At 60.1% G+C, this 56,445-nt stretch carries 50 protein-coding genes (2 of these 50 only partly in view); 26 read left to right on the top strand and 24 right to left on the bottom strand.

Annotation, left to right across the window (positions count from 1 at the left end; translation table 11 throughout):
• Positions 1-1,665 carry the 3' portion of a RelA/SpoT family protein gene (locus ACQ4WZ_RS11365; protein WP_101480850.1) on the top strand. It extends 588 nt beyond the left edge of the window, so the window shows 1,665 of its 2,253 coding nt (coding positions 589-2,253); its start codon lies off the left edge, out of view; the stop codon is at positions 1,663-1,665.
• Positions 1,666-1,718: 53 nt separating this feature from the next.
• On the opposite strand, the gene ACQ4WZ_RS11360 is transcribed toward ACQ4WZ_RS11365, so the two are convergent.
• The 3 genes from ACQ4WZ_RS11360 to ACQ4WZ_RS11350 form a co-directional block, all read right to left on the bottom strand.
• Entirely contained in the window at positions 1,719-2,702 is a 984-nt protein-coding gene (locus ACQ4WZ_RS11360; RefSeq protein ID WP_436573442.1) for a cation diffusion facilitator family transporter, read from the bottom strand.
• Between the two features lie 117 nt (positions 2,703-2,819).
• Complete coding sequence (locus ACQ4WZ_RS11355; protein WP_436573441.1) at positions 2,820-3,695, bottom strand: pirin family protein; 876 nt, start codon at positions 3,693-3,695, stop codon at positions 2,820-2,822.
• A gap of 67 nt (positions 3,696-3,762) precedes the next feature.
• Positions 3,763-4,362: an FMN-dependent NADH-azoreductase gene (locus tag ACQ4WZ_RS11350; protein ID WP_101480853.1), complete on the bottom strand. Its 600-nt coding sequence runs from the start codon at positions 4,360-4,362 to the stop codon at positions 3,763-3,765.
• Between the two features lie 113 nt (positions 4,363-4,475).
• On the opposite strand from ACQ4WZ_RS11350, the gene ACQ4WZ_RS11345 reads away from it, so the two are divergent.
• Positions 4,476-5,381 carry a LysR family transcriptional regulator gene (locus ACQ4WZ_RS11345; RefSeq protein ID WP_101484479.1) on the top strand — a complete coding sequence of 302 codons (906 nt, stop codon included), beginning with the start codon at positions 4,476-4,478 and terminating at the stop codon, positions 5,379-5,381.
• A 17-nt stretch (positions 5,382-5,398) separates the two neighbouring features.
• On the opposite strand, the gene asd is transcribed toward ACQ4WZ_RS11345, so the two are convergent.
• Positions 5,399-6,247: an archaetidylserine decarboxylase gene (gene asd / locus ACQ4WZ_RS11340; RefSeq protein ID WP_436573440.1), complete on the bottom strand. Its 849-nt coding sequence runs from the start codon at positions 6,245-6,247 to the stop codon at positions 5,399-5,401.
• A 240-nt stretch (positions 6,248-6,487) separates the two neighbouring features.
• Between asd and ACQ4WZ_RS11335 the strand changes: the two genes are divergently transcribed.
• The 5 genes from ACQ4WZ_RS11335 to ACQ4WZ_RS11315 all read left to right on the top strand — a co-directional run bounded on the left by ACQ4WZ_RS11335 (position 6,488) and on the right by ACQ4WZ_RS11315 (position 12,872).
• The gene (locus tag ACQ4WZ_RS11335) at positions 6,488-8,716 is read left to right on the top strand and encodes a TonB-dependent receptor plug domain-containing protein (protein ID WP_436573439.1); all 2,229 of its coding nucleotides are present in this window, start codon (positions 6,488-6,490) and stop codon (positions 8,714-8,716) included.
• A gap of 119 nt (positions 8,717-8,835) precedes the next feature.
• Complete coding sequence (locus ACQ4WZ_RS11330; protein WP_101484481.1) at positions 8,836-10,074, top strand: DEAD/DEAH box helicase; 1,239 nt, start codon at positions 8,836-8,838, stop codon at positions 10,072-10,074.
• A gap of 67 nt (positions 10,075-10,141) precedes the next feature.
• Entirely contained in the window at positions 10,142-10,759 is a 618-nt protein-coding gene (locus tag ACQ4WZ_RS11325) for an LON peptidase substrate-binding domain-containing protein (protein WP_436573438.1), read from the top strand.
• 143 nt (positions 10,760-10,902) lie between these two features.
• Entirely contained in the window at positions 10,903-11,646 is a 744-nt protein-coding gene (locus ACQ4WZ_RS11320; protein WP_101484482.1) for a DNA-binding protein, read from the top strand.
• A 278-nt stretch (positions 11,647-11,924) separates the two neighbouring features.
• The gene (locus ACQ4WZ_RS11315) at positions 11,925-12,872 is read left to right on the top strand and encodes a cupin-like domain-containing protein (RefSeq protein ID WP_133992134.1); all 948 of its coding nucleotides are present in this window, start codon (positions 11,925-11,927) and stop codon (positions 12,870-12,872) included.
• Here the strand turns inward: ACQ4WZ_RS11315 and ACQ4WZ_RS11310 are convergent.
• Positions 12,869-13,780, bottom strand: coding sequence for a DMT family transporter (locus ACQ4WZ_RS11310; RefSeq protein WP_436573437.1), 912 nt, complete (start codon positions 13,778-13,780; stop codon positions 12,869-12,871). The genes ACQ4WZ_RS11315 and ACQ4WZ_RS11310 overlap by 4 nt on opposite strands.
• A 51-nt stretch (positions 13,781-13,831) precedes the next feature.
• Between ACQ4WZ_RS11310 and ACQ4WZ_RS11305 the strand changes: the two genes are divergently transcribed.
• Positions 13,832-14,389, top strand: coding sequence for a helix-turn-helix domain-containing protein (locus ACQ4WZ_RS11305; RefSeq protein ID WP_436573436.1), 558 nt, complete (start codon positions 13,832-13,834; stop codon positions 14,387-14,389).
• A gap of 15 nt (positions 14,390-14,404) precedes the next feature.
• A complete protein-coding gene (locus ACQ4WZ_RS11300; RefSeq protein WP_436573435.1) occupies positions 14,405-15,316 on the top strand; it encodes an ADP-ribosylglycohydrolase family protein in 912 nt (303 codons plus the stop codon).
• Here ACQ4WZ_RS11300 and ACQ4WZ_RS11295 read toward each other — a convergent pair.
• The 4 genes from ACQ4WZ_RS11295 to trpS form a co-directional block, all read right to left on the bottom strand.
• Entirely contained in the window at positions 15,313-16,044 is a 732-nt protein-coding gene (locus ACQ4WZ_RS11295; protein ID WP_101480859.1) for a class I SAM-dependent methyltransferase, read from the bottom strand. The genes ACQ4WZ_RS11300 and ACQ4WZ_RS11295 overlap by 4 nt on opposite strands.
• Positions 16,041-17,282 carry a voltage-gated chloride channel family protein gene (locus tag ACQ4WZ_RS11290; protein ID WP_133992130.1) on the bottom strand — a complete coding sequence of 414 codons (1,242 nt, stop codon included), beginning with the start codon at positions 17,280-17,282 and terminating at the stop codon, positions 16,041-16,043. The genes ACQ4WZ_RS11295 and ACQ4WZ_RS11290 overlap by 4 nt, the downstream gene beginning before the upstream one ends.
• A 34-nt stretch (positions 17,283-17,316) precedes the next feature.
• Positions 17,317-18,906: a pyridoxal-dependent decarboxylase gene (locus ACQ4WZ_RS11285; protein ID WP_436573434.1), complete on the bottom strand. Its 1,590-nt coding sequence runs from the start codon at positions 18,904-18,906 to the stop codon at positions 17,317-17,319.
• A 119-nt stretch (positions 18,907-19,025) separates the two neighbouring features.
• A complete protein-coding gene (trpS, locus tag ACQ4WZ_RS11280; RefSeq protein ID WP_243858142.1) occupies positions 19,026-20,102 on the bottom strand; it encodes a tryptophan--tRNA ligase in 1,077 nt (358 codons plus the stop codon).
• A 318-nt stretch (positions 20,103-20,420) separates the two neighbouring features.
• Here trpS and ACQ4WZ_RS11275 point away from each other — a divergent pair, with 318 nt between their 5' ends.
• Positions 20,421-22,376, top strand: a complete 1,956-nt coding sequence (locus ACQ4WZ_RS11275; protein ID WP_208327736.1) for a CocE/NonD family hydrolase — start codon at positions 20,421-20,423, stop codon at positions 22,374-22,376.
• Here ACQ4WZ_RS11275 and ACQ4WZ_RS11270 read toward each other — a convergent pair.
• From ACQ4WZ_RS11270 to ACQ4WZ_RS11255, 4 genes are all read right to left on the bottom strand, one after another.
• Positions 22,373-23,230: an EamA family transporter gene (locus tag ACQ4WZ_RS11270; RefSeq protein WP_133992126.1), complete on the bottom strand. Its 858-nt coding sequence runs from the start codon at positions 23,228-23,230 to the stop codon at positions 22,373-22,375. The two genes, ACQ4WZ_RS11275 and ACQ4WZ_RS11270, sit on opposite strands and share 4 nt — an antisense overlap.
• A 10-nt stretch (positions 23,231-23,240) precedes the next feature.
• Positions 23,241-24,062: a substrate-binding periplasmic protein gene (locus ACQ4WZ_RS11265; protein WP_133992124.1), complete on the bottom strand. Its 822-nt coding sequence runs from the start codon at positions 24,060-24,062 to the stop codon at positions 23,241-23,243.
• A 100-nt stretch (positions 24,063-24,162) separates the two neighbouring features.
• Entirely contained in the window at positions 24,163-25,437 is a 1,275-nt protein-coding gene (locus tag ACQ4WZ_RS11260; protein WP_436573433.1) for a TCR/Tet family MFS transporter, read from the bottom strand.
• Positions 25,438-25,556: 119 nt separating this feature from the next.
• Entirely contained in the window at positions 25,557-26,207 is a 651-nt protein-coding gene (locus tag ACQ4WZ_RS11255; RefSeq protein WP_436573432.1) for an HD domain-containing protein, read from the bottom strand.
• Between the two features lie 333 nt (positions 26,208-26,540).
• On the opposite strand from ACQ4WZ_RS11255, the gene ACQ4WZ_RS11250 reads away from it, so the two are divergent.
• From ACQ4WZ_RS11250 to ACQ4WZ_RS11240, 3 genes are all read left to right on the top strand, one after another.
• Complete coding sequence (locus tag ACQ4WZ_RS11250) at positions 26,541-27,032, top strand: chemotaxis protein CheW (RefSeq protein ID WP_101480865.1); 492 nt, start codon at positions 26,541-26,543, stop codon at positions 27,030-27,032.
• A 217-nt stretch (positions 27,033-27,249) separates the two neighbouring features.
• On the top strand, positions 27,250-28,878 hold the full coding sequence (locus ACQ4WZ_RS11245; protein ID WP_101480866.1) for a methyl-accepting chemotaxis protein: 1,629 nt from the start codon (positions 27,250-27,252) through the stop codon (positions 28,876-28,878).
• 77 nt (positions 28,879-28,955) lie between these two features.
• Positions 28,956-30,593: a methyl-accepting chemotaxis protein gene (locus ACQ4WZ_RS11240; RefSeq protein ID WP_101480867.1), complete on the top strand. Its 1,638-nt coding sequence runs from the start codon at positions 28,956-28,958 to the stop codon at positions 30,591-30,593.
• Here ACQ4WZ_RS11240 and ACQ4WZ_RS11235 read toward each other — a convergent pair.
• From ACQ4WZ_RS11235 to mgtA, 3 genes are read right to left on the bottom strand one after another with little or no spacing between them, the layout of a single operon-like run.
• A complete protein-coding gene (locus ACQ4WZ_RS11235) occupies positions 30,590-31,117 on the bottom strand; it encodes a ribonuclease HI family protein (RefSeq protein ID WP_101480868.1) in 528 nt (175 codons plus the stop codon). The two genes, ACQ4WZ_RS11240 and ACQ4WZ_RS11235, sit on opposite strands and share 4 nt — an antisense overlap.
• Positions 31,114-31,455: a hypothetical protein gene (locus tag ACQ4WZ_RS11230; protein WP_436573431.1), complete on the bottom strand. Its 342-nt coding sequence runs from the start codon at positions 31,453-31,455 to the stop codon at positions 31,114-31,116. The genes ACQ4WZ_RS11235 and ACQ4WZ_RS11230 overlap by 4 nt, the downstream gene beginning before the upstream one ends.
• A 36-nt stretch (positions 31,456-31,491) precedes the next feature.
• Positions 31,492-34,176: a magnesium-translocating P-type ATPase gene (gene mgtA, locus ACQ4WZ_RS11225; protein WP_436573430.1), complete on the bottom strand. Its 2,685-nt coding sequence runs from the start codon at positions 34,174-34,176 to the stop codon at positions 31,492-31,494.
• A 586-nt stretch (positions 34,177-34,762) separates the two neighbouring features.
• Between mgtA and ACQ4WZ_RS11220 the strand changes: the two genes are divergently transcribed.
• The 6 genes from ACQ4WZ_RS11220 (at position 34,763) to ACQ4WZ_RS11195 (ending at position 39,445) form a co-directional block, all read left to right on the top strand.
• Positions 34,763-35,110, top strand: coding sequence for a hypothetical protein (locus ACQ4WZ_RS11220; RefSeq protein WP_436573429.1), 348 nt, complete (start codon positions 34,763-34,765; stop codon positions 35,108-35,110).
• Between the two features lie 448 nt (positions 35,111-35,558).
• Positions 35,559-36,752, top strand: a complete 1,194-nt coding sequence (locus ACQ4WZ_RS11215) for a GGDEF domain-containing protein (RefSeq protein ID WP_436573428.1) — start codon at positions 35,559-35,561, stop codon at positions 36,750-36,752.
• A gap of 138 nt (positions 36,753-36,890) precedes the next feature.
• A complete protein-coding gene (locus ACQ4WZ_RS11210) occupies positions 36,891-37,187 on the top strand; it encodes a hypothetical protein (RefSeq protein WP_436573427.1) in 297 nt (98 codons plus the stop codon).
• Between the two features lie 169 nt (positions 37,188-37,356).
• The gene (locus ACQ4WZ_RS11205) at positions 37,357-38,052 is read left to right on the top strand and encodes a hypothetical protein (protein ID WP_436573426.1); all 696 of its coding nucleotides are present in this window, start codon (positions 37,357-37,359) and stop codon (positions 38,050-38,052) included.
• Between the two features lie 295 nt (positions 38,053-38,347).
• On the top strand, positions 38,348-38,725 hold the full coding sequence (locus tag ACQ4WZ_RS11200; RefSeq protein WP_436573425.1) for a hypothetical protein: 378 nt from the start codon (positions 38,348-38,350) through the stop codon (positions 38,723-38,725).
• A gap of 264 nt (positions 38,726-38,989) precedes the next feature.
• Positions 38,990-39,445: a DUF695 domain-containing protein gene (locus tag ACQ4WZ_RS11195; protein WP_436573424.1), complete on the top strand. Its 456-nt coding sequence runs from the start codon at positions 38,990-38,992 to the stop codon at positions 39,443-39,445.
• Between the two features lie 60 nt (positions 39,446-39,505).
• Here ACQ4WZ_RS11195 and ACQ4WZ_RS11190 read toward each other — a convergent pair whose 3' ends face one another.
• Together ACQ4WZ_RS11190 and ACQ4WZ_RS11185 are read right to left on the bottom strand one after the other, a co-directional pair.
• The gene (locus tag ACQ4WZ_RS11190) at positions 39,506-39,862 is read right to left on the bottom strand and encodes a TetR/AcrR family transcriptional regulator C-terminal domain-containing protein (RefSeq protein ID WP_436573423.1); all 357 of its coding nucleotides are present in this window, start codon (positions 39,860-39,862) and stop codon (positions 39,506-39,508) included.
• Positions 39,863-40,124: 262 nt separating this feature from the next.
• Positions 40,125-40,478, bottom strand: a complete 354-nt coding sequence (locus ACQ4WZ_RS11185) for a hypothetical protein (RefSeq protein ID WP_314605459.1) — start codon at positions 40,476-40,478, stop codon at positions 40,125-40,127.
• Between the two features lie 550 nt (positions 40,479-41,028).
• On the opposite strand from ACQ4WZ_RS11185, the gene ACQ4WZ_RS11180 reads away from it, so the two are divergent.
• The 3 genes from ACQ4WZ_RS11180 (at position 41,029) to ACQ4WZ_RS11170 (ending at position 43,707) form a co-directional block, all read left to right on the top strand.
• Positions 41,029-41,391, top strand: coding sequence for a DUF6434 domain-containing protein (locus ACQ4WZ_RS11180; protein ID WP_436573422.1), 363 nt, complete (start codon positions 41,029-41,031; stop codon positions 41,389-41,391).
• Positions 41,392-41,529: 138 nt separating this feature from the next.
• Positions 41,530-42,000, top strand: a complete 471-nt coding sequence (locus ACQ4WZ_RS11175) for a hypothetical protein (protein WP_143452527.1) — start codon at positions 41,530-41,532, stop codon at positions 41,998-42,000.
• 240 nt (positions 42,001-42,240) lie between these two features.
• Entirely contained in the window at positions 42,241-43,707 is a 1,467-nt protein-coding gene (locus ACQ4WZ_RS11170; RefSeq protein WP_133992099.1) for a serine hydrolase domain-containing protein, read from the top strand.
• Positions 43,708-43,760: 53 nt separating this feature from the next.
• On the opposite strand, the gene ACQ4WZ_RS11165 is transcribed toward ACQ4WZ_RS11170, so the two are convergent.
• The 3 genes from ACQ4WZ_RS11165 to ACQ4WZ_RS11155 all read right to left on the bottom strand — a co-directional run bounded on the left by ACQ4WZ_RS11165 (position 43,761) and on the right by ACQ4WZ_RS11155 (position 47,703).
• Complete coding sequence (locus tag ACQ4WZ_RS11165) at positions 43,761-44,921, bottom strand: IS30 family transposase (protein WP_101480877.1); 1,161 nt, start codon at positions 44,919-44,921, stop codon at positions 43,761-43,763.
• Between the two features lie 204 nt (positions 44,922-45,125).
• On the bottom strand, positions 45,126-46,343 hold the full coding sequence (locus ACQ4WZ_RS11160; protein WP_101480878.1) for a sensor histidine kinase: 1,218 nt from the start codon (positions 46,341-46,343) through the stop codon (positions 45,126-45,128).
• Positions 46,333-47,703 (bottom strand): sigma-54-dependent transcriptional regulator, encoded by a 1,371-nt coding sequence (locus ACQ4WZ_RS11155; RefSeq protein ID WP_436573421.1) that lies wholly within the window; start codon positions 47,701-47,703, stop codon positions 46,333-46,335. The genes ACQ4WZ_RS11160 and ACQ4WZ_RS11155 overlap by 11 nt, the downstream gene beginning before the upstream one ends.
• A 288-nt stretch (positions 47,704-47,991) precedes the next feature.
• On the opposite strand from ACQ4WZ_RS11155, the gene ACQ4WZ_RS11150 reads away from it, so the two are divergent.
• The 3 genes from ACQ4WZ_RS11150 to ACQ4WZ_RS11140 are packed head-to-tail and all read left to right on the top strand — an operon-like array spanning position 47,992 to position 52,387.
• A complete protein-coding gene (locus tag ACQ4WZ_RS11150) occupies positions 47,992-49,194 on the top strand; it encodes an efflux RND transporter periplasmic adaptor subunit (RefSeq protein WP_436573420.1) in 1,203 nt (400 codons plus the stop codon).
• A 27-nt stretch (positions 49,195-49,221) separates the two neighbouring features.
• The gene (locus ACQ4WZ_RS11145) at positions 49,222-49,932 is read left to right on the top strand and encodes an ABC transporter ATP-binding protein (protein WP_243858134.1); all 711 of its coding nucleotides are present in this window, start codon (positions 49,222-49,224) and stop codon (positions 49,930-49,932) included.
• A gap of 13 nt (positions 49,933-49,945) precedes the next feature.
• Positions 49,946-52,387, top strand: a complete 2,442-nt coding sequence (locus ACQ4WZ_RS11140) for an ABC transporter permease (protein ID WP_436573419.1) — start codon at positions 49,946-49,948, stop codon at positions 52,385-52,387.
• A 209-nt stretch (positions 52,388-52,596) separates the two neighbouring features.
• On the opposite strand, the gene ACQ4WZ_RS11135 is transcribed toward ACQ4WZ_RS11140, so the two are convergent.
• Both ACQ4WZ_RS11135 and ACQ4WZ_RS11130 read right to left on the bottom strand, forming a co-directional pair.
• Positions 52,597-53,208 (bottom strand): TetR/AcrR family transcriptional regulator, encoded by a 612-nt coding sequence (locus ACQ4WZ_RS11135; RefSeq protein ID WP_436573418.1) that lies wholly within the window; start codon positions 53,206-53,208, stop codon positions 52,597-52,599.
• Between the two features lie 22 nt (positions 53,209-53,230).
• Positions 53,231-54,448: a Bcr/CflA family efflux MFS transporter gene (locus ACQ4WZ_RS11130; RefSeq protein ID WP_436573417.1), complete on the bottom strand. Its 1,218-nt coding sequence runs from the start codon at positions 54,446-54,448 to the stop codon at positions 53,231-53,233.
• Between the two features lie 147 nt (positions 54,449-54,595).
• On the opposite strand from ACQ4WZ_RS11130, the gene ACQ4WZ_RS11125 reads away from it, so the two are divergent.
• Positions 54,596-54,754, top strand: a complete 159-nt coding sequence (locus ACQ4WZ_RS11125) for a hypothetical protein (RefSeq protein WP_436573416.1) — start codon at positions 54,596-54,598, stop codon at positions 54,752-54,754.
• A 179-nt stretch (positions 54,755-54,933) separates the two neighbouring features.
• Here the strand turns inward: ACQ4WZ_RS11125 and gcvP are convergent, their stop codons facing one another.
• A protein-coding gene (gcvP, locus tag ACQ4WZ_RS11120) for an aminomethyl-transferring glycine dehydrogenase (protein ID WP_436573415.1) crosses the window boundary here: on the bottom strand, positions 54,934-56,445 show its 3' portion. Its footprint extends 1,389 nt past the window's final position; 1,512 of the gene's 2,901 nt are visible here — the last part of the coding sequence; its start codon lies off the right edge, out of view; the stop codon is at positions 54,934-54,936.

Genomic DNA, 56,445 nt, shown 5'->3' with positions numbered 1-56,445 from the left:
ATCTGGCAACTGAAGTGGGAACTGGAAGACTTGTCGTTCCGCTTCATCGAGCCGGAAGCGTATAAACGCATCGCCAAGATGCTGGAAGAAAAGCGCATGATGCGCGAGGGCTTTGTTTCCTCGGCCATCTTGCGCCTGCAGACGGAACTGGCCTCGGCCGGTATCCAGGCGGAAGTATTTGGCCGCCCGAAACACATTTACAGCATCTGGAACAAGATGCGCGGCAAGGAACTCGATTTTACGGCACTGTACGATGTGCGCGCCTTCCGCGTCATCGTCGCCGACGTGAAAACCTGCTACACGGTACTGGGCGTAGTCCACAATATCTGGACCCCCATCCCGAAGGAATTCGACGATTACATTTCGCGGCCAAAACCTAACGGTTATCAGTCGTTGCACACGGTGGTGACGGCCGAAGATGGCCGGCCGCTGGAAGTGCAGATACGCACGAATGAAATGCACAGCTTTGCCGAGTACGGCGTGGCTGCGCACTGGCGCTACAAGGAAGAGGGCGGCTCGAACTTTGCCGGCCAGAAATACGACGAAAAGATCGCCTGGCTGCGCCAGTTGCTGGCGTGGAAGACGGAAGTGGCCGATGCTGTCGTGGGCCAGGAAGAAATCCAGCGCGAATGGGTGGAAAAGTTGAAATCCGCCACGCTGGACGACCGCATCTTCGTCATGACGCCGCAGGCGCGGGTGCTGGAATTGCCTGTGGGCGCCACGCCCGTCGATTTCGCGTATCACCTGCATACGGATGTGGGCCACCGCTGCCGCGGCGCCAAGGTCGACGGCATCATGGTGCCCCTGAATACGCAATTAAAGAACGGCCAGACCTGCGAAATCATCACGGCCAAGGGCGCGCCCGGTACGGCCGGGCCGTCGCGCGACTGGTTGGGCGCCGGCTACGCCGTCAGCACGCGCACGCGTTCGAAGATCCGCGCGTGGTTCCATGCCATCGACATGCAGGAAACCCTGGCCCACGGCCGCGCGCTGGTGGAGAAATCCCTGCAGCGCGAAGGCAAGACGGCCGTCAATCTGGAAGCGCTGGCGCAAAAGCTGGGCTTTGCCAAGGTCGACGAGCTGTTCCTGTCGGTCGGCAAGGATGAATTCAGCCTGCGCCACGTAGAGCAGGCGCTGCACGACACTGGCGAAGTGGTGGTGCCGGAAGACGCTGTGCTGGTCGGCAAGAGCCGCGCCTCCAGTGTGGAGCAGGGTGCCAAGTCCGGCGTGCTGGTGGTGGGAACGGAGGGCTTGATGACGGTGCTGGCCAAGTGCTGCAAGCCGGCGCCGCCCGATAGCATCGTGGGCTTCGTGACGCGCGGCAAGGGCGTCTCTATCCACCGCGCCACCTGCAAGAATTTCGAGGAAATGCGCGCCAAGTCGCCCGAACGGGTGATTTTCACGGAGTGGGGCAGCACGGGCGGGCAAGACACCGTGTATCCGGTCGATATTTTCATTCTGGCCGGCGACCGTCAGGGCTTGCTGCGCGACATCTCCGAAATCTTTTCGCGCGAAAAGATCAACGTGATCGGCGTCAACACCCAAAGCGCCAAGGGCCAGGCCCGCATGACGTTTACGGCCGAGATCAGCTCGACGGCGCAGCTATTGAAGGCATTGAATGTCATCAAGGACGTGAGTGGTGTCCTGGAGGCAAGGCGCAGTTGACGCAATGAACTGCCGGGGGCAGACCCCCAAGGCCGCTAACGCAAAGTGCTGAGCTAGCGTGGCCGAGGGTCTGACCCCAGGCCTTGCTGGTGGGTCTGGTCACCCGCATGCAACCCAGCCATCGCGGCCGTCTCCGGCTGCAGAGTGATGTGATCGATACCGTGCTTGCTGAGTAACATCTTCTTGATCGCGCGCAATACCTTGGGCCAATGGTCGAGGTGTTCGATTTCCACGTGGCCGATCAGGGCCGGATGGCCCGGCGACATGTCCCACACATGCAAATCGTGCACGGCAATCACGCCGTCCACCTGTTCCACGTCCGTGCCCACGGCGATGTAGTCGATGTGCAAGGGCACGCCTTCCATCAGGAAGTGATAGGACTCGCGCAGCACGCCAAATGTCGACTTTAAAATCAGCAGGGACACCAGCACCGACAGCAGCGGGTCGATCTGCATCCAGCCCGTAAAGTAAATCACGGCGCCGGCGATGATGGCGGCGACCGAACCGAGCAAATCGCCCATCACATGCACGAGGGCGGCACGCGTGTTAACGCTTTGCTTGTCTTTCGATAATACCCACGCCACCACCACGTTGATCGCCAGGCCGATGAAGGCGACGATGAAAACCATGCCGCCCTTGACGGGTTGCGGGGCGGAAAAGCGTAACGCGGCTTCATAGCAGATCCAGCCCACCACGCACAGCATGGCCAGGCCGTTGACGAGGGCGGCCAGTGCCTCGGCGCGGCCAAAGCCGAACGAGTGGCGTGGAGACGGGGGGCGGCGCGCGATGAGCTGCGCCAGCAGGGCCAGGCCCAGCGCGGCCGCGTCCGTGACCATGTGGCCCGCGTCGGAAATCAGGGCCAGCGAATTGGACATGAAGCCGGCCACGACCTCGATGCCGGCAAACGACAGGGTCAGCCCCAGCGCCCACGCGAGGATGCTCTGGCTGCGCCCCTCGAACGAGTGGGTGTGCTGGGCGTCGCCCTTCAGGTGGGCGTGCAAATGGGTGGCGTCGTGTTCGGTGTGCGTCGGCTGCATGGAATGCTTTGTGGAATGAGGTTGCCGTCAGTGTAATTGAAAAGCAACAAGACAGTCGGCACGTAAAAAAACCTGCAGGGCCCGAGGCGCCGCAGGTTTTTGATGGAGCAGACAACTTTACTGCGCGGCCGTCTCGCCAAACTTGCCCTCGCGGAAGTCCTGCACGGCCTGGAACACTTCTGCCTGGGTATTCATGACAAACGGACCGTACTGCGCGATGGGCTCGTTCAAGGGCTGGCCGGCGACGAGGATTACGCGTCCGCCTTGCGGCGCCTCGATGCGCACGCCGTCGCTGCCCGGCGTGTTGGCGAAGATCGCCATGCGCAGGGCGGGCACGGCCTTGCCGTCCACCTGCACTTCGCCACGGAAGGTGTAGAGGAAAGCGTTATTGCCTTGCGGCAAGGGCTGCTCGAAGCTGCTGCCGGCAGGCAAGTCGATGTCCAGGTACAGCGGTTCCGTCAGCTCGCGCTGCACGGCGCCCGTCACGCCATGGCTCGCGCCGGCGATCACTTGCACGGCCACGCCCGCGTCCGTCGTGTAGCGGGGGATTTCGCTGCTGGTGAAATCGCGGTACCACGGCGTGCGCATCTTGTCGCGCGCGGGCAGGTTCAGCCACAGCTGAAAACCTTCCATCACACCTTCTTCCTGTTCCGGCATCTCCGAATGGATCACGCCGCTGCCGGCCGTCATCCATTGCACGCCGCCCGAGCTCAGCAAGCCTTCGTGGCCCGCGCTGTCCTTGTGGCGCATGCGTCCTGTGATCATGTACGAGACCGTTTCAAAACCCCGGTGCGGATGCTCGGGGAAGCCGGCGATGTAGTCGTTCGGCTTGTCGCTGGCGAAATTGTCGAGCATCAAAAACGGGTCGAGACGGCGCTGCAGCTGCTGCGTCAGCACGCGGTTGATCTTCACGCCAGCGCCATCCATGACAGCCTGGCCGGCGATCACGCGCTCGACGGCGCGTGCTTTGTTGACGGTGGTGATGTCGCTCATTGTGTTCTCCTGTTTGGGGTCAGACCCGCCGGGTCTGACCCCGTCTGACCCCGGCTTGGTACGTGCGTTACACCAAAATGGCGTTGATCTCGGCATCGGCTTGCGCCTGTGCCTTGGCCACGGCGTCCGGGCCCATGCCCATGCCTTCCGAATACACGTATTGCACGTCGGTCAGGCCCAGGAAGCCGAACATGGTGTTCAGGTAAGGCACCTGGCTATCGTTGGCGCTGTCGCGGTGCAAGCCGCCGCGGGACAGGCCCACATAGACTTTCTTGCCGGTCAGCAGGCCAACGGGGCCGTTTTCCGTGTACTTGAAAGTGACGTTGGCGCGGGCAATTGCGTCGAACCAGCTTTTCAGTTGCACGGTGATGCCGAAGTTGTACATCGGTGCGCCGATGACGATGACGTCGGCTGCTTGTACTTGCGCAATCAGCGCGTCGTCCAGGGCGATGCGGGCCGCCTGCTCCGGCGTGCGCTTGTCCGCCGGCGTGAACAGCGCTTGCAGGGTCGGCTCGTCGAGCACGGGGTGTGGTTGGGCAGCCAGGTCGCGGCGCACCAGGGTGGCTTCAGGGTTGCTGGCTTGCACGCGGGCAACGATGGCGTCAGCCAGACGGGTCGAGGCGGAACCGGTGCTGCGGGCGCTGGAATTGATTTGCAGGATGTTCATCTTGTTTCTCCGTGTGAGGTGTCTTGCGATGGATGAACTATAGCAATTCCAAAAACCATCCGGAAGCCGTTAAAATGGATAACATTAATCCACTAATGGAACAATTGGAACATATGGATATCGATCCTGGAGATTTGCTGCTGTTCGCTCGCGTCGTCGAATGCGGCAGTTTCTCGCGCGCCGCCCAGCGCGTGGACTTGCCCAAGTCGACCCTGTCGCGGCGTATTTCACTGCTGGAGGCCAAACTGGGCGAACGGCTGCTGCTGCGCACCACGCGCAAGCTGGCGCTGACGGAATTTGGCGCCAGTTTGCTCGAGCATGCGCGCAAGGTAGTCGAGGAAACAGAAGCGGCCGGCGCCTTGGCCCAGCACCGCCAGGCGGGCCCCAGTGGCTTGTTGCGTATTTCCATGCCGGCCGATTTCGGCGATGCGCTGATGCGCCAGGTGCTGGCCGAGTTCGTGCGCCGCTACCCGGCCATTTCGCTGGAACTGGACTTGTCGGCGCGGCGCGTGGATTTGCTGGAAGAAAATTTTGACCTGGCCATCCGCATGGGCAACTTGCCCGATGATGCCAGCCTGTCCGCGCGCCGGGTGGCGTTCAGCACCCTGTCCCTGTATGCCTCACCGCAATATACGAGCGTGCACGGCCTGCCCGAGCATCCCGACGACCTCTACGGCCATGATTTGCTCAGCTTGCCCCGTGCCGTGCATGGCCTCGTGCACTGGACTTTGATCCGCGGCAAGACGACGTGGGAGCGCGATTTGCCCGTGCGCCTGCTGGCGAACTCGCCGGAATTGCTGGTGCGCATGGCCTGCACGGGCGTGGGGATCGCGGCCAGCACGGACCGCTTCGCCAGGGCCTATGTGGCGACGGGGGAATTGGTGCGCGTGTTGCCGGAGTGGAGTTTCCCGCTGGTCACGGGCTGGGCCGTGTTTCCCGGCCGGCGCTTGATGCCGGCCAAGACGCGCGCGTTCCTGGACCTGATGGAGGAAATGTATCAAACCGACGCGCCCGTGTAGGCGCGCGTCCCGTTGGCTTAGCTGGGCAGATTGCCCATGACTTCGCCAAGCTGCACTGGGCCGGCAGGTTGCCAGTTGGCATTGAATGCCACGGTGTCTTTCGGGAATAGCATGACGACGGTGGAGCCCAGCAGGAAGCGTCCCAGCTCTTCGCCCTGTTTCAGCACGACATTGTCATTCGCATAGCTCCAGTCGCGAACCTGGCCCGTTCGGGGCGGGTTGACGACGCCGTGCCAGACGGTGGCCATGCTGCCGACGATGGTGGCGCCCACCAGGGTCATGACGAAGGGACCGTTGGCCGTGTCGAACACGCAGACGACTCTCTCGTTGCGGGCGAACAGGCCGGGAATGCCGCGCGCCGTCGTCGGGTTGACGGAAAACAGTTCACCAGGGACATAAATCATGCGCGTCAGGCGGCCATCGCACGGCATGTGGATGCGGTGGTAGTCGCGCGGGCTCAGGTACAGGTTGGCGAAGCTGCCGTGATCGAACCGGGCCGCCAGGGTCGCATCGCCGCCCACCAGGGCCGTGGTGCTGAAGTTGTGGCCCTTGGCCTGGAAAATCTGGTCCTTGTCGATGCTGCCGAACTGGCTGATGCGGCCATCGACGGGGCAGACGTAGTCGGCCTTGGCCAAGGGGCGGGCGTCCGGGCGCAGCGCGCGCGTGAAAAAGTCGTTGAAGCTCGTGTAGTGCGTGATGTCCGGGTCCAGCGCCTCATCCATGTTGACGTTGTAGCGGCCGACGAACCAGCGGATCAAACGCGTCGTCATGGCGCCGCCCTTGGCGCCGGCGATGCGGCCGGCAAAGTTGGTCAACGCTCCTTTTGGAAGCAGATATTGAGGCAGGACGGCAAGACGGTCAGACACGATGGGAAGCCTTTGACGGGGTGATGGGAATAATGATGAAAACGCATTATAGCGGCGATGTGGCGCGCAATGATATGCACCGTATGCAAGGGTGCGTATCGCAGGCTGTCACCAAATTTAATTTGCTAAAGGAAATATTTTCAGGAAACTGTGCCGCTCGTAAAAAATTGCAGCACAATACAGCGGCCTGTTTTTTAGCATTTAGCCATTTTTATTCAGCCAACTTTTTTCAGCCAAGTCATGATGCCACGCCGTTGCTTCCGCCTTACCGTTGTTTGTTCCGCTGTCCTGTTTGCCTGGAATGCCCAGGCGCAGCAATCCGAAGCGCCAGTCGGCGCTGACGTTGCCGCCGCGCCGCTGAAGGCTGAAAAGCCTGCCGCGCCCGCCATGCAGACCGTCGAAGTCAAGGGCAGCGGCTATGATCCGCGCCGCGACGATACGGCAAGCAAGATGGTCGTGGGCAGCGAGGAAATCCTCAAGTATGGCGACACGAATGTCACCGATGTGCTCAAGCGCTTGCCCGGCATTACCGTTTCCGGCGCGGCCGGGCGCTCGGGCGGCGAAATCCGCATGCGCGGACTGGGCAGCGGCTACACGCAGATCCTGCTTAACGGCGAGCGGGCGCCGGCCGGTTTTTCGCTCGATACCCTGTCGCCCGACGTGATCGAGCGCATCGAGATTTTGCATGCGGCCAGCGCCGAGTACAGCACGCAGTCGATCGCCGGCACCATCAACGTGGTGCTGAAAAAGGCCGTCAAGACAGCGCAGCGCGAGATCAAGCTGGGCGTGCAGGGCAGCGACGTGAGCTTTTCGCCCAGTGTCAACGTGCAACTGTCCGACCGCGATGGTAATTTCTCGTACTCGATGGCCGGTTCGCTGTTCCGCTATGACTATCATTATGATAATCCCGGACTGGAACTGGGCTACGCGCCCGATGGCCGGCAAAACCTGCTGCGCCGCACGAATGGCACGGGTGATGGCCGCCCGGAAGGCATCAATCTGTCGCCCCGCCTGAATTGGGCGCTGGCCAATGGCGACAATGTGACGGCGCAATTGTTCTTCAACGGCGGGCGCTCGAACCATCGCAATATCAGCCGTGCGGAAACAGAACAGGGCTTGCGCCCCGACTACGACACGAACACGGGCAGCTCCAGCAACCACAATGCCTTCGGCCGCAGCGACCTGACGTGGATGCACAAGCTGGCCGGCGGCGCCAAGCTGGAACTGAAAATTGGCGCCTCTGCCGCCCGCAATACGTCCGACAGCTTGCAGCAAGGCTTCATCGATGGCAGCGGCCTGGCGCTTGAGCGCAAGGTGGGCGTGAAGGCGACGGAAAACGGCGTCAGTTCCACCGGCAAGTATTCCTCGCCCTTGCTGCCGGGCCATGCCCTGTCCATGGGTTGGGATGGTGCCTACACGGAGCGCGAGGAAACCCGCCGCCAGCGCGAAGCGGCCCTGGGCGCGTTGGGTGCACGCCCGCCCGTCAACAGCGACGAAGGTTTCGACGCCACGATCCAGCGCCTGGCCCTGTACGTGCAGGATGAGTGGGAAATTACGCCGCGCTGGTCCATGTATGCGGGCGTGCGATGGGAAGGCATCGATACGCGCAGCGCGGGCGATACCTATGAGGAAGTGAATCAGCGCACCAGCGTGTGGAGCCCGCTGCTGCAAACCCTGTGGAAGTTGCCTGATACCAAGGGCGACCAGGTGCGCCTGGCCCTGACGCGTACCTACAAGGCGCAGCCCACGTCCAGCCTGATTCCGCGCCGCAATACCTCGACCAACAACAGCCAGACGGACCCTGACCGCGAAGGCAATCCGTATCTGAAACCGGAGCTGGCGCTGGGCATCGATGCCTCGTACGAGCACTACTGGGCCGAAGGCGCCTTGCTCAGCGCGCGCGCCTCGGCCCGCCGCATCGACGGCTATACGCGCCAGGGCTTGCTGTTCATCGATGACCGCTGGGTATCGACGCCCGTCAACGATGGCCGCGCCAATACGCAGACACTGGAACTGGAAGCGAAGTTCCCGCTGCGCGCCGTGCTGTCCGCGCCCGTGCCGGCCATCGACTTGCGCGCCAGCGTCAGCCGCAACTGGTCGCAGGTGGAGCAGGTGCCGGGGCCGGACAACCGGCTCGACCAGCAAACCCCCGTCAGCGGCAACTTTGGCCTCGACTACAAGACGCCGGACGGCGTGCTGACCACGGGTGGCAGCTTCAATTTCCGCAATGGCGGCCCCGTGCGCATCACCGAGCGCCAGAGCGCCTACACGTCGCCGCGGCGCGACCTCGACATTTATGCGCTGTGGAAATTTGATGCGAAGAACCAGCTGCGCCTGGCCGTGTCGAATTTGCTGGCACAAGACTTTGAAAGCAACACCATCTATACGGACGCCAGCGGCACGATAGTGCGCAACAGCATTTCGCCGAGTTCGCCGCAGGCGCGCGCGACCCTGGAAATGAAGTTCTGATCGTGACGTTCTCGTACTGAAATCCCCGGCCCGCATCCCCGCTGGCCTATAATCTCGGCAATTGCGCGCGCGGCCAGTCCGTGCGCGCCACCTTTTCCTTTGCCAAGATTGCTTTCCCCATGACGTTTTCCTCCCTCGGCCTGATCGATCCCCTGGTCCGCAAACTTGATGAGCTCGGCTATGCCAAGCCCACGCCGGTGCAGGCGCAAGCGATTCCTGCCGTACTGGCCGGGCGCGACCTGATGGCCGCCGCCCAGACGGGCACGGGCAAGACGGCCGGCTTTGCCGTGCCGCTGCTGCAGCGCCTGACCCTGGAAGGCGTGGTGGCGCCCCAGTGCGTGCGCGTGCTGGTGCTGGTGCCCACGCGCGAACTGGCCGAGCAAGTCTATGCCAGCTTCCGCAGCTATGGCGGCAACTTGCCTCTGCGCAGCTTTGTTGCCTATGGCGGCGTGCCGATCGAGCCGCAGATCAGCAAATTGCGCAAGGGCCTCGACGTGCTGGTGGCCACGCCAGGCCGCCTGCTGGACTTGCAGACGCAGGGCGCCGTCAAGTTCGAGCAAGTGCAGACGTTGGTACTGGACGAGGCGGACCGCATGCTGGACCTGGGCTTCGAGCGCGAGCTCGATATATTGCTGATGACCATGCCCAAGCAGCGCCAGACCCTGCTGTTTTCGGCCACCTTTTCGGATGCCATCCGCGCCATGGCGAAAACCATGCTGAAGGATCCCGTTTCGGTGGAAGTGAGCGCGCGCAACAGCACGGTCAAGGCCGTCAAGCAGTCGGTGATCGTGTGCGACAAGAAACGCAAGCCGGAACTGTTTTTGCACCTGCTGAAGAAAAAGCGCTGGGGCCAGGTATTGGTCTTCGTCAAGACGCGCAAGGGTGTCGAGCTACTGGTGAACACCTTGCTGGAGCAGGGCGTGCGCGCCGACTCCATCCACGGCGACAAGACGCAGCCGAACCGCCTGCGCGCGCTGGCCCGTTTCAAGGAGGCCGAGGTGCAGGTGCTGGTGGCCACCGACGTGGCCGCCCGCGGCCTGGATATCGATCAATTGCCCGTCGTCGTCAATTTCGACTTGCCCACCGTGGCGGAAGACTATATCCACCGCATCGGCCGTACGGGCCGCGCGGGCGCCTCGGGCGAAGCGATATCGCTGGTCTGCGCCGACGAAGTGGAATTGCTGTCGGCCGTGGAAGCGCTGACGCGGCAAACGCTGAAACGCAATGAGGAGCCCGGTTTCGAGGCGGAACACCGCGTGCCAGGCACGTCCGCCGGCGGTACCATCCAGAAGAAGGCCGTCAAGGTGCTGGCGCCGAAGGCGGCGGAGCGGGCCAAGAAGCGCCGCTTCTACAAATAAGCGGCGCAGTCAGCTTGGCGAGGCAAGGCGCGCAGCACGGATATGCCATTCGTGCCATCATGCGCCTATGACCTCGATACCTTTGTTCCCGCTCAATACGGTGCTGTATCCCGATGGCTATCTGCCCTTGCAGATCTTCGAGGTACGCTACCTGGACATGATACGTCAGTGCATCATGGGTGAGCAGCCGTTTGGCGTGGTGCAGCTGCTGGACGGCGCGGAAGTGCGCAAGCCGGGCCAGCAGGAAACTCTGGCGCCCGTGGGCACCCTGGCGCGCGTCATCGACTGGGCGGCGCCCCTGTCGGGCTTGCTGCAAATCAAATGCATGGGCATGCAGCGCTTTCACATCGTGGCCAGCGAGCAGCTCAAGTACGGCTTGTGGATGGCGCAGATTGAAACCTTGCCGGCCGATAAAACGATTCCCATCCCGCAAGAGCAACAGAACGTGGCCGATGCGCTGGGCGCGTTGATACGCACCTTGCAGGAGCAAAAGATTCCGCCAGAGCAGATGCCCCTGCAGCCGCCGTACCGCCTTGATGAATGCGGCTGGGTGGCGAACCGCTGGTGCGAGCTCTTGTCCCTGAGCGCCATGCAAAAGCAATTGCTGCTGAGCCAAGACAATCCCGTGCTGCGCCTGGAACTGGTGCAAGATATGCTCACTGAAAATGGTTTGCTCGAAGAGTAAATTAGCGGAAGCCGCATGTTTTCTCATGCTTCCGTTGTGCAATTGCAATTTCTATTGAGAAATACTTTACGCTTTGCCGCCGCTAGCATAAGATAATGCCCCTGGGCAAGATTGCCCTGAGCAACATTCAAGAGCACACGATAATGGCAAAAGTAAGCGCGGAACAGATCAATGCGGCAATGGAAGCGATGGCGGGGGAAGGCCAGGCCATCACGGTGCGCGCCTTGCGCGAGCGGCTGGGCAATGGCGCCTGCCTGGGCACTATCAGCAAGCTCTTGCAGCGCCGCAAGGCCGGCGCGCAGCGCCAGATCGCTGCCGCCGCCGAACTGTCGCCCGTGCTGCAGCAAGCCATTCTCGATTATGTAGGACAGGAATTAAGCGCCAGCCACAATGCGCATGAAGCCGAGATGAACGACAATCAACAGGAATTGATGGACCTGGCCAGCGAGAACGAGCGCCAGCAAGAGTTGCTTGACCTGCAGGCGGGCGAGCTGGAAACCTTGCGCGAGGAACTCGAACGCGAGCGGCAAGTCGCCAACCAGGCACGCACGGACTTGGCCAAGGCGCAGCTGCGCCTGGAAGGCTTGCCGCGCCTGGAAGAGGCCGCCGAGCAGGCGCGCATGGACCTGGCCAAGGCGCAATTCAAGCTCGAAGGCATCCCCCGCCTGGAAGAGGCGGCCGAAGCGGCGCGCGCCGAATTGATCCAGGCCCAGCTGAAGCTGGAAAGCCTGACCCGCGTGGAAACGGAACTGGCTGCCGCGCGTCTGGAACTGGAAGCGGAACGCGAAGAGCTGGGCGAAACGCGCGCCGAACTGGACGAGGAGCGCACCTTGCGTATCAAGGCGCAGCAGTTCATCGTCGATCCCATCTTCAAGACCCCTGTCTGAGGACACCTGACCAAACCTGCTGCGCGTTGGTATAGGCGGCTTGCGATGCTCACCGTGCTCTAGCACGGTTGCGCTTCGCGGCCACCTCTACCTTCCGCTCGCGACGGTTTTGTCAGGTGCCGATACGTTCCTGGGTAACCCTGGCGGGCGATATCACTCTTTTTGCTGGCTTGCACTCTGCCTTGCAGCCACGCTGATGCGCGCAGTCGGGCCTTGCTGGCTTAAAATGGCGCACTGTCGCGTCATGCCGTGCGACGCCTTGATCGCAAAGAAGGTTTATGTCTGTAGAAAAAGAAGTGCCGCTCCCGCTTGCGGCCGCCCCCCTATCGTCGCGCGCGTTGCCGCCCAGGCCGCCAGCCGCATTCAGTTCGCCCGAAGCGGCACTCGCGCGCAAGCAGGCGCGCGAAGACAAGGATGCGCAGGTGCGCGGCGTTACCTCCATCGATGCCATGCGCGAGGCCATCAAGCAGGCGGCGCGCGACTTGCCCACCATCAGCGCCGTGCCGCGCCTGGCCATGCTCGGCGCCGCCGCCTTCCGCGCGCGCGCCGCGCTGGGCTTGCCTTTCCTGATGCGCGGGCTGGTGCAGCGCTGGCCCCTGTCTGCAGTGGGTCCGGAAATCTTGCGCGAGCAGTTCAGCCACGTGCCCGTGCGCGCGCGGGTGGGCGACTACATCAACACGGCATTTGCGGCCGACCGCGCCATGCAGGACATGTCGATGGGGCAATACCTGGACCTGGTGGCAGAGGGCAAGTATGCGCTGCCGCCGTATCTGGGCAATCTGGAATTGCGCGAATTGAACCGCCTGTGCCACTGGCCCACGTATTTTGACAAGATGGGTCCGCCGCGTTTCTGGGTGGGGCCGGCTGGCACGGTAACGCCTTTGCATTGCGATTACGATGACAATATCTTCGCCCAGGTGTGGGGCTGCAAGCGCATCATTTTATCCCCGCCGCACCACGACGAATTCCTGTATCCCAGCGAAGCGAACGCCATCCTGTTCGGCTCGCCGTTTGACCCGGAAGCGCCCGATTTCGAGCGTTTTCCCCTGGCGCGCCAGGCCAGCATGATCGAATGCCTTGTCGAACCGGGCGACATGTTGTACGTGCCCGCCGGCTGGTATCACCAGGTGCGCGCGCTGACGTTTTCGCTCTCATCGAACCGCTGGGCCAGGGCCATGCCGCTGGCACTGCATGGCGGGGCGGCGCTGCGGCGTACCGCGGCTTAATCTGATGCCGCGATGGCCTTGCCATCGGCGCGCAAGCGCCTGGGCCGCCATTCGCTGAGGATGCCTGCGCCAATGATCAGGATGGCCCCGACGATGGCCAACCCGGGCAAGCGCTCGCCCGCGATGCGCCCGATCACGCCAGCCCAGACTGGCTCGCCCGCATAGATCAGCGTGGCCTTGGTGGCGGAGATGCGCTTTTGCGCCCAGTTCATCACATACTGGATCAGCGCACTGGCGCAGCCCAGCGCGAGGACGCTGAGAATGAAAGTTTTGCTCAGGGCCGGCGGCGCTTCGCCCATGACGGGCATCAACAGCAGGGCAATCAACGACGCCGTTGCCAGTTGCACGATGGTCACGCGCAAGATGTTCAGCTGCGGCGAGACGCGGCTGATGAGGATGATTTCCAGGGCAATCGCGATGGCGCCTATCGCCGTGATCAGCTCGCCTTTGCCCAGGCCCAGGCCCAGGCCATCCGTGCCCGTGAGCAGCAGCAAGCCGACGAATGCCAGCACGACGGCCACCCACACTGCGGGGCGGGGCCGCTGCTTGAAGACCAGCCATTGCACCAGCGGCACAATGGGAACATAGAAGGCCGTGATGAAGGCCGACTTGCTGCTGGAAATATGCATCAAGCCATAGGTTTGCAGTGCGTAGCCGCCAAAGATGCTGACGCCGATGAGCATGCCGGTGAATAACTCGGCCTTGCTCAAGTGACGTAGCTGGCCCCGGCAAACGAGGGCGCCTATGCTGGCGGCGACGGCAAAGCGGGCGGCTACAAAGGCCAGTGGGCCGCTGACCGTCACGGCATGCTGCACGATGAGAAATGTTCCGCCCCAGATGAAGGTGATGGCGATCAGGGCCAGTTCGGGCAGGCCGAAGGCGGGCGGGGGACTTGCGTGCGTTTTCATGGGAGGCTATGCTATGAGCAAAATATTTCCCATCATAATAGGAGCAATATATTGCGCAGTCAAGCCGAGGCCGGTGGCGTGCTGGAGCACCTGGCCAAAAATCTGCGGCGCTTGCGCCTCGCCGCCGGCCTCAGTCAGGAGGAGCTGGCGCGCCAGTCTGGCCTCAGCCGGCGCATGGTCAACGGCGTCGAGGCGGGCAGCACCAACATCAGCCTGGCCAACCTCGACCATGTGGCCGCCGCCTTGGGCGTGGCCTTTGTCGACCTGGTGCAGCCGCCGCAGCAGCCGCACGACAGCCTGCGCGTGCTGATGTGGCAAAGCGCATCGCAAGCGAGCCGGGCAGTGCTGCTGGGCGCCGCGCCCGCCAGCCGCCAGGTGGAGCTGTGGTCGTGGACCCTGGCGCCGGGCGAGCGCTATGATGCGCAAGCCGACCAGGCCGGATTCAGCGAAATGCTCTACGTGCTGGAAGGCGAGCTGCAACTGGTCCTGGCGGCCGGGACGAGAACGCTGGCCACCGGTGATTTTCTTGTATTCAGCAGCGCGCAAGCGTATGCCTACGTCAATGCCGGCGTATCGACCCTGCGCTTTACGCGCAATGTGGCCAGCTAGGAGTCAATGGAAACCATGATGACATCAACTTTGCACAACCGATATCTGGGCGCCATGCTGGCGCTGGCCTGTGGCGATGCCATCGGCACGAGCGTGGAGTTTTCTCCGCGTGGCAGCTTCGCGCCCGTGACGGGCATGACTGGCGGCGGTCCGTTCGGCCTGCAGCCGGGACAATGGACGGACGATACCTCGATGGCGCTATGCCTGGCCGAGAGCCTGGTGCTCAAGGGGGCATTCGCCCCGGAAGACCAGATGGCACGGTATCTGAACTGGTGGCAATGGGGCTATCTGAGCTCCACCGGCACCTGCTTCGATATCGGTGGCACGGTAAGAGACGCGCTGGCCAGGTTCCAGGAAACGGGCAATCCCTGGAGCGGTTCTACCGCGCCGGATTCGGCCGGCAATGGTTCGCTCATGCGCCTGGCCCCGGTGGTGCTGTTTGCTTATCCCGATGTGACGGCGGCCGTGGCCTGCGCCGCCGATAGCTCGCGCACGACCCATGCGGCGCCGGAGGCGGTCGAAAGCTGTCAATTGTTTGCTGCCTTGCTGTGCAGCGCGCTGGCGGGTACGCCGAAAGAGGCGCTCATGGGCAGTGTTGCATATCGGCCTGCCGAACCCAGGCTGAGGGAGATGGCCACTGGCCGTTTCATCGTCAAGACGGAAGGGCAGATACGCGGCACGGGCTATTGCGTGGAGTCGCTGGAAGCGGCGCTCTGGTGCTTTTTCAATACCGACTCACTGGAAGAGGCCGTGTTGCGCGCCGTCAATCTGGGCGAGGATGCCGATACGACTGGTGCCATCGTCGGCCAGCTTGCCGGCGCCTATTATGGCGCCCAGGCGATTCCCCCGTGCTGGCTGGATGCGCTGGCCATGCGCGGCGATATCGAAGAGCTTGCGGGCAAATTGTTCGAGCGCACCCGGGGCTAGCGCAGGGCGCAGCCCACCAGCAACAGCATCGGCCGCTCACGCTCTTCGGCCAGGGCTGGTTGCTGCGCGAGCTGTGCGTCGGTGGGACCCCATTCCTCTACATGTTCCAGCTGGAACCCGGCGCGTAGCAAGGCATTCAAGGTGGTGCCCAGGGTGCGGTGCTGCTTGATCACGCCGGGCGCTAGCCAGTCCGACACGCGCGGGCCTTGCTGCTGGTAGCTGTCGACAGGCCAGCACTTGCGGCCTTGCGCATCCGTCAGCCAGCCGGGCTGGCGCGGCGCCATGAAGATCGGGTGCTCGACTGAAAACACCAGCTTGCCACCCGGTTTCAAGCCGTGCCGGATGGTGGCCAGCATGGCGTCGAAACCTTCGATGTAGTGGAAGGCCAGCGAGCTGTAGATCAGATCGTAGCTGGCGTGCGGCAAGGCCAGTTGTTCCAGGTCAATCCGGGCATAATCGACCTCCGCATGGCTCCCCATGCCACGCGCCTGCGCCAGCATCTTTTCCGAAACGTCGACGCCCAGCACCCGTGCCGCGCCGGCATCGGCAGCCCAGCGGCAGAACCAGCCATAGCCGCAGCCCAGATCCAGTACGCTTTTGCCTTGCAACTCTGGCAGCATGGCGCGCAGGGCTGGCCACTCGGGGGCGCTGTCGAGGCCGCCGACGGAGCGGGGCAGCTGGCTGTAGGCCGTGAAGAAAGTGTCGTTGTCGTAGATATTCTGTGTCATGTGTCTTGATCCTTTTGGGCTATGCGTTTGGCGTGGCCGCCCCGCTGCGCCCGGTAAATGCCCGCGTGGCCGGAAAACAGATACGCCACGACGCAGGCGATGGCCGCATACACGCCGATCTCGGCGCCGAACAGTTCCATCGCCATCAGGGTCGAGGCGATGGGCGTGTTGGCCGCGCCTGCAAACACGGCAACAAAGCCGATGGCGGCCAGCAGGGTGACGGGCTGGTGCAGCAGGGGGGCCAGCGCATTGCCCAGGGTCGCGCCGATGTAGAACAGGGGCGTCACTTCGCCGCCCTTGAAGCCCGTGCCCAGCGAAACGATGGTGAACGCCATCTTGCCCAGAAAGTCCCAGGCTGGCAGCGGTTCCTTCAGGGCGTCGACGATGGTGGGAATGCCCAGGCCGATGTAGCGATCCGTACCGATCAGCCAGACGGCAGCGGCGATGACCACGCCGCCGGCCAGCGGGCGCAGTGGCGCGTAGCTGATCCAGCGCTTCATCAACCCGCTCAAGCCATGCGTGGCTTGCGCAAACACTTTGCCCGTCACGCCGAACACCACGCCCGCGATGACCATGGCACACAAGGTCCAGGCAGAGAGGGCGTGGGGCAAAGGCACGGCGTAATGCGTGTGGTGGACGCCCCACAGCAAGCCCACCTGGTCGGCGATGACGGCAGCAGCCAGGCAGGGCAACATGGCTTCGTAGCGCAATCGGCCGATGGCCAGTACTTCCAGGCCGAAGATGGCGCCGGCCAGCGGCGTGCCGAAGACGGAGGCAAAGCCGGCGCTGATGCCGGCCATCAGGATGATGCGGCGGTCTTCATTGTTCAAACGAAATATGCGGGTCAGCTGGTCGGCCAGCGCGCCACCCATCTGCACGGCCGTGCCTTCGCGCCCGACGGAGGCGCCAAACAAATGCGAGAGCACCGTACCGCCCAGCACCAGCGGCGCCATGCGCAGCGGGATGATTTTTTTCGGGTCGTGGATTTCATCGATGAGCAGGTTCGCGCCGCCTTCGACACTGCTGCCGAAGCGCAAGTACAGCCAGCCGACGGCAAAGCCCGCCACAGGAAGCAGCCAGATCAGCCAGGCGTGCGCCAGGCGCGTGCGCGTCGCCCAGTCCAGGGCAAACAGGAAGCCTGCCGAGGCCGTCCCTGCCAGCACGGCCACAACGAAGGCAAGCAGCAGCCATTTCAACAGATGTCGTAACAGATCGGTGAGGGCGCTCAGGCGGTGCATCGGGCATCCAGTCGGGGCTGATGGGTGGGATTGCCTATAGGCCCAGTTCGGCCACCAGCGCCTGGCCGATGGCCCGCTGTTCGGCCAGGATGGCGCGCAGGTGGTGGGGGCGCGTCTTGACATTTGTCATGACTACGCGCAGCACATTGGTCGGGCCAGGGTAGCGCGTCGATTCGAGCACCGTGCGCGACACAAAGCTGTGGCCCTGCGCCTTTTGCCTGTTTTGCAGCTTGGCGTTGAGCGTGTTCAGCTGCTTGTTCAGCTCGGTCGCCGCCTCCGCCTGGCCGCTGGCCAGCAAGCTTTCCATGCGCTGGCGCAAGTGTGCGGGCACGTAGCGGTAGGTCAGAATGAAGGTGTCGGAGCGCGTAAGCAGTTCGAAATCCTGCTGGTCGGCCAATAAATCCTGCAACTGGCCGGACAGTGTGGCAGCCTGCTGCAGCAAGGTCGTGTAGCCGGACACGCCCAGCACCTTGAACGAGGTCCACAGTTTCAAGGCGTCGAAGCGGCGCGACCCTTCCAGCGAAGTCTGGCCCAGGTCGCCCGAGTTGTCGCGCAAGATGTAGTTGGCGTTGTGTTTCAGCAAGTTCAGGCTGGCGCTGTCCTTGAACAGCACCATGCTTTGCGCCATCGGTACCCACAGCAGCTTATGGCCGTCGATGACGACGGAGTCGGCCAGGGCTATGCCGTCGTACAGCACGCGGTACTGTTCCGCGATCAGCAGGGCGCCGCCCCAGGCCGCGTCCACATGGAACCAGATGCTTTCTCGGGCGGCAATTGCCGCCATGGCGGCCAGCGGATCGATGGCGCCCGTTTCCGTCGTGCCGGCGATGCCGATCATGGCGATGACCTTGATCTTGCGCGACTTCAATTCGGTAATCGTCGCTTCCAGTGCGGCGATATCAATGCGGTTGTCGCGGTCGACGGCCACCAGGTGCAGGGCGTTTTCGCCCAGGCCCAGGGTCGCCAGCGCCTTTTTCACGGAATAATGGCTGCGGGCCGAGCCGATCACGGCCAGCCCCGCATAGCCCGATTCCTGCATGGCGGCAAACAGGCCCCGCTTGCGCGTGCCGGGCAGCTGCTGTTCCAGCGCCACGGCCAGCGCCGTCAAATTGCCCATGGTGCCGCCATTGACGACATTGCCCAGCGCGCCGCTGGTGGCGGCCATCGCCTGCGTGTAGACGCTATCGGGCTGCTGGTATACCTGGCGGTGCAGCCAGCCCAGGATCTGTTTTTCGATCAGGGTCGAGACGTACGCCGTCTCGATCTTCACCTGGTTCTGGTTCAAGGTGGCCGTAAATGCTTCGGCCAGCACGCTGATCCAGGGCAGGGCCTGGGTCATGTGGCCGATGTATTGCGGGTGGTTCAGCTGGGCCGTATTGGCCAGCACGGTGGCGTCGAGTTCTTGCAGGAATGCCGCCACGGGCATGCCGTGCGCGGGCAGGCAGGTGTCGGACAGTTGCGTCAGCAGTTCCGCGTACGGCGTGTGCGGATACGGCGTGTCGCGGTCTGCCGCCAGCCAGCCGCCCAGCATGTGCAGCGCCTGCTGCAGGGGCGCGGGCGAGCGTTGCAGCGCATCGATGGAAAAATGCTGCTGCAGCAGCTGTTCGACAGTGGTATCGGTCATGGCGCTTTGTCTTCTCTACGGATTGCTGATGCCACGGTGACAAACGAATTGCGCCCAGGCGGAAGCGGGATTTTACCCGACTCCGCCTGGGCGCATCAGTTTGCTGTTACTGTCTGTGATCAGAAGTAGTTCAGGCCCAGTGCGGACTTGACTTCATCGGCCGTGCGGGCCGCTACTTCGCGTGCCTTGAAGGTACCTTCCTTGAGCATCTGGATGACTTGGCCCTTGTCCTTGGCGAACTCTTCGCGGCGGGCGCGGATCGGCGCCAGCATTTCCTGCAAGACCAGGTCCAGGCGCTTTTTGACGATGCTGTCGCCCAGGCCGCCACGCACATAATGGGCTTTCATGTCGGCCAGCGCCGCTTTTTCCGGGTCAAACGCATCCAGGTAAGTGAAGGCGATATTGCCTTCGAGGTGGCCCGGGTCTTCCACGCGCAGGTGCAGTGGGTCCGTGTAGACTTTTTTCACGGCGGCCGTGATTTCGGCCGATGTGGCGCCCAGGTTGATGGTATTGCCCAGCGACTTGCTCATCTTGGCCTTGCCGTCGATGCCGGGCAGGCGGCCAATGTCCGGCACCAGCGCCTTGCATTCCATCAGCACTTCACGGTTGTACATGCGGTTGAAGCGGCGCACGATTTCATTGGTTTGTTCGATCATGGGGATCTGGTCTTCGCCCACGGGAACCACGCCTGCCTTGAAGGCCGTGATGTCGGCCGCCTGGCTGGCCGGGTAAGTCAAAAAGCCGGCCGGGATGTCGCGCTCGAAGCCGCGCAGGCGGATTTCTTCCTTGACGGTGGGGTTGCGCTCGAGGCGCGCCACGGTGACGATGTTCAGGTAGTAAAAGGTCAGTTCGGCCAGTTCCGGAATTTGCGACTGGATGAATACCGTGGTCTTGGTCGGGTCGATGCCGACGGCCAGGTAATCGAGCGCCACTTCGACGACGTTGCGGTGCACCTTGTCGATGTCATCCATATTGTCCGTCAGCGCTTGCGCGTCGGCCAGCATGATGAATTGCTTGTAGTTGTTTTGATAGGAAACACGGTCGCGCAGGCTGCCGACAAAGTGGCCCAGGTGCAAGGGGCCGGTAGGGCGGTCGCCCGTCAGGATCACGGATTGCGAGGCGATGGCGGCGGCGGACAGCGGTGCGGCTGGGGCGTTATCGGTGTCGGGGGTATCGGGAGTATTAGGCAAGCTCATCAAGTTTCCTTTTGAGCCGCCTGCATCGGGGATGATCCAGGCTGTAACCTGTTACGCCACCGATCGAGGCGGCGTGGATCAAATTCACATCACTATGCAGTGGCCGCGCGAAAGTGAGCGGGACCACCAATTCAAGCAGGCGTGTTGTGACGGGATAAATTTCATGGCGTTATGGTTGCAGTTCGTGCGCGTTCTGTCAAGTTGCGTGCCGATATATCTGCTGCGCCGCGTCAGAGCTTGGTCTACTGCGGAACTTGCTTTCCGGGTACTATTGCCGTTCGGCCACTTTTGCGTGGCATGAATCTATTGGAGAACAGTATGCGCGTGTCGTCCCCCGTCCGGCTCACCGGCCTGGCCCTGGTATTGAGTACCACCTTCGGTTCCCTGTTTGCTGCACCCGTTCTGGCGCAAACGCCACCCATGGCGCCCGATATCGGTGCCAAGCTGGTGATGCCCGACCTGAACGATTACGTCAAGCGCGTGGTGATGATCCCCATGCGCGACGGCGTCAAGCTGTACACGGTAATCGTCGTGCCGAAAGATGCCAAGAGAGCGCCTATCATGCTTACGCGCACGCCGTACAACGCGGCCCGCCGCGCCCAGCGCGCGACCAGCGCCAGCATGCTGGCCACCTTGCCGCAGGGTGACGATACCCTGGTGGAAAACGGCTACATCCGCGTGTTCCAGGACGTGCGCGGCAAGCATGGCTCGGAAGGCGACTACGTGATGACGCGCCCTGTGCGCGGCCCGCTGAACAATACCAAGGTCGATAACGTCACGGATGCGTGGGACACCATCGACTGGCTGTCGAAGAATATTCCGGAGAGCAATGGCAAGGTGGGCATGCTGGGTTCCTCGTACGAGGGCCATACGGTGCTGATGGCCCTGGTCGACCCGCATCCGGCGCTGAAGGTGGCCATACCCATGAGCGCCATGGTCGATGGCTGGCGCGGCGATGACTGGTTCCACAACGGCGCCTTCCGGATGCCGAGCCTGTCTTACCTGGCGTGGCAGACGAGCGTGCGCGGCAGCGCCGAGGCGCCCGTGCTGGGCGTCTACGACGATTACGACGCGTATCTGCGCATAGGCTCGGCCAGCGATTACGCGAAGAAATTCGGCATCGACAAGCTGACCTACACGAAAAAGCTGTTCGAACACCCGGCTTACGACAGTTACTGGCAGGAACAGGCACTCGACAAGATACTGGCGAAGCGCCCGTTGATCGTGCCCACCATGCACGTGGTGGGGCAGTGGGACCAGGAAGATATCTACGGCCCCTACGCCACGTACACGGCATTGGAGGGACGAGACAAGCGCAACAACCTCAATTATCTGGCCATTGGCCCGTGGCGTCACAGCGGCGTTAATTATGACGGTTCCAGTCTGGGCGCCCTGAAGTTTGACGGCGACACGGCGCGCCAGTTCCGCGAAAAAGTCATGCAGCCATTCCTGAATCAATACTTGAAGGATGGCGCACCGGACGCGAACACGGCGCCCGTGGTGTCCTACCAGAGCGGCACGAACCAGTGGCAGCGCCTGCAGCAATGGCCGCTGGCTTGCGAGACTTGCGAGACCAAGCTGACGCCGATCTACCTGCAGGATGGCTACAAGCTGGGCTTTGCGCCGGCGCAAGCGGCGGCTGACTCCGCCAATGGCGCGTATGACGAGTACGTGGCCGACCCGGCGAAACCCGTGCCGTTTGTCGCGCGTCCAGTGCGTCTCGGTGATGCCGACCAGTGGAAACCATGGCTGGTCAGCGACCAGCGCGGCTATGCCGACCGCACGGATGTGCTCAGCTATGTTTCCGAACCGTTGAAGACGGCCGTGCGCATCGCCGGCGCGCCGATGGTCAACCTGTTCGCCGCCACCAGCGGCACGGATGCCGACTGGGTGGTGAAACTGATCGATGTGTATCCGGACGAAGTGCCGTCGCAGCCGGCCATGGGCGGCTACCAGTTGGGGGTGGCGATGGATATCTTCCGTGGCCGCTATCGCGACAGCCTCGAGCATCCGAAGGCCATTCCTGCCGGCAAGGTGGAACGCTATCGCTTCGCCTTGCCGAACGCCAACCACGTCTTCCTGCCTGGCCACCGCATCGCCGTGCAAGTGCAGTCGAGCTGGTTCCCTCTGTACGACCGCAATCCGCAAACCTTCGTGCCAAACATCTTCCTGGCCCAGCCAGGCGATTACAAGAAAGCCACGCAGCGCGTCTACCACGCGGCAGGCGCGGCCAGCGCGATCGAGTTGCCGATAGCGCCGCTAGACGCGCGTTAGGCGATTCGCATCAGGATGGCTCCCGCCGCGATCAGGGCGATGGCCTGGTAGCGGCGGCGGCTGATTTTTTCGCGCAGGAACAGGGCGGCAATCGCGATGGCGAACAGGATCGACGTTTCGCGCAGTGCCGCAATGGCCGCCACGGGCGCCTGGGTCATGGCCCACAGGGCCAGCCCATACGAGGCGAGGGTGCCGAAACCGCCCAGGGCGGCCAGCCGCCATTGGGTTTGCGCATACGCCAGCAAGTCGGCGGGGCGGCGCATTGCCGTCCACAGCAGCAGTCCCGCGCCGTTCAAGACAAAAATCCACATGGTGTAGGCGGCCGGCGCGCCGGACAGCCGTACGCCGACGCCATCGATCAAGGTATAACTGGCAATGACGCAGGCGTTGCCCAGTGCAAAGGCGGTGGCGCGTCCCGTGTTTTTCGGCAGGCTGTCAATGGCGGGCAGGCGCGCCGCAAAATACAGGCCGAAGATGCCAGCGCAGATGCAGGCGACGGCGGCCATTTGCATGGAAGAAAGACGTTCGCCTATCAGCGGCCAGCTGGCCAGCGCCACGAGCAGGGGCGCGCTGCCGCGCATCAGTGGGTAGGCATGGCTCATGTCGCCCGCCTTGTAGGCCGCCGCCAGCAGAGAGTAATACGCCAGTTGCGCCACGGCCGAGGCGGCCAGGTAGGGCCAGCTGGCGGAGGCGGGAGCATCGACGAAGGGTAGCACCGCCAGCGAGATCAGGGCCGCGCCCACGGAAACGAGCACGGTGCTGAGAAAGGTATCCTTGCCGGACTTGACGATGGCATTCCAGCTGGCATGCAGCAGGGCGGCAAACAGAACGACGGCGACAACGAAGCCCGACATGCGAATATCCTTAGCGCGGACGTATGCTGAGCGACAGCAATTCCTGGCGGTGATGGCGCTGGAAGCCTTCCATCAAGGTGCCCGAGCGGCCCGCTTTTTCCAGCAGTTCACGCAGGGTCGCCTGGTCTTCCGCCGTCAGCGACTTGCGCGACAGGTAGACGCCGCTCATGCCCCACGGCAATTCCGGCAAGGCTTCCAGGCGCAGGCGGTCGGCCAGGCCATACACGCGCGCGTCGTTTTGCGCCACGCCGGCCAGGATGGTGGGACTCATGATGGTGGCGTCGATGAAGCCGCTTTGCATCAGGCGCGCCACGGAGAGTGCATCGACTTCGTAGAACAGGCGGCCCTGGCTGCTCAGCTCCTTGGCCAGCGCCTGGTAGGACACGCCATAATCGTAGCCGCGCACCAGCGCCACGCGCAATTCGCGCCGCTCGATCAGTTCCTGCATGGTGTTGACGGGCGCGCGCGCGCTTTGCAGCGAGATCAGCAGGGGACGGTTGCCCATCAGGGGGATGAACAGGCCGTGCTGGTCGCGCCGCGGCGTGCTGCTGGCGGGAATCAGCATATCGGCCTTGCCCGCCTCGAACATCGCTTCCAGGCGCGCGCGCGGCACGGCCGTGAAGATGAAGTTGCAGCCGAGCTTGGCGCCCATGCTGCGCAGCAAGTCGGGATAGATGCCGCCGATGCTGGCGCCATTGATCACCACGCTGGCGCCGATGGCCGAGACGGGCACCTGGATATCGCGCGAGCATTGCGCGCCCGCCAGTGACGGCAGCGCCAGCGCCAGCAGGGCCACGGTTCGGCGCCAGGCGCTGGAATAAAAGTCAGTCATACCGATCCTTGCTTGCCATCGAATCGCGGGCGTTGGCAACGCCCGCTTGATTATCCCATTCTCGCCTATTAATTTCTCAAATGCAATATTATCTTGCCGACTACTTTGTGGTGGAAACCACAAGTCTGTCCTGGCGTTGTGCCTTGAAGTAGCGCCAAGCCACCAGGATGCCCAGGGTTTGCATGATGGCGCACAGATAGAAGGTGCTGCCGATGCGCCAGTCCTGCGGCGGCAAGTGGCTCACTTCGCCGAGGATCATGCTACCGAGCAAGGGCATGATGATGATGCCAAGGCTGCTGATCGATTGCAGGGAGCCCATCAGCTCTCCCTGTTCGCTGGCGGCGGACGCCTTCGAGATGATGCCTTGCAGGGCCGGACCGGCGGCAAAGGCCAGCAGGTTGCACAAAATCAACGCATACATCATCCAGCCTTGCGTGGCCAGGCCGTACAGCAGGTAGGTGAGGGCGCCCGAGGCCATGCCCAGCAGCGACAAGCGCACTTCGCCAAAGCGCTGTATGAGTATCTCCAGCAAGCCCGCCTGCACCACGGCCGCGCACAGGCCCACGCAGAACAGGGCGATGCCGTTCTGGCGCGGCGTCCAGTCGAAGCGGAAATGCGTGTACAGCACCCAGGTGGTGTTGAGCATCATTTGCGCAAACGTCATCAGGCCGAAGGCCAGCACCAGGCCGCGGATGTCCACGCGGCGCACCAGTTTCAGCAGGGCGGCAAACGGATTGATGCGCGCCAAAGTAAATGGGGCGCGCGGACCCGGCGGCAGCGATTCGGGCACGAAGAAATAGCCGTAGATGAAATTGGCCGCCGACAGGCCCGCTGCCACGTAAAACGGCAGGTGCAGATTGATCTCGCCCAGCAGGCCTCCCAGCATGGGCCCGCAAATGAAGCCCAGGCCAAAGGCCGCGCCGATCTTGCCAAAGCTCTTGGCGCGGTTGTCGTGCGTGGAAATGTCGGAGGCATAGGCGGACGCGACCGACATGCTGGCCGACGAGACGCCGCCGATGATGCGCCCGATGAACAGGCAGGCCAGGTTGGGCGCCCAGCCCGTGGCGAGAAAATTGATGCCCATGCCGGCCATCGAGTACAGCAGCACGGGACGGCGTCCCACGCGGTCGCTGATGGCGCCCAGCATGGGCATGAAGATGAACTGCAGCAAGCCGAAGACGGCTGCCATGATGCCGTACCAGAATGCTTGCGCTTCCTTGCCGCTGACAAAGTCGCCGATCAGGATGGGCAGCACTGGCACCACCAGGCCGATACCCAGCATGTCGATGAAGACGCAGACGAGGATGAAATTGAGGTTGCCGGCGCGCGCGGGGGCGGACGGGGAATGGCTGTCGGGGCTGGCTTTATCGGTCATGCATGCTTTCGGCGCGTTGGCAAAGCACCGGCGCGTGACAGGTTTTTGCCGACGCGCGGCGCGATAGCTGAGGCTTGCATTATAGACAGCATGCGCGCTGCTGGCTATCGCCACCAAGCTTATGCGCTCATTCCCCATTCGTCGGCAAAAGCGGCGCGAAAATCCGTCAGCACGGCCAGGCGCTGTGCGGCCAGGGCGCGCCCAGCCACCGTCTGCATCTTGCCGGGCAGCTTGTCGAGCTTGGTGACGATATGGTCGAGCGCGTATGCCTTGTCGTCCAGTGCGCGATGTTCGGCCAGCGGATCGCTGCCATGCGCCAATGCGCTATCCATGCGCGCCGCCGTATAGAACAGGCGTGCCAGTCCCACGGCCCCCAGCGCATCGATGCGGTCGGCATCCTGCACGATTTGCGCTTCGATGGTGTGCGGCGGCAGATTGGCGGAAAAGCTGTGCGTTTCGATGGCGTGCGCTACGCCTGCCAGTTTTTCTGCAGGAAAATCCAGCTCGGCCAGTTGGTGGCAAGCCAGCACGGCCGCCTGGCGCGAGGCCAGGTGGCGTTCAGGATGATTTTTCGGCAAGTTGACCAGGTCGTGCAGGTAACAAGCAGCCATCACGACGAGCGCATCGGCCTGCCCATGCTCCTGCAGCAGGACGGTGGCGTTACGCCACACGCGGTGCAAATGGTTGATATCGTGGGCGCTGTCGTCGCCCAAGCCGTCCATGGCCAGTGCCAGCAGGCGTGGTTGCCATTGGGAAAGCAAAGAGTGCATGGTTCAAAGTCGTCAAAAGCAGGGGCCGCCAGTGTGGCATAAAACGCCGCCGCATGTGGCCGGGAGCTTGGTGCGCTGGCGTGCCGTATTTGCTACATAAGTGCATTTTGGAAAAGCATCAGTCCGGGAATCGCTCTTTTTTAGTGCATGTAAAATTTACATGGGGTAACATTGCCGCACGGAAATTAGAGACATCAGCTAATTGCTGGAAAGTATTTGCAAAAACATACAAGTGGCAGCCATTTCATTGCATCGTGAATGGCTTGTCACGTCCAGGGCGCGCGTGCAGCGTGTCTTGGCCTGCGCCCAAGGCGAGTTAACGAAAGGATTATCATGAACACCATTTCCAGCGATACTGGCGCAACCGTTGCCAAGGCTGCCGAATACCTGGCCTTTACCCTGGGCCAGGAAGAGTATGGCATCGACATCCAGAAAGTCAGCGAAATCCGCAGCTATGAAACGCCGACCCGCATCGCCAACGCGCCCGAGTTCGTCAAGGGCGTGGTCAACTTGCGCGGCATTATCGTGCCGATCGTCGACATGCGCATCAAGTTCAACCTGGGCACGCCCAGCTATGACCAGTTCACCGTCGTCATCATCCTCAATATCGGCAACCGCGTGGTCGGCATGGTCGTGGACCGCGTGTCCGACGTCACTACCTTGCTGCCGGAACAGATCAAGCCGGCGCCGGACATGGGCCGCTCGATCAACACGGAATACGTGATTGGCCTGGGCACCATCGACGAGCGCATGCTGATCCTGGTCGATATCGACCAGCTGATGTCCAGCGCCGACATGGGCCTGATCGAGAAACTGGCTGCTTAATGGCGCAGTGAAGAGAATTGCCCTGCATATTGTCAAAAACTATTGACATTAAGTATTGCATATCGTTTCCGCAGGGAGCACGCTAGCGCATTTTCTTGGCGCACGGTTCAACCGAACCGTGCGCCAGTTTACTTGGCGGGACAGATTTGGCGGCGTCCGCCATGCTGTTCCAGGCGCTGGCTGCAGGGCCTCTCTTCGAGATATTAGGATAGTTCACATGAATTTGTTAAGAAACGTCAGCATCGGGGTCCGTCTGGGACTGGGCTTTGCCGTCATTTTGCTGTTTTCCATGATCATCACCGGCATCAGTGTCTGGCGTCTGCATGACGTGGCCAGCGCCACGCGCACGATGATGGAAGAACCGCTGGCCAAGGAACGTTATATTTCCGACTGGTATACACGCATTGACAGCGCCGTGCGGCGCACGATCGCCATCGCCCGCAGCAGCGACACCTCCCTGAGCGGTTATTTCGCCGAAGAGTCGAAAGTGTCTACCGCCAGCTCGGCTGTCCTGCAAAAGAAGATCGCGGCGCTGCTCAAGGACCCGCAAGAGCAGGCCATGTTCGCCAGCTTGCTGGAATTGCGCGAGGTCTACGTCGGCTCGCGCGACCAGGTCTACAAACTCAAGGGCGGGGCCCAGGCGGAGGCCGCCAACGAAGTGTTCGAAAAAACCTTCGTGCCCGCCGCAGCCAAGTACCAGAAGATGGTTTACGGCTTGCTGGAGCACCAGCGCGCCACCATAGACGCCACTGCGCGCCAGATTGATGACATCGCCAGCACCAGCCGCAACTTGCTGTTATTGATGTCGACGCTGGCACTGGCCTTTGGCGTCGTCTGTGCCTGGCTGTTGACGATGGGTATCGTACGTCCGCTGCGCACGGCCGTGGAGATTGCCCGCAAGGTGGCCGATGGCGACTTGACGGCGCAGATCGATGCCAGCGCCAAGGATGAAACGGGCCAGTTGCTGCAAGCGTTGAAGGACATGAACACCAGCCTGCTCAACATCGTCAGTGAAGTGCGCAGCGGCACGGACAGCATCGCCACGTCATCGACGCAAATTGCCGCCGGCAACCAGGACTTGTCTTCCCGTACGGAAGAGCAGGCCGGTTCGCTGGAAGAAACAGCGTCCTCGATGGAGGAGCTGACCAGTACCGTGAAACAGAATGCGGACAATGCGCGCCAGGCGAATCAACTGGCAGCGTCGGCCGCGCAGGTGGCCGTCAAGGGCGGCGCCGTGGTGGCGCAAGTGGTGGGCACGATGGAATCGATCAACGCTTCGTCGAACAAGATCGTCGACATCATTTCGGTCATCGATGGCATTGCCTTCCAGACGAATATCCTGGCCCTGAACGCGGCCGTGGAAGCGGCGCGCGCCGGCGAGCAGGGCCGCGGCTTTGCCGTGGTGGCGTCCGAAGTGCGCAACCTGGCGCAGCGTTCGGCTTCTGCAGCAAAAGAGATCAAGACCCTGATCGGCGCCTCGGTGGAACAAGTCAACGCAGGCAGCATGCTGGTGGCGCAAGCCGGTTCGACGATGAACGATATCGTCGACAGCGTGCAGCGCGTGAGCGACATCATCACGGAAATCACGGCTGCCAGCAGCGAGCAAAGCGTGGGCATTGACGAGATCAACCGGGCCATCGGCCAGATGGATGCCGTGACACAACAAAATGCCGCCCTGGTGGAAGAGTCGGCGGCCGCCGCCGAATCGATGCAGCACCAGGCGCACAACTTGGCGCAAGTCGTCAGCGTGTTCAAGCTCAATGGCCAGCAGGCCAAGGTGAGTGGCGCGAGCACGCTGAAGCGCCCGGCAGCGCCACAATCCGCCTTGCGCCTGGGCGCACGCTGAAGGCTGCGGCCGCCCCGTGCCGCCGCAGCCTTCAGTTCCTTTTATATAGTCTGGTTCCGATTTTTTAGGATATTCACATGAATTTGTTAAGAAACGTCAGTATTGGTGTGCGTCTCGGCCTGGGTTTTGCCGTCATTTTGCTGTTTTCCATGGTCATTACCGGCATCAGCGTCTGGCGTTTGCACGACGTGGCCACCGCTACGCGCACCATGATGGAGCAGCCGCTGGCGAAGGAACGCTATATTTCCGACTGGTACAGCAAGATCGACAGCGGCATCCGCCGCACCACGGCCATCGTGCGTAGCGCCGACACCTCGCTGGGACCGTATTTTGCGGAAGAAGCGAAACAGTCGTCCGTTGTCTCGAGTGAATTGCAAAAGAAAATCGAAGCGCTGATTTCCGGCCCGCAAGAAACAGAACTGTTCCGCCAGGTCAGTGAGATGCGCAAGGTATATCTGGATTCCCGTGAGCAAGTATCGAAGCTGAAGGCGGCTGGCCAGACGGAGGAAGCGGAGAAGGCCTTCCAGACCGTGTTCGTGCCTGGCTCGACGAAGTACCAGAAAGTCATCATGAACATGCTGGAACACCAGCGCGCCAGCATCGACGCCACCGCGCGCGAGATCGATGCCGTAGCCAAGACCAGCCGCAACCTGCTGCTGGCGCTGGCCGCGCTGGCGCTGGCTTTTGGCGTCGTCTGCGCCTGGGTCTTGACGATGGGCATCGTGCGTCCGCTGCGCACGGCCGTGGAGATTGCCCGCAAGGTGGCCGATGGCGACTTGACGGCGCAGATCGATGCCAGCGCCAAGGATGAAACGGGCCAGTTGCTGCAAGCGTTGAAGGACATGAACACCAGCCTGCTCAACATCGTCAGTGAAGTGCGCAGCGGCACGGACAGCATCGCCACGTCATCGACGCAAATTGCCGCCGGCAACCAGGACTTGTCTTCCCGTACGGAAGAGCAGGCCGGTTCGCTGGAAGAAACAGCGTCCTCGATGGAGGAGCTGACCAGTACCGTGAAACAGAATGCGGACAATGCGCGCCAGGCGAATCAACTGGCAGCGTCGGCCGCGCAGGTGGCCGTCAAGGGCGGCGCCGTGGTGGCGCAAGTGGTGGGCACGATGGAATCGATCAACGCTTCGTCGAACAAGATCGTCGACATCATTTCGGTTATCGATGGCATTGCCTTCCAGACGAATATCCTGGCCCTGAACGCGGCCGTGGAAGCGGCGCGCGCCGGCGAGCAGGGCCGTGGCTTTGCCGTGGTGGCGTCCGAAGTGCGCAACCTGGCGCAGCGTTCGGCTTCTGCAGCAAAAGAGATCAAGACCCTGATCGGCGCCTCGGTGGAACAAGTCAACGCGGGCAGCATGCTGGTGGCGCAAGCCGGTTCGACGATGAACGATATCGTCGACAGCGTGCAGCGCGTGAGCGACATCATCACGGAAATCACGGCGGCCAGCAGCGAGCAAAGCGTGGGCATTGACGAGATCAACCGGGCCATCGGCCAGATGGATGCCGTGACGCAACAAAATGCCGCCCTGGTGGAAGAGTCGGCGGCCGCCGCCGAATCGATGCAGCACCAGGCGCACAATCTGGCGCAAGTGGTCAGCGTATTCAAACTGAATGGCCAGCAGGCCAGTGTCAGTGGCTTGAAGGGGATGAAGCGCCCAGCTGTAAAAGAACAGAAAGAAACGTTGCAGATCGGCCGCGCCGCTTAATCTTCCGGCAATGCAGCATCCTCTACCCAGCCGGCGATCGCCAGCTGCGATAGCCGGTCCGCCTCGCCATTCCTGTGGCGCGGCAGCCAGCGCAAGCTCACATCATTGAATTGTTCCAGCAGGGCCACTACGGTGGCCCTGTGCGTTTCCAGTCCCTTGGCGCCCTGCGGCGTCGTTCCCAGCACATCGTTGATCACCACCTGGCTGTCGCCGTACAGCAGCAGTTGCACGGGCGGCGGGCGCACGCCCTGGGCCGCCTGCAGCACGGCTATCAGTGCCGCATATTCCGCTTCGCTGCTGCTGCCATGGCCGGCCGCCTGGCTCACTTCGATGCGCTCGCCATCCGGCCCCAGCAGCAGGGCGCCTATGCCCAGCTTGCCCGGGTTCGGGTGGGCGGAGCCATCGAACCAGCCGCGCCAGGCCTGCGGGCCGCCGTCGTCCTGGCGCCTGAGCGCCAGCTGCGCGCGGCGCGCCTGCATCTTTGCTTCCTTGCGCTGTTTGCGCGCCTGTGATTCTGCCGTCATGGCTTGATGAGCAAGGTGTCGATCAGGCTGCCTATCCAGCACGCCACCAGCACGCCCACGGCCACCGTCATGGCGGGGCCGTCATTGGCGGAGAGCAGCTCCACTTTTTCCATGATCAGCTGCACATCGAGGGGCAGGGCGCCACTGTTGATCTGTGCCATAAGCTGGTCCAAGCGTGCCATGATCTGGCGCAATATGAGCAACAGGGCGATCAGCGCCGGCACGAGGAACAGGCAGCCACGCGTCTTGCGTCCGAGCAGGAAATGCCCGCTGCCGGGAAATACCAGCGCCGACAGCAGCAGGGCCTGATGATGTTTGGAAAGGGGGGAGCCGCTCATGCGCGCCTTTTGTAGAGGAAACAGCCTTTCATCATACTATTGCCAGCCGAATTTGCGCAGATACACGCGTTTCATGAACGTCGTCAGCACGGTGTAGCAGACGAGGATGCCCAGCAGCCATGGAAAGTAGCCCAGTGGCAAGGCTTGCAGCTTGAAGTAAGTCGCCAGCGGTCCCATCGGCAAGAACACGCCCACGGCCATGATGGCAGTGGTGGCCACCAGCAGGGGCACGGACGCGATGCTGTCGATGAAGGGCAGCTTGGGCGTGCGGATCAGGTGCACGATCAGGGTTTGCGTCAGCAAGCCGACGACGAACCAGCCGGATTGGAACAGGGTCTGCTGTTCTGGCGTATTCGCGCCAAACACATGCCACATCAAAATAAAGGTGCTGATGTCGAAGATTGAGCTGATGGGACCGAAGAACACCATGAAGCGGCCAATGTCGCGCGGGTTCCAGCTCAGCGGCTTCTGGATCAGTTCAGCGTCGACATTGTCGAAGGGAATGGCGATCTGCGACACGTCATACAGCAGGTTTTGCACCAATAAGTGCAGCGGCAGCATCGGCAAAAACGGCAAAAAGGCGCTGGCCACCAGCACGGAAAATACATTGCCGAAGTTCGAGCTGGCCGTCATGCGGATATATTTGAGCATGTTGCTGAAGGTGCGCCGGCCTTCCAGCACGCCTTCTTCCAGCACCATCAGGCTTTTTTCCAGGAGGATGATGTCGGCCGCTTCCTTGGCGATATCGACGGCCGAATCGACGGAAATGCCGATGTCGGCCGCGCGCAGGGCTGGCGCGTCGTTGATGCCGTCGCCCATGAAACCGACGATATGGCCATTGCCGCGCAGGGCGCGCACCAGGCGCTCCTTGTGCAGCGGGCTGAGCTTGGCAAACACGGTATTGTCTTCGGCTGCCCTGGCCAGGGTAGCGTCGTCCATGTCGTCCAGTTGCGGGCCTTGCAGCACGCCATGCACGGCCAGGCCCACTTCGCGGCAAATCTTCGCCGTTACCAGGTGGTTGTCGCCTGTCAAGACTTTTACGGTGACGCCATGTTCCTCCAGCGCGCGCAGGGCGGGCGCCGTCGATTCCTTCGGCGGATCAAGGAAGGCGACGTAGCCGATCAAGGTCAGTGCCGTTTCATCGGCCACGCCGTACACGGTTTTATGCGGCGGCACTTCCTTGACGGCCACGGCCACCACGCGCAAGCCTTCCGCGTTCAAGCCGTGCGTGGTTTCCAGCACTTTCGCCAGCAGGGCGGCATCGAGCGGCACGTTCACGCCATTCAGGCGCAAATGGCTGCAGGCGGCGAGGATTTCTTCGACGGCGCCCTTGCAAATCAGTTCATGGTGATCATTTTTTTCGGAAACGACAACGGACATGCGGCGGCGCACGAAATCGAAGGGGATTTCATCGACTTTGACGTAATCGCGCGCCAGCTGCATTTCCGTTTGCAGTTCAACATGGTCGAGCACGGCCCGGTCCAGCAGGTTTTTGAGGCCTGTCTGGTAATGGCTGTTCAGGTAGGCAAATTGCAGTACCTCATCGGATTGCTGGCCGAATACGTCGGTATGGCGCTCCAGCACGATCTTGTCCTGCGTCAAGGTGCCTGTCTTGTCCGTGCACAGCACATCCATGGCGCCGAAGTTCTGGATCGCATCCAGGCGTTTCACGACGACTTTCTTTTTCGACAGTTTCACGGCGCCCTTGGCCAGGGTGCTGGTGACAATCATGGGCAGCATTTCCGGGGTCAGGCCCACGGCGACAGAGAGGGCGAAGAGGAATGCTTCCATCCAGTCGCCCTTGGTCCAGCCATTGATCAGGAACACCAGCGGCGCCATCACGAGGGCGAAGCGGATTAGCAGCCAGCTGACGCTATTCACGCCCGCTTCGAAGGCCGTCGGCGTGCGCTCGGTCGCCGTCACCCGTGTGGCGATGGTGCCGAAATAGGTGCGGTTGCCCGTGGCCAAGACCAGCGCCGTGGCGGCGCCCGAGATGACATTCGTGCCCATGAACAGCAAATTGGCCAGCTCCATGGGGTCTTTGCCATGGGCATCGGCCAGTTCCGCCATCTTTTCCACGGGCAAGGATTCACCCGTCATGGCAGCCTGGCTGACGAACAGGTCTTTCGCGGAAAGCAAGCGGCAATCGGCGGGGATCATGTCGCCGGCCGACAGCACGATGATGTCCCCCTGCACCAGCTGGCGGATGGGCAGCTCGATCTGCTGGCCATTGCGCAGCACGGTGGCGGTATTGCTGACCATGGCTTTCAGGCGCTCGGCGGCCCGGTTCGAGCGGCCTTCCTGCACGAAGCGCAGCAGGGTCGACAAAATCACCATGGTGCCGATGACGATGGTGGCCTTAGGGTCTTCCGTCAGGTAGGACACGATGGCCAGCACCGTCAGCAGCAGGTTGAACGGATTCTTGTAGCAAAGCCACAGGTGCTGGTACCAGGCCAGCGGCTTTTCATGCTCGACTTCATTCGGACCCGTCTGTGCGCCGATGACTTGCGCCTCGGCATCGCGCAAGCCTTCCACGCGCGTATGCAGGCGGTTCAGGGCACTGTTCAGATCTTCGTGGGCGGCGCCCAGCAGCTGGCGCGCCAGGTGGTCGGGCACGGGACGGGCCGTGCTGTTTTCCAGTGGCATGGCGCGGCGACGGAAATGGCCGGCCGTATGGCGCTTGCGCAGGAACGATTCGAACAAACGGGTGAAGAGATTCATGCTCTTCCTTTCACGACGAGGTGTTGACGGGCGGCGCAGCCGCAGGCAAGACTTGCGTGCCGCCAACGCGGCATGTCGAAGCATGGCGCTGGCGGGCAATCCGGGTCAGTAGCCGGTCGCGATCGGAAAGAGGGGGGAGAGACGCGCGGCCAGACTGGCCGCACGAGACACCGCACCTTGCTCAGCAAGGCACGGAGGAAACGGAATTCCGCGTTGCTTGCTGCTTAGCTGCCGAGGCAATCACCGATACAAGATCGGCTACTGTCACTAGAACAAGTACCCACGTGGGACTCCGTAAATGAATAATGAGGGCATCTTATGGATGCGCTGCAAGGGTGTCAACTGAAGAAATCTTAGGTTTCCAAAGTGTAATGTGGGTGTGGGCGATTATGAAAGCAAGATGCCAAATAATAAAGGTTGATAGAAGTAGTGCAGGCGGACTTGCTCGTGGGGACCAGAAGCGGCCATTCGCGTTGATGTGACAATGTGTTATTTTTTCCGCCCGGCAATCCGTTATGCTCGGGTACGCTGATGGGCTAGCAATAGCCATGGTAAACGCTATGCATATACAGAAAAACAAATGACTATGGAATTGATCGTGGGGGCAATAGTAGCCGGACTTGTTGTCATGCTCTTTGCCGGCAAGTACTTTTCTAAAAAACTACCCAAAGAAACACATTTCGAATGTGCCCGTTGCGGCACGGTTGCACGCCATACCGATCGAACCATCGAAGCCTGGCGTAACAACAAAACCACCTTTTTTTGCCAGTCCTGTCATATCAAATGGGTGCATGCCAGGACGCCACGAGAGCGTGCGCGTAGCGCTTCTCCTGCCGGTTCCAGATCTGGATCGAAATCAGGATGCCTTGGCGTTGTTGTGCTGTTTGCCGTCGTTCCGCTTGCTGGCTTTCTACTGGTGCACGCATATGCCTGACCCATTTCTGGCGTGGTGCGCCTTGCCAGAAACATCTCCTTCCTTTCCAGCTTCTGGGATGTTGCTGCTCAGTATGTCTGGAAACGGGAAGATGACTGTTTTACGGCGAGCACTATTGGCAGCGACGAATGTCTTGCGGCCTATTGTGTTGAAAAGATCGAGAGGCAACAATTTTGGATGGTTTCAGACCTCCAGGCAAGCGGTGAGCGTTCGCTATCAACGATGAACGACAAAGTCGACGTTGACGCAGCCGAGAAATATCACCCGCTTGACGTGACGTCAGCGTTCGGCCAAGAGCATACGGTCGCTTTATCAACGAGAAACAGCTTACGCACGCTAAGCACCAATTCGGTTGAGCCCCAAACGAAAGATGCCAAACTAAAGTTGCCTCAAGTAAGTAATTGCCGATTTTTATGTGGATGCAGGTTTGTTGGGATAATACGGCCCCTTGGATTACTTTGAAAGTGCGATAGTGGCTATAACGGACGTATCGACCCTATTCTTCGGCATGACACTTAACCTCTCGATCATGGCCGTGGCGTTGCCCTATTTTATGGGGCGGGTGAACCGTGCTGCGCGCTATGCACAAGCCGGTATCGTATTGCAAACTGCAGGTTGGATTTTCCTGCTGTGGTCAAGCACTTTTGAACGGGGCGGCTGGGCCGACCACCTATTGTCAACGATGGCAATGGGCAGCGTCTCGGGCGGCATGGTATTCAATGCCATGGCCTTTCAATTGTGGTACGGCCGTAAGGCGAGTGCTCGCATTCCAGCCGCCATAGCCGTACTGATGACAGTAGGCTACTGCATCGGTTTTTCCGACTATCCGTTCAGGGTAGGCTGGGCGAATGGCCTGCTGGCATTGCAGATTGCAACCATCATAGTTCCCCTGTGCCGTGCGCCACAGGTAGCAGTTGGACGCTGGCGTTGGCTATTAATCATATGTCTTACAGTTCAGATGCTGGTACTTGCCGGCCGCGCCGTGCTGGGTGCGTTCTACACCGCTGAGTTTCCGAATTTTTTTGGGCCGTATCTGATCAACCGGGTGTTTGCCTTGTCATCGAACTCGATGATGATGATGTCGGTGGTGGCCATCCTCCTTGCGCACCGCGACGAGGCGGCCCGGGAACTGGAACGGTTGGCTACGCTAGACGGTCTGACCGGCGCCTTGAACCGCCGCGCCTGGATACTAAAGTCCGAAATCGACCTGGCCAGAAGTTTGCGATACAAGCAGCCGCTCGGCGTGTTGATGCTTGACCTCGACTATTTCAAGCAAATCAACGACAAGCACGGCCATGCCGGTGGCGACAGGGCGTTGCAAGTTTTCGTCACTGGCTTACGGGCTGTGAGCCGTGCCGGAGATCTGTTCTGCCGCTACGGCGGCGAGGAATTCTGCGTGCTACTCAACTGTGCCGACCTCGCCTCGATCATAGCTTACGACGAACGCATGCGGCAGTGGCTGGCGCTGCATTCGCTCAACGAACTGGGTTTTGCACTCTCTTACAGCGGAGGCATCGCCATGCGTATGCACAATACCGACTCCATAGAGAATATGCTTGAGCGTGCCGACGTCGCCCTCTACAAAGCCAAGTCGCAGGGGCGTGGCTGTACGCTTGCCAGCTCGGAAGTTCTCTGCGCATAAATCGGTGGTTTCTGTTTCATCTTCAACACTCCTGTAACCTAGCCGTTTAGGTTAGAGTGTTGCGACCACCGATTGAATCCGCAGCCAGAAGCAGCCGTTGAAGCGAAACTTGAATAACTAAAATCAATGATAAAAATTATGGAATATGAAATACGACTTCAGTTGGGACAGAAAATTTCCCGCATTTCTCTATTTTTTTTCTCGTTAATGTTCTTTGGCTGCGCCTTTGCTCCTGAAGTTTTACCGGCTCATGTAAGGTTTTTTTCCTTGGCGCTATCGGCACTATTTGCTTGCGTAGGGAGCAATAAATCTGCTTTGGTTTCACCGGCGAAGAGCTTGCAATGGAAGTTCATGCCGCCGACACCACGAGCTTTGTTTCTCGCTTTTTTTCAGTTGCTAGTATTGTCGGCTGTGATGATGTTCTTGGATGTTTAAATTGCCACGAGTTCACTAGACACTGCTGAACTGCTCATAAGCACTGGCTGGACGACAGTTGCAAAGGGTCAGTAAAGCATCCAATGGGGCGGTACCTGCCAACGACGGCAAGCGGCCAGAAGCGGTCATACGATTTCTATTCTAAAACCGAAGACTTGCAAGGAAACACTTGGATTTTACAGAACTTGCTTTTAAGAGGATCGATGGATCCTGGATAAAGGCGCTCGACTACGTCGATTGGGCAAATGAGTTGCTGGAAGGCGGTTGTGATGCGCCAAGCATTTGGGAACTCGCTGTGTGCCGCTGGGACGACTACGTCGATTCGGATCAAGTTGAACGATTATTTCAGTCATGCATAAACGAACTAAGATTGGAACTGCCGAGTGACTGGTACAGCGCTCTACGTACTTATTCTAGTAGCATTTGCCAAAAGATGCTTCAAGGCCAACTTCTGCCTTGGGAATGCGTGCAAGAAATGCTAACAATTTCTGACGATTACAATGAGCCTTATATCCACTGGATCTGGCTGGATCTCGTCGACGACCTCGATCCAGCAAAAGCTCAAACCGACTACATAAAATTTAACGGAGCGCTTGACCTAAATAAACCCGAAGAGTGCATCCAATCAGTCGCTCAGCAATTCGTTTTCCTCTGTTCTGTATCTCTACCTGAAAGATTTCCGTGGATATGGCGCTGCGAAATGTGCCAGGCACTTAGCGAGGAAAACACATTTACGCAAACGAAGACATGCACCTGTACCCGCTGTGGGGGCATCGCTACAATGAAAAATATGCGATTTTTCGAAAATCGAGACGCATTGGTGAAAAGTCTCGACAGCGGCGAAAAAGCCGACGCAAAATGTTGAGCTGTGTCCGCTATGGGGCGGCACCTGCCAACAGCGGCAACCGGCCACAAGCAGCCGTTGACTTCATGATATACAAATAGGCACGTTGCCGTGCCAGCGGTTTGGGTCTCGTGCGCATGACCGGTTCAGGCGCGTCAGCGCCGATCGGGATTGGCGTGCGTTCGTTCGATCCCGGGATCGGATCTTGGCACCTACCATACTGGATCGATATGAATGAGGGAATTTTCCGCTATCGGCTATCATGTTGTTGATCCGAAGACGATATTTTCCAGAAAATCAACTGACCAGCAGAACCATGAAAATAGACTGCGACTATGCAAAACAAATTGAAATAGCGGTGGAATTTCCGCTTTCAATCTTGTACAAATACAATGGCCAAGACAATTTGGATGTGACGCTGGATGACAATATAATATATCTGATTGATGAGGCGCTAAGAAAAGTCGGAGTATATGTAAAAGACAAAGTCTTGAAAACATATCACTCCGAAAAAAATGAAGAAATCCTGAGTTATCAACTGACATTGATCGTTCAACCGCCAGGATTTAACTTGCATTGCATTGCAAGCGACTTAGCTCAAGAAAATTTCCATCAAGGATTATGCATTAAACTGAAATCTCAACATCATGGTTTCAGAGTAACATATGCAGAACCCGCAGTCAGGCGAGACTGAGGCAAGGCAATACTCCATCGAAGGAAAGAATATTCCCGATCTATTTTTCTGAGCATGGGGCGAATTCCAGGGGCTGGATTCGGGAATCACTTTTCGACAGGACACTCTTCGCAATCGCAGTCATCTCCATTGCACTTGCCGGGGCTTATATATGGAAATTGCCGGGAAAATCATGACAGAAGACGGCAAGGAGCGATCCGTCAATAGTGCCAGCATAAAAATGGTGTAGACTCCTTCCGGAAAAACTTTTCGGAACATTTATCTATGTTGCCCTCTAAAAAACGCCTGCAAATCTCGAACTTGACTGACGATACCGATAAATGGTCCCTCTTTGATGCATCAACGGACGACGCCCCGATGCTCGTGAGAGTTAACACAACGGCCAAGCGTTGGGCGCAGCACCCATCACTGAATATTCGCGTGGGTTTTGCGATACCGCTTAATCAGCCGAACCCACAAGGCCTGCCTGATTCAGCCGAGAATTTTGCTGTGGGTCAGATAGAGGACACCATCCGTTCACATATCCAGTCCTCTGGGCCGGCTATTCATGTACTTTCAATCACAACCGGAACGTTCAAAGAGTTTGTTTTTTACATTGAGAATGGCGATTCAGTCGCAGATATCCATGAAAAATTAAAAATGGAAATTATGTCCCACGAAGTGCAATGTATGGCTGTGCACGACCCTGAGTGGACGGTGTACTCGTCATTCCTACAATAAACTTTCCGCATTGTCGCATCAGGTATAGCAGCTCAAACTTAACAGGCCGGCATCCTTGACTTACTTGCGCGCCACCCTCGCCACGACAAGTTCGATCAACTCCGCAATCAACGGCCGGAACGTGGCTGCATCGCCGCCCTGCCCCAGCATGACGGTGCGCGTGGTCAGGTGCGAGAAGACGGCGTCGAACAGGATCTGCGGCAGGTTGGAAAACGAGGTATCGGGCGCGATGCGGCCCTGGGCGCGCTGCTGCTCCTGCAGGCGCAATATCAGGGCGTGCCACACTTGCGGGCCGTGCTCGTACCAGGTCAGGCCCACGGCCGGCACGGCGGCGGCGCCCGTGACGACGAGGCGGTAGAAAGCCACGTGGCGGGGGCTGGTGACGACGGCCACCAGTTCATCGAGGATCAATTGCAAGACCTGTTCCAGGCCAACTTGCGACGTATCGAGTCACGTAGGTCGGATTAGCGTAGCGTAATCCGACACCATTGTTGGCGCCGTAGCGTCGGATTACGCGGCGTGTCTGGAAGCCTGACCTACACCGCCTGCTGCCGGCCAGAAGCGGACGTTGCTGATTTCTTGGAGCAACAGACCTGCGAGCGCATCCGAGAGATTTGGCAGTATCGTGTGAAATCGTGGAACTTTAAGCCACTGTCGGCTGCTGAGCCGACAGTGGCATTCAATTGCAGGCGCGAGTACAGCTGCGATACTGCACTTCACAAGCCTGCAAACGCTCAGAGCGACGGGCGCGAAAAGCTTCGGCTTCGGTGGGCCGCAACTGCTGCGACTGGGGGCGCAGTTCCTTACTCGCGGTGGCATACGGATTGGTATTCTGATTCATCGACAACATTGGATTGGTATCACCTTCGGTGGCTTGCTGAACCTGTGTACGGCAGTCTTGGCGAGTCGAAACACAAACCGGTTTGCACAAGGCGACCTCTTGGGTAGCCTTGGCGTCGTCCAATTTGTCTTTGGCATATGACGTTTGCGACAAACACGCCAACATTATGAGGAAACCAGTAAATCGAATCATGAAAGCTTTCTAAAAGACTGCACGCAACTCCATTGTTGCGCATCAGAAAATAAATATACATCTTGATAACAATTCTAGCCAGAGGTTTTTGTCACTGCTTTTCACATAGGAAATGAAACGATGCGAAGTAGATGACATGTCGTCTTTACAGCACTATACATTTCCGAAACCATACTTCATACATACGGCTCAATAGTAGATATTGTCCGCTATGGGGCGAAAGCGGAACTTCGCATGCGAAAAATCTGGCAGCAAGTCGTACCACATTTGAATGTGGCAATCCGCTTACTTTGGAGCTACGGCATTGGCATTCGGCGGAGTATCCGACGAATGTCACTTTATCGGGGATGAGTGGTAGTTACCTGGTGGTGAATGGAGTCAACGTCAAATTTTTTAGTTTCCAACATCACCGTCAGTTAGAAACTATCACTGTTAACGCTTGATTAGTGACATGCTATGCTAGGGGCAGCCGACTGCATTTGACCAAAGCGAACTTAGCTCAGTTCGATTTTATGATGTTTTAGCGAAAGAATATAGATGGCTCGAGACAATGAACGAGCGACCTCAGGATTTCATGCTGCGCCTTCGAGATGCGCTAACTGCCTCCTGGGACAAACGAACAGCTTATCTGGAAGTGGAACAAAGAGGCAACCCGCCAATAGCAGCCGGACGTTTTCCAGTATCTGAGATGTTGCATATGAAATTCGATTGGCATGGTGGAGAAATATCACGCACAACGGCAATCGATGTTGACTACCGCAACAGGCAAAACGTTCGGCGGTTTCTTGCCCATGAGTGTGGACCACATTTCAAATTCGACCGTGAACTCATGGCGTGGATGCGCAATGGCAATGCGAAAAACACGGGCGAGGTTGCGGACGAGTGGACGCGTAGCCGTTTAGGACGCGACTGAGTTCGGCTAATCGCGGACTGTCGCGTATTTCTCAAAACGGTGGCTTCAGTATTTATTCATTAGGGGAAAGCAATGAGTCGATTATTTCCAGAAGATCGCATGGCGTTTGCCTGGTTGCGCAACAACTAGTTCTACCCATTGGCAAGTGCCGTAGTCCTTGGCGACGTAAGCGCGCTTTATGTCCAGGACTGGAGCGATCCTCGCCTGCTCGAAGCCGCAGTGGTATTCGACTTGGTGGTTGTTCTGCCGCTACTCTACCTTTGGTGCTACCGCTCCCGAGGAGCAGCGGCGATCGTGCGCGCGGTATGTCTCGCTTCGCTCGGGATCTGGGCAACTGGCCACATTGTTCCCCTTGAGCATCAGCACGTGCTCGGTTCACTCAGCTGGCTGCGCACGACGGCGATGGTGGTGCTTGTACTGATCGAGATCAGAATCTTGTTTAACTTTTATAAGGCAATTTTCGCGTCTGACAAAACGCCTGAAGAAATCGCTGAAAAGCTGGCCAGCGACGTCAAGTTACCGACTTGGCTGACGCGCTTGTTCGCGCTGGAGGCGCGCGCGCTGCGCAGCCTGGCCGGTTTTGTAAAAGGCTTCTTGGGTCGTCGTTAGTATGGGGTTCAAGGTACAACGGAACGGAGAACCGGGTTAGTCTTTTAAAAGACGCTAAGGATGTAGTTGCAACGGCACGCAATTCAAACCGACCATGCTCGCATTTGACGCCGATCCCGGTTCGAATTAACTGCAACTGACGGCCAGGCCGTATTCACGCCAACGTCCGCAGCCAGAAGCGGTCCTTCTAGCGTGATGTTGCTAAATGGGGCCGCCGATCCTCAATAAACTGGAGTCTTGATGTTTCGACATGCGTTTACACTGATTTTGATGGGATGGGCTTTTATTGCGCATGCGCAGGGCCAAAGCGTCGAGTTGAAGGCTCGCATTGAGAAAATTGAGAATGGATTGCTGGAGCCAGTTGCTGTACGTGGGGCGCCCACACGTAAGATGCGGCTGATTGATCGAATGCAAGCCTTGCATGTACCGGGGGTGAGTATCGCCGTGATCAACGCCGGCATGGTGGAATGGGTTGGTTCCTACGGTGTTGCGGACGTGAAGACGGGACGTCCCATCACATCAAACACGTTCTTTCAAGTAGCCTCAATTAGTAAACCGGTGACCGCCTTTGTGACAATGAGGCTAGTGGCCGGTGGAAAGATTGATCTTGATGAAGACGTGAATCGAAGGCTTCGTCAGTGGCATTTGCCTGTCGCGCAGCAGGCCACTACGGCTCGGGCACTGCTAAGCCATACGGCTGGTATGCCAGAGTTTGGACTGCTGGGCTACCGCAACGATGAACCAAAGCCTACACTTTTGCAGGTATTAGAAGGCTTGGTCCCCGCGACCAATCCCCCAGTCGCAGTGAAGAACTCTTTGACCGACCGCTATGCGTACTCTGGCTTGGGCTATGTTGTGCTGCAACAGTACATAAATGACGCTACTGATCTGCCGTTTGACGTTTTGGCCAGTGAAACGGTATTTAAGCCGCTCAGGATGCACGACTCACTATATGCGCAGTCGCTTCCGCCAACCCTAGCTTCACGAGCAGCATTTGGCCACGAAGTGGACGGCACTATCGTTGCGGGAAACTGGCGCGAATATCCTGAGTTAGCCCCCGCTGGTTTATGGAGCACTGCGTACGACTTAGCTCTCTTTGCGGTTGCCATTCAGCGCGCTGCATCCGGACAGGATTCGCGCCTTATTACTCAGCAACACGCAAGGTCGATGCTGACGCCAGTGCGCGGTCATTATGGCCTCGGATTCGAACTCGATCATACCGGGGAGGAGGCCGTATTCCATCACAGCGGTTCGAATGCTGGTTACAAATCGCTGTTGTTTGCATATGAGCGTACCGGGCAAGGCGTGGTAATTCTCGCAAATTCGGATAACGGATGGATTCTAATTGAAGAAATCGCGCGCAGCGTTGCTGCCGAATATGCGTGGGGTGACTACCATCCAATGGAACGCGTAAGCGTCAAACCTAATACTTCTCTATTTAGCCAATTTTCTGGCGACTTCGCAGTGTCCAACACAAAGGTGCGCATCAGCCACGACAATGGTCATCTATTTATTACTGGGCCGCCGGTCGGGCCTCTGTCAGTGGAATTGATCTCGGCAGGCGACTACGATTACTTTATTCGTGAAAAGGACGTCACCTTGCATTTCGATAGCAATGGTAGTGACAAGATTCAGACACTTACTTTTGTCGATGGCCGGCCGCGTAAGGGCACGCGGATTACCCAGACAGCGCCCCACGCAGATTAGCTGCTCAGTACGACGTTGTGCAAGGTTGGTGACCGTCCGCTATGGGTGCGGATTCAATCGATCAACGCAACACACTGTTCAAATTGTTGAGCTGGTGTTTGGTAGTCTAGCGTCTTCCTGGGGCGCTCGTTGAGTCTTCTGGCTACCGCATCGAGTTGCTCTTGCGAATACGTGGAAATATCCAGCCCCTTGGGGAAATACTGGCGCAACAGGCCGTTGGTATTTTCATTTGAACCGCGCTGCCACGGATTCTGTGGATCACAGAAGTAGACCTGGATGTCAGTGGCCAAAGTAAAACTCTTGTGGCCAGCCATCTCTTTGCCTCTGTCCCAGGTCAGTGATTTATACAGTTCGTGGGGCAGCCTGCGGGCATTGTCGATCAGCGCATTGACAACCGTCTCGGTGTCCTTGGCGGCAACTTTCACTAGCATGACGCAGCGCGTCTGGCGCTCGACCAAGGTCACGATCTGGCTGTTGTGGCTGCCGCATAGCAGGTCCCCCTCCCAATGCCCGGGCACCGCTCGATCCGCTGCCGTCGCTGGACGCTCGCTGATCGACACGGCGTCGACAATTCTGCCGTGGTTGTCCGTCTTTTGGGTGTGATGACGTGAACGGCGCATGGCGCGCGTCCGGCGTAAGTGCTCCAGCAGCTCTTTCTTTAAGGCGCCTCGTGCCTGGATATAGAGGCTGCGGTAAATGGTTTCGTGCGACACGTGATACTGCTCGTGGCGCGTGAACAGCTGCTTGAGCCAGCCAGCAATCTGTTCCGGCGACCACTGCAATTGGAGCTTGCTGGCAACCATGTTGGCCAGCATGTGGCTCTCCGTCAGCTTACAAGGTTTGGGGCGGCGGGTCTGATCCCAAGCATGCTGATCGGCTTGAGTTGCGCGATATGCTTCGCGGCCACCGTTGCGCTTGAGTTCCCTGCTGATGGTCGACGGTGCTCGTCCAGGGCGACTGGCAAGTGCGCGGATGGATACGTCGGTAACGATGGCGCGCGATACCTCCTCGCGCTCGGCCAGCGTCAGCGCCATTCTGGAACGGCATCGCGGCGCTGGCCGTATGCCACCAGACTCAGCCAGAATTCGCTGTATCGACGAGTGATTCCGATCAAATAGTTGGGCTATCATTTGTAGGGAATCACCTTGCTTCCAGCGTTTCCACATCAAGGCCTTCTGAGTCTCGGTGTAATAAATACGTGGTTTCTGTTTCATCTCCAACACTCCTGTAACCTAGGTGTTTAGGTTAGAGTGTTGCGACCACCGATTGAATCCGCAGCCAAAAGCGGCCAGTCAACATTCTTCCATGACGCTAAAAATGTAAGTGTATGGAATTATGTTGCGCCCACCGTCAGGCCTGACGGATGCAGGACTCTGACTGGCAGCGCTATTCACTGACAATAATAGATTTGCCTTGATCTAGAATGTGATGATGAAGTGAGCGCCATCGTTGACCGGGCGGGCGTAGCGCACAGTACCGCCGTTCAACTGAATTAGCTGCCGCACCATTGCAAGGCCAATACCGCTTCCCTGTTTTTTGGTCGAGAAAAATGGCGTAAACATTTCTCCCGCTACCCCATCGGCAATGCCATGTCCATTGTCACGCACATCGATGCGCAACCGGCCACCTGTCGTGAGGCGCGCATCGACGGCCACTTGTGGCACCCGACTCGCGGTGGTTGCTTCTAACGCATTCTGGAGCAGGTTAACCAGAGCTTGTTCGATCTGGCCAGAGTCAGCCCGTAATGCCAGCGTGCTTGATGCGACGACGAAAGTCGCGCTTCCTCCGCGGGCCTGCCAGCTCGGTGCCACCAAAGCCGATAAACGTGCAAACAAGTCTTTGATTAGAAATTGCTGCGGCAGAGGCGTAGGTAGGCTAGCCAACACGCGGTAATGGCTGACGAAATGAGCCAGACTTTCAGCGCGACGGCTTATTGCGTCTAGCGCGACGTCAAGGTCTGCGGCCACGTCGGGAGCAAGAGAACCTGCTGCCTCAGCGAGCAGCGTGCGCGACGTTTGCGAAAGGGACGCCACTGGTGTCAGTGAATTCATGATCTCATGGGTCAATACGTGGACGAGCTTGCGCCAGGCTTGCATGGCTTCAGCGGATAGTTCGTCCTCCAGCGGCAGCAGTGCAACGAGGGACTGCGGCGCACCATCGACGGTCAAAGCATTGCGGACGGCTAGGGCACGTTCAGTGCCATGCTCACTGTCGAACTGAACCAGCGTTCGCGTGCCAACGGAAAGGCCGGCTAAAGCCGTATTTAGGGGAACCGTGTCAGTGACACGTCCAGGCGCCAGAAGGCGCCGCGCGCTTGCATTCAATGGTTCCATCCTGGTCGGAGTCATGTTGAACAGAGGGACCGGTGCATGTTCAAGGCGTGCTTCAAGCAATAGCAGTCGGGCAGTCTCAGGCGCTTGCAAAGTCGTGAGTGGAAACTGTCTCTCTGGCGTCATTGCCGTAACGTGTCCGATTGAATGCCACATCAGCGCTGCAGCGAGCACCACTGTCAGGACGAGCAAAACGGCGGCGCGTGCTCCCAGGCCATCAACGCTCTCATTTAGCGTACCTCCTACCCACCCAGCCGCAGCAAGCAGTGTCCCGCCGAGGGCGACGCGAGCCTGTCTATAAGCCATGTTTGTCCAGCTTGCGATACAGTGCTGCCCGGCTTACACCCAGCGTCTTGGCAGCCTTGCTGATATTTCCCTTAACTTCCAGCAGCGCCGCGGCGATGGCGGCACGTTCGAGTGTACCCAGTTCACGTGGGACGTCGATGGTGAGCGGGGACGATAATGCAGGCACAGCTGTCTTCGCTGAAATACCAAAGTCAGCGATGGTATAGACATTTTCCCGACCTAGGATGACAGCGCGTTCACAGGCATGGCGCAAGGAGCGAACATTGCCTGGCCATGCATTCGAGCACAGTACATCGAATGCAGTCGCTGCTATGGCGCGCGCGGGTTTGCTATATTGGTGCTCGTAGTGGGCCAAATAATGGCGCAGCAAGTCCGGAATGTCACCCGCGCGCTCGCGTAAGGGCGGGACGCGCAGGACGATAGTATTTAGGCGAAACAGAAGGTCTGTGCGAAAAAGCGCAACGTCGTGCAGCCGCTCTTCTTCGAGATTGGTAGCACTAATGACGCGCACGTCAACGCCCTCGGGAGTGTCCGCGCCCAAGGGCGTCACCTGGCGTCGTTCGAGCACTGTTAGCAGCTTCGCTTGTGCTGTCAAGGGCATATTGCTGACTTCGTCAAGAAACAATGTGCCACCGCACGCTGCCTGGAAGCGGCCCGCGCGGTCATTGCGTGCATCGGTGAACGCACCGCGCCGGTGTCCGAACAATTCGCTTTCCAGCGTTGCCTCTGGCAGGCTCCCCATATCCACTGCGAGAAACTGCCGGGATGCCCGGTGTGAAGCCCTGTGAACGGCTCGCGCCACCAGTTCCTTGCCAACGCCGTTTTCTCCTAGGATCATGACGTTTGCCTCGGTGGGTCCCACACTGGCGATCATGTCACGCAAGGCAGCCATCGCAGTCGAGTTTCCGAGCAATCCATCGGCGTCGGCTGGCGCCGCGTCAGATGCTTTAGCATGAATAGGCTGACGCAAGGCCTGTCGCGCAAAGGCTGCCTCGACAGCATGCACTAGGCGAACGTTATCCCACGGCTTTGTCAGAAAATCGCTTACGCCGCCCTGCATCGCCGCAACGGCCAGAGGAACATCAGCGTACGCGGTCATCGCGATGATATCGGGTGGGTTGGGCAGCGCCCTCAATTGCGCCAAAACTTGCATACCTTCGCCACCATCCGTCCGTCCCGCCGAAAAATTCAAATCGAGGAGAACAACGTCAGGACGATTGCTTGCGAGCCATGCGGGTAACTGTCCAGGATGGTCAAGTGTCGCGACCTGCGCAACGTGCCGGCGCAGCAGCATACGCGCTGCCAGCGCCACGTCTGCATCGTCGTCGAGGATCAGTACATTTGCTTGCTTGCCGGACATTGGAAATAAAGGAATTAACAGAACTCGAGTTTATCAGCATGCGTTGCATGATTCCACAGCGCGATATCACTTTGCCCAAAGTGTCCGGAAGTGGACAGTTTGCATGTGCGTTTGCGGACGAATGAGCGGGCAAGTGAAAAAAAATACCGGTCGATTCGTCCGAAACCGCGTGGCACGGATGTTGCAACAGTAGAAATCATGACAAAAGACCACAGCGTAAATACATCACGCCCTACGGGTGCGGCTATGGACCAACCGGTCCTGCGACAGCGCGGCCGGCGTTGGGGCATGGCAATAGCGATTTTGCTCATCTTAATTGGACTTGCTGCACTGGCGTGGTGGCTCTGGCCCAGCGGACTACAGGTACCCGCTGCCAGCGTGCGCATCGCTGTCGTCGAGCGCGGCATCTTGCGCGACGACGTGGCCGCGCGTGCAACGGCCCAGCCGCTGCACTCGGTCGTGCTGGATGTGGTGGAAAATGGTCGGGCCGAAGAGGTGATGGTGCGCGATGGCGCGCTGGTACGCCAAGGCGAATTACTGTTCCGGCTGTCGAATCCACAGCGCCGGCTTGAGGTGCTTGCACGCGAAGCTGAGCATGCGCAGCAGATTTCAAACCTGTTGAACCTGCGCCTCGCGGGTGAATCCAGCCGGGCGGAAAGTGCGCGGCGCAGCGCCGACCTCGCGTTTGCAGTCGTTCAGGCTGAGAAGCAATTCGCGAGGAGCGCGGCACTGGCCAAGCAGGGTTTCGTGTCGGGTTCTGCACTGGAAGAAGTAGCCGACCAGCTGACGCGGCAGCGCCACGCGCTAGCCAGCGAAGACGCTGCTGGGAAAAGCGAAGAGGCAGCCCGGCGCGACGCTATCGGACAGATTGCCCAGGCGGTATCCAGGCTGGAAGATGGCCTGAAGTTGGTCAATGCCGGCGTCGATGCACTGGCCGTGCGCGCGCCCGTTGCCGGCCGCCTTGCAGATTTCAAATTGCAGGTAGGGGAAACAGTCCGATCAGGACAGCGCCTTGGACGCATCGACGACATCGCGCAATTTTGTTTGGCGGCCCAGCTCGACGAATACTATTTACGTCGCCTTGCCACCGGCCGACCGGCGACAGCCGTGATCGATGGCCAGACCAAGCACGTGATTGTCAGCCGCATATATCCGCAAGTGAGCGACGGCAAATTCACGGTTGAGTTGACGTTCGTTGATGGCCAGCCGGCTACCCTCAGCCCAGGCCAGAGCGTCGACGTCCTGATCACGCTGGGTGCTGCGCGGACTAGCTTGCTTCTTCCAAATGATGCGTTCAGCAATGACACCGGCGGCGGCTGGGTATTCGTCGTGCGCGCTGACGGCGTACAAGCGGAGCACCGGGCCGTGCGTTTTGGCCGGCGCAACAGCACGCAGATCGAAGTACTCGACGGCTTGGTCGCCGGCGAGCGCGTCATCGTGTCGTCATACACGCCGTATGGAACGGCGCTGCATCTTCAGCTTACCCACTAACAGGTCTCTCACGGAAATGACAACATCATGCAATTGAATCGCACACAACAGGAAAGCATGTTCAGGCTCGTCAACATAACGAAAACGTATCGTGGCGGCGAGGTGCAGACAACGGCGCTTGACCGGATTGACCTCACCATCGCCGCGGGTGAATATGTGGCGATCACCGGGCCGTCCGGCTGTGGCAAGTCAACACTCTTGGCTATGCTGGGACTGCTGGACACGCCCGACGGTGGCGAATGCTGGTTCGACGGTCGCAATGTGGCGGGCTGGAGCGAGGCACAGCTCAACCGATTACGGCGCGGACGTATCGGCTTCATTTTTCAGAATTTCAATCTAATCGAAGAATTGACGGTTGCCGAAAATGTGGCATTGGCACTTGACTACCTGGATGTGCCTGCAACGCAACGAAAGGTTCGCGTCGCCGCGATGCTTGATCAACTAGGCGTGGCGCACCGCGCCGGTCACCGTCCGTCGCAACTTTCCGGCGGACAGCAACAGCGTGTAGCCATCGCGCGCGCGCTCGTGGCCAGTCCAGCGCTGCTGCTTGCTGATGAGCCGACGGGCAATCTTGATACAGCACACGGCGACGAGGTGATGCGCATTCTGCGTCAGATCAATGCAGATGGCACGACCATCGTCATGGTGACGCACTCGCCGACGCACGCCGCGCAAGCTTCGCGTACGGTACGGCTGCTGGACGGCCGTATCCTGATCGACGCCCTGCAGCCCGCCTGACCGGAGAGCGAACATGTTATTGACCACGATGCGCCACAGCGCACGCGCACTGCGGCGGGAACCCGCCTACGCTGCCATTGTCATAGTCACCCTAGCTATCGGCATTGCCTCAGCCATACTGATTCTCGGCTTAGTGCGTTACTGCTGGCAATATAATGCCGAAGTGCCCGATGTGGAACATGTCTACGTCGTGAAGCAACGCGACAATGTCGATCCCACGGGCCCCTGGTACGACCAGGCGCCGCTGCTGCTGCGCTCTGTTGCAGCGGCAGCGCCCGGTGTGGCTGCGGCCACCGGCTACTTGCCATCACGTCCCGAGACAGCAGGCTTGACGGTCAACGTCGACGGCAAGCTGCATGCCCTGAAAAGCCTGACTGTCTTGCCTGGGTTTGTCGAGATGTTGGGCCTGAGGGCAGTGCAGGGCGATCTTGCCACCACATTGGAAGCGCCGGATCAGATCGCGGTCACCGAATTAACTGCAATGCGCTTGTTTGGCACCAAGCAGGCGCTGGGCCGCAGTCTGTTTGCGGAAGGTAAATTGTTACGGGTTGGCGCGGTTCTGCGTACGCCGGCAGCGAATACCACCATGCCATTTGAAGCATTACTAGGCACCGATTCAACGCTAGCGGCCGATGTCCGCGATGAAATGCGAACCGGCCTCAAAGGCTGGCCAGGCAAGCTCCTGGTGCGTGTGCACACCAGCGCGTCTGTGCCGATGCTTGTCCGACAGCTGCAGGACGCAGTCGACGGTGCACCAGCATTACATCAGCAGACCCCCGATATCAAGGCGCGCCTGGGCCGGCGCCCAGTAATGGACATTGCGCTAGCGCGGCTCGACGCAGCCTATTTCGATACGGGCATCAAGGGTAATTTCATCGCCAGCGCGGGCCAGCGGGGCGATCCGGTGGTCGTTGCCGGCCTTGCCGCTGTCGCCGTGCTCATTCTTGTTCTGGCTTCGATCAATTTCGTGAACCTGGCGACCGTGCGGGTAGTGCGGCGCCAGCGTGAACTGGCCATGCGCAAAGTGCTCGGCGCCTCAGCTTGGAGCATTGCGCTCGAATTGCTGGCGGAGGCATGGCTGATCACGTTCTTGGCGGCTGCTGTCGGCCTACTCCTGGCATGGCTGGCACTGCCGCTGTTTTCGACCCTGGTCGGCCGCCAACTCAACGACGCGCTCACAATTGGCGACCTGGGTTGGGTCGGTATCCTTGTCGTCGGGCTCGGGCTGTTGACGGCGGCCTGGCCGGCGTGGATCGCTTGGTCTGTCCCTTCGGCAAAATCATTGGCCGGGCGCACGGCAACTGAATCGCGTGCGACTGCACGCCTGCGGCGCAGTATGACCGTGGCGCAGCTAACGGCAGCGATTGGATTTGCCAGTGTGACCTTAGCCATCGCCTGGCAGACAAGTTACGCCATGCGCGCTTCGCCTGGATTCGACCCGGCCTCCATACTTATCGTAGATATGCCTGAACAGGTCAAATACAGCGCGCCAGCGCGCGGCCTGATGACGGCTTTGGCGGCTGCGCCCGGGGTACAAGACGTAGCTGTGTCGGATGACGCGATCGGCCGTCATAACGACACGTGGCGCCGCGACCTGAAACGTCCGGATGGCACCAGTGCCACGATGGAAATCAAGCAAGTTAGCCGCAATTTTTTTATGCTTTACGCCATCAAGCCAGAAGCCGGGCGCTTGTTCGATCGAACCCTGGACCATGACGACGACTCCGTGCCGCTGGTTCTAAATGCACTTGCAGCACGCCAGCTCGGCTTTGCCGACGCACGAGCAGCACTTGGTCAAATCGTCATCACGACAAGTTTTGATAACAAGCCGGTCCCAGGTCGTGTCATCGGGATCGCGCCACCACTGCGGTTCCAGTCCTTGCGCGAAGCACCGACGCCGATGGCGTTCCAATTGAGCACAGGCGGTAGTGCCTTGAGCGTGCGCACGGATGGCGACCCCGCCAAGGTGGTTAATGTCATCAGGTCCATATGGCCAAGTTATTTTCCCTCGGCCATTGCGTCCATCCAGCCAGCGTCGAGCGTCCTTGCCGCCAATTATGCTGACGATGCGCGCATGGCCAGCCTACTCGCACTGGCAACAGGTATCGCCCTAACCCTTGCAGCATGTGGAACCTACGTTCTGTCGGCCGATACAGTGCAGCGCCGCGCTCGCGAAATCGTCTTGCGCAAGCTGCATGGTGCAAGTGACTCTGCTATCGGCCTCCTGGTCTTGCGCGGCGTCGGAACTATGCTGTTGGTAGCCGCGTTAATTGGATTGCCGGTTGCAGCAGTGGTCATCGCACGTTATCTGTCTACTTGGGTCGAAACGGCACCAGTCGGTTACTTGACCTTACTGCTCGCGTTCGTCGTGACCAGCGTTGTTGCATTGGCGGCAGCCAGTCGACAAGCGTGGATCGCGATGAAGGTCCGTCCCGCCAATGCCCTTCGAATGTAACGCATCAATGTTCGTTACGAACACTCGACGTAAGCAAAACGCAGCTTTTGAAAGGCTACTTTGGGGGGCAAGCGGAACTTCGCATGTGAAAAATCTGGCAGCAAGCCGTACCACATTTGAATGTGGCAAACCGGTGCTGTCGAAGAGTCGATGGCAGCCTGTGTCAGACCTGTTCGTCGGTACACAGTGTGCCTGCAAGCTATAACGCTTCAGGACGATGGCGCCGCCATCGCCAGCGAATCGGAGAGGATATGCCACAAGGCCGCGTGGCGCTGCTGTAGGGCGGCGCCGCCCGCGTAGATCAGTTCCACGTGCAGGCTGTCGACGATGCCCAGGTAGGCTTGCGAATACAGGTCGAGGCGCTGGGGCGCCAGGGCGGGCGCCATGCGGCCCAGGCTCTTCACGTAATACTGCTGCAATTGCGCCAGCAAGGCTTCGTAGCCCGTACCGACTTCGATGCGCAGGGGAGCGGGCGGTAAATACGCCGTGCGCAGCAAAAAGCGCAAATGGGCCGAATCCGCATAGCGCTGCGCCATGCGGTCGCAGTACAGCGAGCCGGCCAGTTGCCCGTCGGCAGCCTCCAGCGCCGCCTCGTCGGCGAAACAGGCGTCCATGAAGGCTTGCTCTTCGGCCAGCGCGTCGGCAAACACGTCCAGAAACAGGGCGTCCTTGCCGGCGAAATGGGAGTAGAGCGACGCCTTGCGCATGCCGGCTTGCGCGGCGATGTCGCTGAGAGACGAGGCATCGTAGCCATGTTCCGAAAAGTGCACGACGGCGACGGCACAGATGTTATCGGCCGAAGCCGAGCGCTTTTTCATCATTGGGGTGAGAGTGAGTGAGGCGTCAGTGCGCTCCCAGGCTGCTGGCATGGGCCGGATGGACGCGCGCAGTGGCCAGGGTCAGCCATGATACCAGCAGGCCGGCCACCGTCAAGAACAGCAGCCAGGGCAGCGGCCCCCATTCGGACAGGCTGGCCGCCAGCGGCGTGGCCAGCGAGGACAAGGTCATCTGGATGGCGCCCAGCAATGCCGCCGTGGAACCGAGCGCGCGCTGTTGTGAGCCCATGGCCATGGCCATCAGTGCCGCTTCCGCGATGCCCAGGCCAAACAGCGCCACGAACATGCCGGGCACGACGGCGACAATGCCGAAGCCCGCCCACGCACCCAGCAGGGCCAGCACGGCGCCGCCCAGCATGGCGGCGCTACCCGCCACGCAGAGGCGCGCCACACCGTGCTGTTCCACCAGGCGGCCGCTGGCCATGGCGCCCAGTAGAACGGCCACGCCCGTGGCGCCGAACACCAGGCCGAAGCTGCCGGCGGACAGGCCGAAATCGCGCTGGTACACCAGAGACGCCCCGCCGATATAGGCAAACAGGAAAAAGAAAGTGGCGGACAGGGCCAGCGCGGGTAGCAGGAAGGCGCGGTCCAGCGCGATGCGCGCATAGGTGCGGTGCAGGCCGCGCGGCGAGACCCGCTTGGCGATGGGTAAAGTTTCCGGCAAGAACAGTGCGCTATTGAGCAGGGTCAAGGCGCCCAGCGCGGCCAAGGCCAGCATCACGGCGCGCCAGCCGTATTGGGCATCGAGCAAGCCGCCCACGGCGGGCGCCAGCACGGGCGCCAGGCCCACGATGGTCATCAACAGGGCAAACAGCTGCGCCGCTTTGACCCCATCTGCCACGTCGCGCACCATGCTCATCACCACGACCAAGGTCAGCGCCGCGCCCAGGCCCTGCAGCAAACGCGCCAGCAGCAGGGTGGACAGCTGGTCCGCCTGCGACGCCCATACGGCCGCCATGATGTAGACGGCGATGCCGGCCAGCAGCGGATAGCGCCGGCCCAGCATGTCCGTCAGCGGCCCACACAGCAATTGTCCGCCGCCCAGGGCCAGCAGGAAAACGGTCAGGCTCAGCTGCACATTTGCATACGAGGTGTGCAGTTCCCGCGCCATCGCAGGCATCGAGGCCAGGTACATGTCGATGCCTGCCGGACCGAGCACGGCCACCAGGGCCAGGGAAGCCGCCAGCCCAAGACTGGCGGCGGGAAGAGTGGTTTGCTGCTGCATTGCGATTCCTTCGTGTCATCAAAAAATCGGAGCATGGACGCCGCCGTGTTTTTTATTGTACACTTACTGCCTACCGGTAGGTAGGTTGTTGAATAATGTGAAAGGGATGAGAGCGATGAAGAAAGAAACAATGACGGGAGAACTGGCATGACGGAAGTGGGAATTTCGCTCAGCGGGGTGGCCGTCGCGTTGCTGTTTGCCGCCTGGAGTTCGCACCGCAGCCGCTGCGAGCGGCGCGATGTCATGTTGCTGACGATACTGGGCACCGTGCTGGGGCTGCCGGGCGCGGTCTTGCTGGCGTTGTAGGTCGCGTAGGTCGGATTAGCGGAGCGTAATCCGACCTCACCACACACGCCAACCATGTTGTCGGATTACGGCCCTCCGGGCCTAATCCGACCTACGTACCCTTGCGGGCATGAAAAAAGGCAGGCCGTCTGGCCTGCCTTCCTGTCGCTGGCACGCCCGCGGAAGCGGGCGCGTGGCGTTTACTCTTCTTCGTACGAGCTGATAGGTGCGCAGCCGCAGAACAGGTTGCGGTCGCCGTACACATTGTCGGCGCGGCCGACTGGTGGCCAGTATTTGCGCTGGCGCAGGGACGCGACTGGGTAAGCCGCGATTTCACGGCTGTACTTGCGTTCCCAGTTGTCCGACATCAACACCTGCGCCGTGTGCGGCGCGTTCTTCAAGGGGTTGTCGTCGTGGTCGAATTCACCGCTGGCGACCTTGGCGATTTCCGCGCGGATGGCGATCATGGCGTCGATGAAGCGGTCGATTTCCACTTTCGATTCGCTTTCCGTCGGTTCGATCATCAGCGTGCCCGGCACGGGGAAGCTCATGGTCGGCGCATGGAAACCGAAGTCCATCAGGCGCTTGGCCACGTCTTCGTTGCTGATGCCGGTGGCGTCCGTGATCGGGCGCAGGTCCAGGATGCATTCGTGCGCGACCAGGCCGTCGTGGCCCGAGTACAGCACAGGGTAGTGCGGCGCCAGGCGGCGCGCGATGTAGTTCGCCGCCAGAATCGCCGTCTCGGTCGCTGCCGTCAAGCCTTCCGCGCCCATCATGGCGATGTACATCCACGAAATCGGCAGGATGCTGGCCGAGCCGAATGGCGCGGCGCTGACAGCGCCGATACCGGCGGCATCGCGCTGGTAGCCCGACGAACGCTGGTTCGGCAGGAATTTCGCCAGGTGGGCGCCCACGCCGATCGGGCCGACGCCTGGTCCGCCGCCGCCGTGCGGGATGCAGAAGGTCTTGTGCAGGTTCAGGTGGGACACGTCGCCGCCAAACGAGCCGGGAGCGGCCACGCCGACCAGCGCGTTCATGTTGGCGCCGTCGATGTAGACCTGGCCGCCGTGCGAGTGGATAATCTCGCACAGTTCCTGGATGCCTTCTTCAAACACGCCGTGGGTGGATGGGTAGGTGACCATCACGCAAGCCAGGTTGGCGCTGTGCTTTTCCGCTTTCGCTTTCAGGTCGGCCAGGTCCACGTTGCCGTTGGCGTCGCAGCTGGTGACGACCACCTGCATACCGACCATGTTGGCCGAGGCAGGATTGGTGCCGTGCGCCGACGATGGAATCAAACAGATGTTGCGGTGGCCTTCGCCGCGCGACTCATGGTAGGCCTTGATCACCAGCAGGCCCGCATATTCGCCCTGCGAGCCGGCGTTCGGCTGCAGCGAGACGGCCGCATAGCCAGTCAGCGCGCACAGCATTTCTTCCAGCTGCGCAATCATTTCGCGGTAGCCCACGGTTTGCGCATCGGGCGCGAACGGGTGGATGTTCGAGAATTCCGGCCAGGTCACGGGAATCATTTCGCTCGTCGCGTTCAGCTTCATGGTGCATGAGCCGAGCGGGATCATGGTGCGGTCCAGCGCCAGGTCCTTGTCGGCCAGGCTGCGCAGGTAGCGCAGCATTTCGTGTTCCGAATGGTAGCTGTTGAAGACGGGGTGGGTCAGGTAGGCGCTCTCGCGCGCCAGGTTGGCCGGCAGCGCGCTGGT

It is taken from the genome of Janthinobacterium darwini (assembly GCF_051380905.1).
Classification (GTDB): Bacteria; Pseudomonadota; Gammaproteobacteria; order Burkholderiales; family Burkholderiaceae_D; genus Janthinobacterium.
The sequence above is the reverse complement of the archived record's forward strand: the minus strand, read 5'-3'. Positions and strand labels throughout refer to the sequence as shown.

Bases quoted from the DNA above. Each gene is read 5' to 3' on its own strand.
- ACQ4WZ_RS11360 (WP_436573442.1), bottom strand. From the start codon at position 2,702: ATGCAGCCGACGCACACCGAACACGACGCCACCCATTTGCACGCCCAC.
- ACQ4WZ_RS11355 (WP_436573441.1), bottom strand. From the start codon at position 3,695: ATGAGCGACATCACCACCGTCAACAAAGCACGCGCCGTCGAGCGCGTG.
- ACQ4WZ_RS11350 (WP_101480853.1), bottom strand. From the start codon at position 4,362: ATGAACATCCTGCAAATCAATTCCAGCGCCCGCAGCACCGGTTCCGCC.
- ACQ4WZ_RS11345 (WP_101484479.1), top strand. From the start codon at position 4,476: ATGGATATCGATCCTGGAGATTTGCTGCTGTTCGCTCGCGTCGTCGAA.
- ACQ4WZ_RS11335 (WP_436573439.1), top strand. From the start codon at position 6,488: ATGATGCCACGCCGTTGCTTCCGCCTTACCGTTGTTTGTTCCGCTGTC.
- ACQ4WZ_RS11330 (WP_101484481.1), top strand. From the start codon at position 8,836: ATGACGTTTTCCTCCCTCGGCCTGATCGATCCCCTGGTCCGCAAACTT.
- ACQ4WZ_RS11325 (WP_436573438.1), top strand. From the start codon at position 10,142: ATGACCTCGATACCTTTGTTCCCGCTCAATACGGTGCTGTATCCCGAT.
- ACQ4WZ_RS11320 (WP_101484482.1), top strand. From the start codon at position 10,903: ATGGCAAAAGTAAGCGCGGAACAGATCAATGCGGCAATGGAAGCGATG.
- ACQ4WZ_RS11315 (WP_133992134.1), top strand. From the start codon at position 11,925: ATGTCTGTAGAAAAAGAAGTGCCGCTCCCGCTTGCGGCCGCCCCCCTA.
- ACQ4WZ_RS11310 (WP_436573437.1), bottom strand. From the start codon at position 13,780: ATGAAAACGCACGCAAGTCCCCCGCCCGCCTTCGGCCTGCCCGAACTG.
- ACQ4WZ_RS11300 (WP_436573435.1), top strand. From the start codon at position 14,405: ATGATGACATCAACTTTGCACAACCGATATCTGGGCGCCATGCTGGCG.
- ACQ4WZ_RS11295 (WP_101480859.1), bottom strand. From the start codon at position 16,044: ATGACACAGAATATCTACGACAACGACACTTTCTTCACGGCCTACAGC.
- ACQ4WZ_RS11290 (WP_133992130.1), bottom strand. From the start codon at position 17,282: ATGCACCGCCTGAGCGCCCTCACCGATCTGTTACGACATCTGTTGAAA.
- ACQ4WZ_RS11285 (WP_436573434.1), bottom strand. From the start codon at position 18,906: ATGACCGATACCACTGTCGAACAGCTGCTGCAGCAGCATTTTTCCATC.
- trpS (WP_243858142.1), bottom strand. From the start codon at position 20,102: ATGAGCTTGCCTAATACTCCCGATACCCCCGACACCGATAACGCCCCA.
- ACQ4WZ_RS11275 (WP_208327736.1), top strand. From the start codon at position 20,421: ATGCGCGTGTCGTCCCCCGTCCGGCTCACCGGCCTGGCCCTGGTATTG.
- ACQ4WZ_RS11270 (WP_133992126.1), bottom strand. From the start codon at position 23,230: ATGTCGGGCTTCGTTGTCGCCGTCGTTCTGTTTGCCGCCCTGCTGCAT.
- ACQ4WZ_RS11265 (WP_133992124.1), bottom strand. From the start codon at position 24,062: ATGACTGACTTTTATTCCAGCGCCTGGCGCCGAACCGTGGCCCTGCTG.
- ACQ4WZ_RS11260 (WP_436573433.1), bottom strand. From the start codon at position 25,437: ATGACCGATAAAGCCAGCCCCGACAGCCATTCCCCGTCCGCCCCCGCG.
- ACQ4WZ_RS11255 (WP_436573432.1), bottom strand. From the start codon at position 26,207: ATGCACTCTTTGCTTTCCCAATGGCAACCACGCCTGCTGGCACTGGCC.
- ACQ4WZ_RS11250 (WP_101480865.1), top strand. From the start codon at position 26,541: ATGAACACCATTTCCAGCGATACTGGCGCAACCGTTGCCAAGGCTGCC.
- ACQ4WZ_RS11245 (WP_101480866.1), top strand. From the start codon at position 27,250: ATGAATTTGTTAAGAAACGTCAGCATCGGGGTCCGTCTGGGACTGGGC.
- ACQ4WZ_RS11240 (WP_101480867.1), top strand. From the start codon at position 28,956: ATGAATTTGTTAAGAAACGTCAGTATTGGTGTGCGTCTCGGCCTGGGT.
- ACQ4WZ_RS11235 (WP_101480868.1), bottom strand. From the start codon at position 31,117: ATGACGGCAGAATCACAGGCGCGCAAACAGCGCAAGGAAGCAAAGATG.
- ACQ4WZ_RS11230 (WP_436573431.1), bottom strand. From the start codon at position 31,455: ATGAGCGGCTCCCCCCTTTCCAAACATCATCAGGCCCTGCTGCTGTCG.
- mgtA (WP_436573430.1), bottom strand. From the start codon at position 34,176: ATGAATCTCTTCACCCGTTTGTTCGAATCGTTCCTGCGCAAGCGCCAT.
- ACQ4WZ_RS11220 (WP_436573429.1), top strand. From the start codon at position 34,763: ATGGAATTGATCGTGGGGGCAATAGTAGCCGGACTTGTTGTCATGCTC.
- ACQ4WZ_RS11210 (WP_436573427.1), top strand. From the start codon at position 36,891: ATGGAATATGAAATACGACTTCAGTTGGGACAGAAAATTTCCCGCATT.
- ACQ4WZ_RS11200 (WP_436573425.1), top strand. From the start codon at position 38,348: ATGAAAATAGACTGCGACTATGCAAAACAAATTGAAATAGCGGTGGAA.
- ACQ4WZ_RS11195 (WP_436573424.1), top strand. From the start codon at position 38,990: ATGTTGCCCTCTAAAAAACGCCTGCAAATCTCGAACTTGACTGACGAT.
- ACQ4WZ_RS11185 (WP_314605459.1), bottom strand. From the start codon at position 40,478: ATGATTCGATTTACTGGTTTCCTCATAATGTTGGCGTGTTTGTCGCAA.
- ACQ4WZ_RS11180 (WP_436573422.1), top strand. From the start codon at position 41,029: ATGAACGAGCGACCTCAGGATTTCATGCTGCGCCTTCGAGATGCGCTA.
- ACQ4WZ_RS11170 (WP_133992099.1), top strand. From the start codon at position 42,241: ATGTTTCGACATGCGTTTACACTGATTTTGATGGGATGGGCTTTTATT.
- ACQ4WZ_RS11165 (WP_101480877.1), bottom strand. From the start codon at position 44,921: ATGAAACAGAAACCACGTATTTATTACACCGAGACTCAGAAGGCCTTG.
- ACQ4WZ_RS11160 (WP_101480878.1), bottom strand. From the start codon at position 46,343: ATGGCTTATAGACAGGCTCGCGTCGCCCTCGGCGGGACACTGCTTGCT.
- ACQ4WZ_RS11155 (WP_436573421.1), bottom strand. From the start codon at position 47,703: ATGTCCGGCAAGCAAGCAAATGTACTGATCCTCGACGACGATGCAGAC.
- ACQ4WZ_RS11150 (WP_436573420.1), top strand. From the start codon at position 47,992: ATGGCAATAGCGATTTTGCTCATCTTAATTGGACTTGCTGCACTGGCG.
- ACQ4WZ_RS11145 (WP_243858134.1), top strand. From the start codon at position 49,222: ATGCAATTGAATCGCACACAACAGGAAAGCATGTTCAGGCTCGTCAAC.
- ACQ4WZ_RS11140 (WP_436573419.1), top strand. From the start codon at position 49,946: ATGTTATTGACCACGATGCGCCACAGCGCACGCGCACTGCGGCGGGAA.
- ACQ4WZ_RS11135 (WP_436573418.1), bottom strand. From the start codon at position 53,208: ATGATGAAAAAGCGCTCGGCTTCGGCCGATAACATCTGTGCCGTCGCC.
- ACQ4WZ_RS11130 (WP_436573417.1), bottom strand. From the start codon at position 54,448: ATGCAGCAGCAAACCACTCTTCCCGCCGCCAGTCTTGGGCTGGCGGCT.
- ACQ4WZ_RS11125 (WP_436573416.1), top strand. From the start codon at position 54,596: ATGACGGAAGTGGGAATTTCGCTCAGCGGGGTGGCCGTCGCGTTGCTG.